Genomic DNA, 53,631 nt, shown 5'->3' with positions numbered 1-53,631 from the left:
ACGATACGCTCTTCGTCACGTCGGATGATGAGCCCGGCAGCTATTATCCGCTGATTGCCGAGAACGTGCGTTACGCCGATAACTTCGCCTGGGCGGAAATTTCGCTGAATCCGCGAGCGCGTTTTCACGACGGCACGCCGGTGAAGGCCAGCGACGTCGCGTTCACCTTCCATAAATTCATGACCGAAGGCGTCCCCCAGTTCCGCATCGTGTATAAAGGGGCTTCCGTCAGAGCCATTGCGCCGCTCACCGTGCGCATCGAGCTGAGCGAACCGAACAAAGAGAATATGCTCAGCCTGTTCTCGCTGCCGGTGATGCCTGAATCGTTCTGGAAAAACCATAAGCTAAGCGACCCGCTTTCCACGCCGCCGCTGGCAGGCGGCCCATACCGCATCACCGACTGGCGCATGGGGCAATATGTCGTTTACTCTCGCGTGAAAGACTACTGGGCGGCAGACCTGCCGGTAAACCGCGGGCGCTGGAATTTCGACACCCTTCGCTATGATTACTACCTCGACGATAACGTGGCGTTTGAAGCGTTCAAAGCCGGCGCTTTCGATTTACGCGTCGAGAGCAGCGCCAAAAACTGGGCGACCCGCTATATCGGCAAAAATTTCGCCAAAGGCTATATCGTCAAAGACGAGCACAAAAATGAGTCTGCCCAGGACACCCGCTGGCTGGCGTTTAATATTCAGCGTCCGGTATTTAATGACCGCCGGGTGCGCGAAGCCATTTCCCTGGCCTTTGATTTTGAGTGGATGAACAAGGCGCTGTTTTACGGGGCTTACAGCCGTGCCAACAGCTATTTTCAGAACACGGAATACGCCGCGCGCGATTACCCGAAAGCCGACGAGCTGGCACTGCTGGCGCCTCTGAAAGCGGAGCTGCCGCCGCAGGTGTTCACCACCGTGTTTCAGCCGCCCGCGTCGAAGGGTGACGGTTACGACCGCGACAACCTGCTGAAAGCCAGCAAACTGCTGGATGACGCGGGCTGGCACCTGAAAAATCAAAAGCGTGTGGATGCCAAAACGGGTAAGCCTCTCAGCTTTGAGCTGCTGCTCTCGTCCGGGGGCAACGATCAGTGGGTACTGCCGTTTAAGCACAACCTTGAGCGGCTGGGCGTGACCATGAACATTCGCCAGGTCGATAACGCGCAGATCACCAGCCGCATGCGCAGCCGTGATTACGACATGATGCAGCGCCTGTGGCCCGCGCAGCCGTGGCCCAGCTCCGACCTGCAAATCTCCTGGGCCTCCAGCTACATTGACTCCTCATACAATGCGCCAGGTGTAAAAAGCCCGGCGATTGACGCGCTGATTGCGAAAATAGTGGCGGCGCAGGGGGATAAAGAAAAGCTCCTGCCGCTCGGGCGCGCCCTCGACAGGGTCCTGACCTGGAACTACTACATGCTGCCGATGTGGTATATGGGCGAAGATCGCCTTGCGCGCTGGGACAAGTTCTCCGTGCCTGCCGTGCGCCCTGTCTACTCCCTGGGCTTTGATACCTGGTGGTATGACGTTAACAAAGCCGCCAGACTTCCCGCTGAGCGGCGATAAGGAATCATCATGGGTGCCTATCTTCTCCGTCGTCTCCTGCTGGTCATCCCCACCCTGTGGGCCATCATCACGATTAACTTTTTTATCGTGCAAATCGCCCCCGGCGGCCCGGTCGATCAGGCGATTGCCGCCATTGAATTTGGCAACAGCGGCGGCATGCCCGGCGGCGGCGGTGAAGGGATGGGCGCGAGCCATGCGCGAACCGGCGTAGGGAATATCAGCGAAAGCCATTATCGCGGCGGACGCGGGCTGGATCCGGAAGTGATCGCCGAGATCACCCACCGCTACGGCTTTGACAAACCGATTCACGAGCGCTATTTCAAGATGCTCTGGGATTACATCCGCTTTGATTTTGGCGACAGCCTGTTTCGCAGTGCGTCAGTGTTAACGTTGATCAAGCAAAGCCTGCCGGTTTCGATAACGCTGGGGCTGTGGGGAACGCTGATTATCTATCTGGTCTCTATACCGCTCGGGATCCGCAAAGCGGTGTATAACGGCAGCCGGTTTGATATCTGGAGCAGCACGTTCATCATTATCGGCTACGCCATCCCGGCGTTTCTGTTTGCCGTCCTGCTGATTGTCTTTTTTGCCGGGGGAAGCTATTTCGACCTCTTCCCGCTGCGGGGGCTGGTCTCCGCCGATTTCAGCTCCCTGCCGTGGTATCAGAAAATCACCGACTATCTCTGGCATATCACGCTGCCGGTGCTGGCCACGGTCATCGGCGGGTTTGCGGCCCTGACCATGTTGACCAAAAACGCCTTTCTCGATGAAATTCGTAAGCAGTACGTCGTGACTGCCCGCGCCAAGGGCGTAAGCGAGAAGCAGATCATGTGGAAACACGTGTTCCGCAACGCCATGCTGCTGGTGATCGCCGGATTTCCGGCCACGTTCATCGGCATGTTTTTTACCGGCTCGCTGCTGATAGAGGTGATGTTCTCGCTCAACGGCCTGGGGCTGCTGGGCTATGAGGCTACCGTTTCGCGCGATTATCCGGTGATGTTTGGCACACTCTATATTTTCACCCTGATTGGCCTGCTGCTGAATATCATCAGTGATATCAGCTATACGCTGGTCGATCCCCGAATTGATTTTGAGGGCCGCTGATGCCGCGTTTAAGCCCCGTCAACCAGGCCCGCTGGGCCCGTTTTCGCCACAACCGCCGCGGCTTCTGGTCGCTGTGGATTTTTGCCGTGCTGTTTGCCTTAAGCATGTGTTCGGAGCTGATCGCCAACGACAAGCCGTTGCTGGTGCATTTTAACGACCGCTGGTACGTGCCGGTTATCGCCAGTTACAGCGAAAGCGACTTTGGCGGCCCGTTTGCGACACCGGCGGAGTATCAGGATCCGTGGCTTCGCCAGCAGATTGAGCAGCACGGCTGGGCGCTCTGGGCGCCGGTACGCTTTGGTGCAAACAGCATTAACTTCGCCACCACAACCCCCTTCCCTTCCCCGCCCTCCGCTCAAAACTGGCTGGGAACGGATGCCAACGGCGGCGACGTGCTGGCGCGCATCCTGTATGGCACGCGAATTTCTCTTCTCTTTGGGCTGATGCTGACGCTCTTCTCAAGCGTGATGGGCGTCGTGGCGGGCGCCGTTCAGGGCTACTACGGCGGGAAAATTGACCTGTGGGGCCAGCGGGTTATTGAAGTCTGGTCAGGCATGCCAACGCTGTTTCTGATCATCCTGCTTTCCAGCGTGGTGCAGCCCGGCTTCTGGTGGCTGTTAGGCATCACCGTCCTGTTCGGCTGGATGGCGCTGGTGGGCGTGGTGCGCGCGGAGTTCCTGCGCACCCGCAATTTCGACTATATTCGCGCCGCGCAGGCGCTTGGCGTGAGCGATCGGGGGATCATCTTCCGCCACATGCTGCCCAACGCGGTCGTGGCAACGCTCACCTTCCTGCCGTTTATTCTGTGCAGCTCCATCACCACCCTCACCTCGCTGGATTTTCTTGGTTTCGGGCTACCGCTGGGTTCCCCGTCGCTCGGCGAACTGCTGCTGCAGGGTAAGAACAACCTGCAGGCGCCGTGGTTAGGCATCGCCGCCTTTCTTTCCGTGGCCGTGCTGCTGTCGCTGCTGATTTTTATTGGCGAAGCCGTGCGCGATGCCTTCGATCCGAACAAGGCGGTATAAAATGACCCAGCCTCTTCTCAGTATTGATAACCTGTCGATTGCTTTTTCTAAGCAGGACGAGACGCGCACCGTGGTCACCGACCTGTCGCTGCAGATCCAGACCGGGGAAACGCTGGCCCTGGTGGGCGAGTCGGGTTCAGGCAAGAGCGTTTCGGCACTCTCCATCCTGCGCCTGTTGCCGTCCCCACCGGTGAGCTACCCGCAAGGGGATATTCTGTTTCACGGCAGCTCGCTGCTGCATGCCGACGAACATACCCTGCGCGGCATACGCGGCAACAAAATCGCCATGATCTTCCAGGAGCCGATGGTTTCCCTCAACCCGCTGCACAGCCTGGAGAAACAGCTCTATGAAGTGCTCTCCCTGCACCGGGGGATGCGCAAAGAGGCCGCGCGGGGAGAAATTCTGGACTGTCTGGAACGAACGGGCATACGCAACGCGGCCAAACGGCTGAATGATTTTCCGCATCAGCTCTCCGGCGGCGAACGCCAGCGCGTGATGATCGCTATGGCCCTGCTCACGCGACCCGAGCTGTTGATTGCCGACGAGCCCACAACGGCGCTGGACGTGACGGTACAGGCGCAAATACTGACGCTGCTGCGGGAACTGCGTGACGAGCTGAACATGAGCCTGCTTTTTATCACGCACAACCTGAGCATTGTGAGAAAGCTGGCCGACAGCGTCGCGGTGATGCAAAACGGACGATGCGTTGAACAGAATAGCGCGTCCACGCTGCTGAGCGCGCCGCAGCACCCCTATACGCAGCGTTTGCTCGACAGCGAACCCTCCGGCGACCCGGTTCCGCTCGCGGCTGACAGCACACCGCTGCTGCGCGTTGAGGATTTGTCCGTCTCGTTCCCGATCCGCAAAGGTATTCTGCGGCGCATCGTCGACCAGAATCCGGTGCTGAAAAACATCCGCTTCTCGCTGCGCCCGGGAGAATCTCTGGGGCTGGTGGGCGAATCCGGTTCCGGCAAAAGTACCACCGGTCTGGCGCTGCTGCGCTTAATTGCCTCCCAGGGCGAGATCCTCTTTGACGATATGCCGCTGCACCGCTGGAACCGCCGTCAGATGCTGCCCGTGCGGCCCCGCATGCAGGTGGTGTTTCAGGATCCCAACTCCTCGCTTAACCCCCGGCTCAGCGTGTTACAGATTATCGAGGAGGGTCTGCGCGTGCATCAGCCCGGCCTGAGCGCTCAGCAGCGCGAGGAGGAAGTTATGCGGGTGATGGCCGAAGTGGGCTTAGATGCCGGGACGCGCCACCGCTATCCGGCTGAATTCTCCGGCGGCCAGCGCCAGCGTATCGCCATTGCCCGCGCGCTGATCCTGAAGCCGGAGCTGATTATTCTGGATGAACCGACGTCGTCGCTGGACAGAACCGTTCAGGCGCAGATCCTGGCGCTGCTGAAAGGGCTTCAGGAAAAGCACCGGCTGGCCTATATCTTTATCAGCCACGATCTTCAGGTGGTGCGGGCGCTATGCCATCAGGTGATTGTGTTGCGACAGGGAGAAGTGGTCGAGCAGGGAGAGTGCCAGCGCGTATTTAGCGCGCCAACGCAGCGCTACACGCGCCAGCTGTTGTCGGCAGACTAGCGGTCAGAACGGGTACTGGCCGGAGAAAGGCTCCGCGATGGCAACGCCAAAATTCTTCAGACGGCAGGTGGCGGCAAACTCGTCCTGGCTCTTCACGAACAGGCACGGCTCACCTTCACACTCCAGCACGGAGCTGTCCACTTCGATATCCGTCAGGGCCTGACTGAGACGCTCCATCACCCGCCATGCATTTTCGTCGCTCGGGCTCAGCAGCTTGAGTGCCACCAGGCAGTTTTCACAGCCCGCGACGCTTTGCGGAATCGGTTCAACTTTCGAACCTGCAAAACCCGCCGACCAGCGATAGCTCTGGGGCAAGCGATGGACAATGGAGAGTTGTAATGTATTCACGTTCGTTCCCCGGAAGCAAAATTTACTTCACAATTTATTTACATTTATAGTAACACATCATCGCCAGCCTGCACTATTCAGCGCTTTTTTATCGATATCCAGGCTCGCGTCGGCGCTATATGTACCCGTTTCTGCGATCTAACTCAACCTTTTTGAATACAATGATGTGACTTTTTACACAAATAGATTTTACATAAAATAAACAAACACGGAATAAACGAACGGGGGTTTGGTTGATATGCATCAACAAAAAAGGCCCTGCCGGGCCTTCTCTGTATTTTAGTGGGCCGCTTTTCGCGGTCGACTGGCGTAAAGATAGAAAAGTATCGAGCTGGTTGCGCAAAAAGCCATCGCCCACAGCATGGGCCATGCCGTCGTAAAGGTGGCCATCGAAAGCAACGCCCCGACGATAGCGCCAATACCGAAGCGGAACGTCCCCGCCAGGGAAGAGGCGGTGCCCGCCATATGCGGAAACTCATCCAGGATAACCGCCATCGCATTAGATGACACCATCGACACGCAGCCGACAAAGGCCGCCACGCCGACCACCAGCGCCCAGAAGCCCACGCCCAGAAACGCGCTCACCACCAGCCAGATAGCCATCACAAACTGGATCCACAGCCCGGCGCGGAACATGTTCAGCGCCCCCACCCGCCGGACAAAACGGCTGTTGATGATGGTCATGATGAACAGGAAGACGATGTTAAGCGCGAAATAGTAGCCGAAGTGCTGCGGCGAAACGTGGTTCAGCTCAATGTAGACAAACGGCCCGGCGCTCAGGAAGGAGAACATCCCGGCGAAGCTGAACCCGCTTGCCAGCATATAGCTGAGCACGCGCTTGTGGCGAAACAGCGAGGCAAAGTTGCCTATTGTGGTTCGGATGTGGAATTTCTGGCGGCGCTCCACGGGAAGCGTTTCATCAATAAAGAAGAAGATCATCGCCGAGGCCAGCAGCGCGGCCAGGGCCAGGATCCAGAAAATCACATGCCAGCTAAACCACACCAGCACCGCGCCACCGGCCATCGGGGCCACCAGCGGCGCAATCGTCGTCACCAGCATCACGAACGACATCATGCGGGAGAACTCTTCCTTCGGGTAGATATCGCGCATCAGGGCGTTAATCACCACGCTTGCCGCAGCCGCCGCCAGACCGTGGAAGAAGCGCATGATAATCAAATGATCGATGGTCTGCGCCAGCGCACAGGCCACCGCTGCGGCTGCAAAGACCAGCGTCCCTCCCAGAATAACGGGCTTGCGTCCAAGACTGTCCGCCATCGGGCCATAAAACAGCTGGCCGAGGGCAAAGCCGAGAATATAGGTGCTGAGCGTCATCTGCGCGCTGCCCGCCGGAACGCCAAACTGCGCGGAAATGACCGGCAGCGCGGGCAGGTACATATCAATAGACAGCGGCATCAGCATGGCCAGCAGGCCAAGAATGAAGACGATTTTGAACGACGAGTGTGGCCTGGTGGTCACAGAGCTCTCCTGAAATTAGTGCGAAGGCAGACCGACGCTGGCGATCTCTTCTTCCGTTAACGGGCGATATTCGCCTGGCGCCAGGTCGGGATCGAGTTCGATCGCACCAATCCGCTCACGATGCAGGCCAACAACGTGGTTCCCCACCGCGGCAAACATACGTTTCACCTGATGGTAGCGCCCTTCGCTGATGGTCAGACGGACCTCCGTCGGCGTGATCACCTCAAGCACGGCGGGTTTGGTCAGATCTTTTTCATTATGCAGCTGAACGCCTTTCGTGAATTGCTCTGCCGTGTCATCCGACACCGGCGACTCCAGCGTGACCAGATAGGTTTTCTCGCAGTGGTGACGCGGGGAAGTAATGCGATGCGACCACTGCCCGTCGTCGGTCATCAGCACCAGACCCGTGGTGTCGATGTCGAGGCGGCCTGCGGCGTGCAGCTTGTGCGCCACCGGTTCGTCGAGGAAATAGAGCACCGTCGGGTGATCGGGATCTTCCGTTGAGCAGACGTAGCCTTCCGGCTTATTCAGCATGAAGTAGCGCGGACCGTGCTGCTGGGTCAGCGGATTGCCGTCATACTCCACCTGATGGTCAGGTTGCAGTTTGAACGCGCTGTCTCTCACAATGTCGCCATCCACGGTAACGCGGCTGGCGCGAATTTCGCGCCCGGCAATAGCGCGGCTTACGCCGAGTTGCTGAGCGATAAACTTATCAAGTCGCATGAAATCTTTTTAGCCTTAATGGTGCTGGAAGTCGGACAACAGGTCCGAAAAAAGAAGCAGTCTGGAACGGTTCAGTATAATGGTCTGGTTGCGCCACTCAAGGGAAAAAGTTTCGTGGCATACTATCTATACCCTAAATAATTCGAGTTGCATGAAGGCGGCAAAGGAGTGAATCCCCGGGAGCTTACATAAGTAAGTGACCGGGGTGAACGAGTGCAGCCAACGCACAGGCAACTTGAAGTATGACGGGTATATGTGCGGAATAACGAAACCGAGACCCTATGACTTTTACACTTCGCCCCTATCAGCAGGAAGCCGTTGACGCCACCCTCGCCTGGTTCCGCAAACATCGCGAGCCGGCGGCGATTGTGCTCCCGACCGGCGCAGGCAAAAGCCTGGTCATTGCCGAACTGGCGCGTCTTGCCCGCGGCCGCGTGCTGGTGCTGGCGCACGTTAAAGAGCTCGTCGCGCAAAACCATGCCAAGTATTGTGCGCTTGGACTGGAAGCCGACATTTTCGCCGCCGGGCTAAAGCGCAAAGAGAGCCACGGCAAAGTAGTCTTCGGCAGCGTGCAGTCGGTGGCGCGCAATCTGGAGCTGTTTCGCAGCGAATTTTCGCTGCTGATTGTTGACGAGTGTCACCGCATCAGCGATGACGACGACAGCCAGTATCAGCAAATCCTGGCTCACCTGAAAGCGGTGAACCCTCACCTGCGCCTGCTGGGCCTGACGGCGACCCCGTTTCGCCTGGGGAAAGGCTGGATCTATCGCTACCATTATCACGGCATGGTGCGCGGCGATGAGAAGGCCCTGTTTAGCGACTGCATTTACGAACTTCCGCTGCGCTACATGATTAAACATGGCTACCTGACGCCGCCTGAACGGCTGGATATGCCGGTGGTGCAGTACGATTTCAGCCGTTTGCAGGCGCAGAGCAACGGCTTATTCAGCGAAGCGGATCTCAACCAGGAGCTGAAAAAGCAGAAGCGTATTACGCCGCATATCATCAGCCAGATTGAGGAGTTCGCCGCGACGCGCAAAGGGGTAATGATCTTTGCCGCTACGGTTGAGCACGCGCGAGAGATCACCGGGTTACTGCCCGCCGGCGACGCGGCGTTAATCACCGGCGAGACCCCCGGCCCGGAGCGCGACGACCTGATTGACGCGTTTAAGGCCCAGCGGTTCCGCTATCTGGTAAACGTGTCGGTATTGACCACCGGCTTTGACGCCCCGCACGTCGACCTGATCGCCATTTTGCGCCCGACCGAATCGGTCAGTCTGTATCAACAAATTGTTGGCCGCGGCCTGCGCCTGGCCCCGGGAAAAACCGACTGCCTGATTCTGGATTATGCCGGTAACCCGCACGATCTCTATACGCCTGAGGTCGGCGCGCCAAAAGGGAAAAGCGACAACGTGCCCGTGCAGGTCTTTTGCCCTGCCTGCGGGTTTGCCAACACCTTCTGGGGAAAAACCACTGCCGACGGTACGCTGATCGAACACTTTGGCCGCCGCTGTCAGGGCTGGTTTGAAGATGATGACGGGCATCGCGAGCAGTGCGATTTCCGCTTCCGGTTCAAAAACTGCCCGCAGTGCAACGCCGAAAACGACATTGCCGCCCGCCGCTGCCGGGAATGCGACACGGTGCTGGTTGACCCGGACGACATGCTGAAAGCGGCGCTAAAGCTGAAAGATGCCCTGGTGCTGCGCTGTTCCGGCATGGCGCTGCAGCCCGGCGCCGATGAAAAAGGCGAGTGGCTGAAAATCACCTATTACGACGAAGACGGGGCGGACGTCAGCGAGCGTTTCCGGGTTCAGACGCCTGCCCAGCGAATGGCCTTCGAGCAGCTGTTTATCCGCCCGCATACCCGCACGCCGGGCGTGCCCCTGCGCTGGATAACCGTCGCCGATATCGTGCGCCAGCAGGTGTTATTGCGCCATCCGGATTTTGTCGTCGCCCGTAAGAAAGGCCAGTTCTGGCAGGTGCGCGAGAAGCTCTTTGACTATGAAGGTCGCTTCCGTCGCGCCAACGAATTGCGCGGTTAGCGGGACTTTTCATTGATGTGAGGGGCATTTGAGTATAAAATGCCGCCCGCTTCACATCCGTGAGGCAGAACACTCACCTGCTGCTGGGTCGCCTGTAGCAGGGTTTTAAATACAGAGAGAAATCAATGTTCACTATCGAAGCAGAAGTACGTAACGTGCAGGGTAAGGGTGCGAGCCGCCGCCTGCGTAACGCTAACAAGTTCCCGGCTATCGTTTACGGTGGCGAAGCTGCTCCAGTTGCAATCGAACTGGATCACGACAAACTGTGGAACCTGCAGACCAAAGCTGAATTCTACAGCGAAGTTCTGACCATCGTTGTTGGCGGTAAAGAAGAAAAAGTGAAAGTTCAGGCTGTTCAGCGTCACCCGTTCAAGCCAAAACTGTCTCACATCGACTTCGTTCGCGCGTAATCGCAAACACGTCGAAAAAAAACCCCGCTTCTGCGGGGTTTTTTTATGGCTGTTATTTCCCGCCCGAGGTGCGGCGCTGAAGCTGATCGCGCAGGTTCGGCGGCGTACCTTTAATGGTCAGCGTATCGGTGGCCGGATCCCAGAAGATGCGTTCACCCAGCAACATCGCGTCAAAGTTGATGGTTAACCCACCGCCGCTGCCGGCAAACTTGGTTAACTGACGCAGCGTACTGCGATCCGCCGGGAAGCTCTCTTCAAGCTCATAGCCTTTTTCCGCGGTGAATTCCTGGAAGCTGACTTCGCTGACGCCCGCCAGCTCTTTTGACAGGGACTCCAGCTCGATCTCCTCCCCTGCCTGCAGCTGTTCGTTGCAGTAGCTGTAAACCTGCTGGCGCACGGTCTGGCGCTCAGATTTATCGAGCTGCGCTTCAGCCGTGAAGTCGTCAACCGCCTGGAGCAGCCCTTTGTTCTGCGCTTTGGCGTTAAGACCTTCGCTGGCACCGAGGAAATCCATAAAGAAATCCGCCACTTTGCGGCCCACGCGCCCTTTCAGGAAAGTCAGGTAGCGGGTCGACTCCGGGTTGGTTTCCCATTCGGTCAAATCAATACGCGCCACGATATCCGCATGGTTGATATCCAGATAATGCGTTGAGCTGATATCCAGCTGCTCGTTCACGCGCATGCTGCTTAAGTTATTCAGCACGGTAACCAGCAGATACTCGACCGCCAGGTAGCGATAGTGGCAGAACAGCACGATCCCGCCGTCGGCGAACGGATATTTCGCCAGCTCGTCGCGCAGACGCCCGGTGGCGGCGCGGCTAAACGCCAGGAAATCCTCTTCGCCCTGACGCTGCAGGCGCAGGCTATCGGCCAGTTCACTCTCTTCGCTGAACAGGCCATAGGCTTTATTTTTGGCACTGTAGACGCGATGCAGTTCTGCCATCATCTCCACCACGGTCGCCGTGGGTTCCAGTAACGAATCGCGCAGCACCACTTCAAGGGTTTGCTCATCACGCTTGATAAGCTGGTGCAAGGCAATCTGGTTGATTTCCAGACTCATGATAAACTCTCCTTTTAGACCGGGCGGTATTCAACCACCACCAGGACATGTGTGCAACAACAGATAAAAAAGGGGAAAAAAAGCTGTTGCTACGGTAATATGTTGCCCTTTCATCAACAAACTGATTTTGATTTATGCCACAACATTCCCGCTACAGTGATGAACACGTTGAACAACTGCTCAGTGAGCTGGTCAACGTACTGGAAAAACATAAAACGCCGACCGATCTCTCCCTGATGGTTTTGGGAAATATGGTCACCAACCTGATTAACACCAGCGTTGCTCCGGCTCAGCGTCAGGCGATCGCAAAATCGTTTGCCCAGGCTTTACAGTCGTCCGTCAGCAACGACCCGGCCCATTAAGGGATACGAACAACAGTTTATGGTGACGAATCGTCAGCGCTACCGTGAAAAAGTCTCCCAGATGGTCAGCTGGGGGCACTGGTTTGCCCTGTTCAACATTCTGCTGGCGACGGTCATTGGCTGTCGTTATCTGTTTGTCGCAGACTGGCCAACAACGCTAACCGGGCGTATCTACTCCTGGATAAGCGTTGTCGGTCACTTTAGCTTTTTGGTTTTCGCCACCTATCTGCTGATCCTGTTCCCCCTGACGTTTATCGTCATGTCGCAGCGTCTGATGCGGTTCTTGTCCGCCATCCTTGCGACGGTGGGGATGACGCTGCTGCTTATCGACAGTGAAGTGTTCACCCGCTTCCACCTGCACCTCAACCCCATCGTCTGGGAACTGGTGATTAACCCCGACCAGAACGAAACGGCCCGTGACTGGCAGCTGATGTTTATCAGCGTCCCGGTGATCCTGCTGATTGAGATGCTGTTCGCCACCTGGAGCTGGCAAAAGCTCCGCAGTCTGACCCGGCGACGCCATTATGCGAAGCCCGTCGCCGCGCTCTTTTTCGTCTCCTTTATCAGTTCGCACATCATGTATATCTGGGCGGATGCGAACTTCTATCGCCCTATTACCATGCAGCGCGCGAACCTGCCGCTCTCGTACCCGATGACGGCCCGTCGCTTCCTCGAGAAACACGGTCTGCTTGATGCACAGGAGTACCAGCGCCGTCTTATCGAGCAGGGCAACCCGGAAGCCGTCAGCGTTCAGTATCCTCTGAGCGACCTGAACTACCGCGATATGGGGCGCGGGCAAAACGTCCTGCTGATCACCGTCGATGGCCTGAACTATTCCCGTTTCGAGAAGCAGATGCCTGCGCTGGCCGCTTTCGCGAGTCAGAACGTCTCGTTTACTCAGCATATGAGCTCCGGTAACACAACCGATGCGGGCATCTTTGGCCTCTTCTATGGCATTTCAGCCGGCTACATGGACGGCGTACTGTCTACCCGCACGCCTGCGGCGCTGATCACCGGGCTGAATCAGCAAGGCTATCAGCTAGGGTTGTTCTCCTCCGATGGCTTTAACAGCCCGCTCTACCGCCAGGCGCTGCTGTCCGATTTCTCACTGCCGACGGCGCAAAATCAGTCCGACGCGCAGACCGCCGGCCAGTGGATAAACTGGCTGCAGCGCTACGCCCAGGAAGATAACCGCTGGTTCTCATGGGTTGCCTTTAACGGCACAACGCTTGCCAACAGCAATAAAAGTGATTTTGCGCGCCGCTACGGCCGCGCGGCTGGCGATGTTGATGCGCAGATAGGCCGCGTGCTTGACGCGCTTCGCGAGTCGGGCAAGCTGGACAATACCGTGGTGATCGTGACCGCGGGCCATGGCATCCCGCTAGGTGACGAGACGAAGAGTATGAGCTGGTCTCGCCCGAATCTGCAGGTTCCGCTGGTGATCCACTGGCCTGGCACCCCGGCGCAGCGCATCAATATGCTCACCGAGCATAAAGATGTGATGACCACCCTGATGCAACGCCTGCTGCACGTCAGCACGCCAGCAAACGAGTATTCGCAGGGGCAGGATCTCTTCAGCGCCGCGCGCCGCCACAGCTGGGTGACGGCGGCGGGGAATAATACGCTGGTGGTGACCACGCCGAAGCTGACGCTGGTGCTGAACAGCAACGGGAATTATCAGACGTATAATCTGCAGGGCGAACGGTTGAAAGACCAGAAACCGCAGCTGAGCCTGCTGCTGCAGGTCCTGACGGATGAGAAGCGCTTCATCGCTAACTGATTAATAATAAACCAGTTAGCGACAGATTCCCTTGCATTCAAAACGGAATCGAGTAGTATTCTTTTTATGCGTCGGCACGTAGCGCAGCCTGGTAGCGCACCGTCATGGGGTGTCGGGGGTCGGAGGTTCAAATCCTCTCGTGCCGACCAAAAACACATTGAAAACCAGCCTCTTATGGCTGGTTTTTTGTTTAAGCAAAATTATGATGGCGAAATGATGGTGAAATGATGGTTGATCCCTGCTTTAAATTGCCGGGCAATCATCGTTTCCCACCCTGTTAAGACTATGCGTTAGCACGCCAAAAACCTCTACGTCATCCAGCGCATCGCCTTCTATCGCTTCACCATCTTCAGTTATCAATGCCGACCCGTAGAGCTTTGCAAACTCGTTCCTATTTTCCATTCTTACAAGTAGCGTATCTCCCTGCTCTGGCCTCATGGAAACGTTAATTACAGCCCATCCGCATGATGTTTCTATTACCCTGCAGTTCCCATCAATTCCGCATAACAGATCTATGGTTAACCGCTGTTCCTGGTAATCCATTGCTGGTGAAGGAAAGCCCATCAGAATACCCTCCCCATATTACGCAAGATCCAGTAACGGTTATCACTGCCGTCCGTCGTCTTATCAGCAAAATCTGGCTGGTATCTCTCAATCCACGCGTTAGCGTCTGCTTGGCTGAAATGCCAACTCTTCTCTCGCAACTTATTGATGAATTTATTTGTATTGAGACAAAGGTAACCCTTTGGATTCTGTTCTATAGAGGCTAAAAAAGCTGCATGAATATCTGATTTACGAGGCATAAGTATAGCCCTCATGACACTATTGACTGTATGTATATACAGTAGTATTTTTATTTGCAGAGATCAAGTAAGCGAGAGGGATGGTTATGTTCGTTGAACTAGTTTATGACAAGCGTAATGTTGAGGGGCTCGTAGGGGCCAGAGAGATCATTCTGGCCGAGCTGACGAAGCGGGTGCACCAGATTTTCCCTTATGCCGAAGTGAAGGTGAAACCGATGCAGGCAAACGCCCTGAATAGCGATGCCAGCAAAAGCGATCGGGAAAAACTAAACCGCATGCTGGAGGAAATGTTTGAAGACTCAGATATGTGGCTGGTTTCAGAGTTCCCTAATGTTCGCCAAGTTGGCCTGTAAATCTTGTTCGGGTAATATTCCCGACGTTTGCTCGGGCATGAACGCTGGGCAACCAGCCGCCACCCGTTCTTGCATACGACCGGTAGCGGCTTCTTCAGTTTCCTAATTGCAGACTTTCAACCTTGCGATTTAACTCCTTGATTGCCTGAAGGCATAGCGCGATGACACCAGAATATTCCACTGTGTAGCTGCGCTTACTATCATCTCTTTTTCTTGTCAGCTGCTGGGTGATTGTCACCTCACCAACATCATTAATCTCTTCAACTGATTCATACTGATCATGATCTTCAAATACTGACCCGACAGCCTCCGGCAGAACTTTGATGAGTTCCTGGGCAATAACCCCAGCAGATGGGAGGCCGCTATCCTTCCAGTTGAATGTTACCCCGTCTAAAGCCATAACTTTTTCAAGAGCCCCCTCAATGGGCTTGATATCGTCTTTTTTATCGGCGTCTGAAGTCTGGGTCAGCGATACGCAGGTGATATTTCCAGGAGTGGTAAATCTGTCCCCCCGCATTGAGAAATATTTTTCTGTTCCGGGTTTGGCTGCCTGGGTTGTGACAAATACCAGATCACCAAAATTTTCGCAGAAGGAGTAGGACATAGTATCCAGGGAGCCCGGATACTTGAACGCAAACACTCCGAAACTACTGGATTGAGTAATGACATTTACTGCACCAGTGGCATTTAACGAAGATGAAATCGTGCCTCCTGATTTTCCGTCAACAGAATTAAGGCGCGAGTCATCGCCGGCGGCGACCGTTCCCGCCGCTGCGCCGACGTTCCTCGTAGCGCTGTTTCCTAAACCTAGGTTTGTGCGAGCGCCTGATGCGGTTGTCGAACCGGTACCGCCCTGTGCTACAGATAGCGCTGTAGTGAGTCCGCTGAGAGAGGTGATGTCGCTGTTTTCACCTTTTGCCGCCTTTCCTGAAAGTGATGTCGTAATGCTATTCCAGGCTGGGCCCGTCCATGTCGTTCCATCCGGCAGGGTTACCGTTACATTTCCAGTTCCGGAAAAAATGCTTTGCCAGTTCTGTTTATCGTAATTAAGTCCACGCAGCGCTTCAGCACTTTGCGCCACCAGCGCGGCAGTAACCATGTTCAGCGCCACACGGGGAACCGCTGACCAGGCCGCCCCGGCTTGAGTAGGTCCAGTAAAGTTGCTGACCAGCGTAAGTTGCGCATTACTCTCTACCGATTTTACGGGCAATGTATACGACACGCCGCCCACAGTAGAGACAATAAAGTCACCTGCTGCGAGTTCGGTTGCGAATGAGGTTCCGGTACCGCCAACAATAGCGGACCCATTTGTCAGGGTGATAGTTCCTGCAGACATATGCGCTCCTTTCGGGCAATAAAAAACCCCGCCGGAGCGAGGTCAAATTTTTGAGGATAAAAACCCTTTTGTGTTTGAGAAAAAACACATCATTAGATTAAAATTCACCCATAACAACAAAAGGGAATTACATGAAAACTCGTCTTTTACTCACAGCCATTACATTTTTTATGTTTGGCTGCTCTGGCCATGAAAGAGAATATAATTTCAAAATGGATTACCCAGTTGATGCAGCACGCTTATCACTTGGTGGTGATATTCACGTCAACATCGACTGTGTAAAAAGGAAAGTTAACGTTATTTCAGATAGCAGCAATGGTATTTTTAGCCGTCATGTTAATAAGCGACTGAGTAATATTTGCTATAAAAAAGCAGATAATTTTGATGTTGTGTACAGGTTCGAGCCAGCGAAGGGGGTTAGGCAAAACATGATCGCTACGCATTATCCCCGCGTTCCACCTGCATCAAATGCCGACAAACTGAGCGATGGGGATTCGTAACCCACGCCCCTGAAGGGTCTGGCTCCAGCTGCGCTGATTTTTTGAGATGTATCGGCCCTGCAGCTGCGTGCCAGTCCACTTCAGAGCAATGCCTGAGTAACCTGTTACCCCTCCATCATCACTGAGGTTTCCTGGGCAGTTATTCACCAGAATCCACGGGGTAAAGCTCAGGTTTAACACAAAGGTATTGTTCTGAAGATCATAGTTTGCCGGGACGTCAAAGAAGCCAACAACCCTGGGCATTTTCGATGCTGAAGCTGCGCTCCATATGAGGTTTCCGGCGCTATCGAAAACATCCAGGTAACCGCTCTGCATTCCGATGTTTCTCGTCGTGCGGATCATGCTTCCAGCATTGTCTTCAAGAAGCTCAGCTCCGGGTAAACCATATTTGTTTACATCCAGTTTAAGCCACCGCAATGTTCCGTCATTCCAGAATTGTTGCTGGGTGTAACCCAGCGTACTTCCGTCTCCAAACGGGCTATCCACGCGGTAAAACCCTTTATCGGTAACAGCACCCAGCGAGCGCTGATCATAAAAAAGGGTGGACCTGTTTTGTGAGTCAACGAGCAACTTTCCGGCACTGTTGTAAACTTCGAATCCGCTCATTGAAAGTTATAAACCTCAACTGTGAAAGTGAATGCTGGACTACCTGTGATCGGTAAATAGAATGCAGTGAAGCCGCCATTAAAAGCGCGGCAGTAATATTCATTCGCAGTTACTCCCGTCGTTACAATCGTTATAAATGAGCCATCCTGAGTTATACCCGAAAAGTAAACGTCTTTAACCGTTTCTCCGGCAGCAAACGTCACAGAAGTGCTCCCTATATACCTGATTGCATAATCAGTTAGATCTACAGCAATACGCCCTGCACTATCCCAACATTGTAAACCCTGTGGCATTACCATAACCCCATTCTGACGCGCAGCACGTTGTTGCTGTCGTAAATCTGAATAAGAGTGCTGGATATCAACATTCTCCCCCCTCCAGCTACGCCGTTAATTTCGAACGTCCCGCTTTTATCAATTCGCCATCCCTGCGATCCTGCAACATAATTGTTGGACTGGATGAAGTTGCCAATTTTGGCATTGGTGATCGTGCCATCCTGAATAAACGCTGAGCTGATAAAGACCTGACCATTAACCACAGCGAACGGCGAATACTGGGTATCACCACTGCCACTCATCAGTACGAACTGGTTAGCGTTGAAACCTACTCGGGTAACAATCGGCTGCCCTGCCTGCGCCAGAACAGCAATCGACATCCCGGCGTTATACATGATGCCGTTTACCCTCACGCCTGCTTTGAGGGTATAAATCGCCGAAGCGCCGGAGGCATCAACGACGGCGGTAAGCTTATCCTCCAGTGCTGCAGTGACGTCCTCTATCTGCGCCTGTACCTGCGTTGACAGTTCGGCCATTGCCTTATCAACTTCAGCAATAGTCGTTTTAACAACAAGAATATCGGCGCGCACTTCCCCGTATTGTGCCCACTGGTGTTCAACTGCTCCGTGGTTCGCCAGGGCGTTCTGAAGAATTCCCTCAATGTTGGTATCGATATCACCGGTGAGGCGTTCCCCGTCGGCAGAGGTTAGAAAATCGTCTGCGATATCACCCAGATAATCATCGGCGTTATCGTTAGACATCCCTCTTATCCAGTCGGTATACCCTGACTCGTTACCCGTTCTGTCAACCAGCTGCGCGCGGTACCAGAATTCCTGCCCTGCTTTAAGGCCGAGCTGGGTGTATTCAGCAGATGGATAAGGCACGTCTGAGAGCAAGAGTGGATCTGAAAAGTCACTGTTGGCAGTGTACTGAATTTCCGTTTTTAGCGTATCGCCGGTGTTTGCCGGGAAACCCCAGTTAAGACGAATCCCCCAGTTAATGCCCGTGGCCGTGAATCCTACTGGCTTAGGTGGATTGCCAACTTTGCCGGTCAGTGTCTTCTCTTCTGAATATCCCCATCCTGAGGAAATTTCAGCGGCATTAATTGCGCGCACGCGCACCAGGTAGCGCCCCGCATAAATCCCCGGGACGTCAAATGACGTGGTGGAGCTGCGCGGCATGTTCACCCAGTTTCCGTCATTGCGGCGCCACTGCCCCTCATAGGCGATAGCGTTCTGCGCCTGGTCCCAGCTGACGCGCATCGTTTCGACGCTGATATTCTGCTGAACCACAGAAAACGAGCTGATCACGATGTTAGCTGGCGGTGACTGATTACCAGGAGGTATTACACTTATTGGCCGCTGGTCGATAATTGCGCCAGTATCGATACGGGCATATTTATCCGGATCGTGCCATGCGGCGGTGATCGAGAAGGTGCCATTATCGTTATCGGTTACGCTGACAACGCGGTACTGCTGCGCGTAGAGCTCGTCCGATTCCACCACCCAAACAGCTTCGGCCTGAGGCGTCTCACTGTATGCCGTGGTGACTGTGACTGATTCACCGTTCACGGCCTGAATGGTCCTGCTCTGCGATGCCCCGGAAGGTAAGTTGAGAATAAGGCGATCACCTGCTGCCGCATCTGCCACGCGGTCAAGTTTGATAACGCGACCGTTAACGGCGCTGATACGGCCACCCATAACCTTTCCTGAAAGCAGCTCGTCTGCCACAGCTATGATGTAGCCCGGCTGCGGAATGTTTCCGTCCAGACCGACATCAAACGAAACAACGCGATCCTTGTTGTTGGTGAGGATACCCCAGCGGCCTTTTCGGTTTGCTTCAGACTGCCTGGTACAGCCGATGGCTGTCATTTCCAGTTGATTGAAACCGTACCGCGCCACCAGCGCCTGCTCAAATACCGGCTCCATCGCGTCGGCGTAAGCATTACCGGGATCAGACCATGATACCAGCGCAGTGGTGTAGCGGCTTTTCGTGGTGCTGCTCGAATAGGTGAAGCGACCGCCAACAACGTTAGCGCGCGTGTAGCTGTAATCAACATCGCGCGGCATGTCAGCCAGGGCAACAATCTGATCCCCGCCCCAGTAGGTCATACCTCGGAAGATAGCAGCAAAATCACGCAGGACTGTGTAGGCGTCGTTACGGTCCTGGATGTACACGTTGCAGGTATAACGTGGTTCGGTACCGTTGCCCCCTTTGCCGTCTGGTACCATCTGATCGCAATACTGGGCAACCTGATACAGCGTCCATTTATCGATATTCGCAGCGGTCAAACGGTGACCGAGGCCGAACCGGTCAGAAACAACCAGATCGTAAAAAATCCACGCCGGATTATCCGTCCATGCCCACTTAAACGCACCGGTCCATGTCCCGCTGTACGTTCTTGTTTCGGGGTCATAGTTATCTGGTACACGAATAACACGCCCGCGAGGCTCGCAGGAGATCTGCGGGATAGAGCCGTTAAACTGGCTGGAATCGAATTCGATGTAGAGTAGCGCTGTGTTGGGATAGCGTAACTTGGCGTCAATCACCTCAGTGAAGCTCTGCAGCGTCATCGTGTCGCCGATCTTCGCGCTGTTGGCGTCAGAGGTAATCTTACGCAGACGGATTGTCCAGGTGCTGCCAGCCTGCGGTAAATCGATACGGTGGCTTCGCTCATAACCAGATGTCGTTTTTCCGGTCACGCTGGTATTGAGTACCGTCTGCCATGTGCCTCCGTCCGTCTGCAGGTCAATCGCATAATTGACCGAGTAACCCACCAGATCGCCGTCGTCCTCCTGCTTGAAAAGCGAGGGCCATTTAAGACGCAGGCGAACTGCTGATAGTTGAGTATTGGTAAACGTGCGCGTCCAAGCTGTAGCGCTTGATACCTCAGTTCCTACGCTGATTTCGTTTTCGGTGCCGGGAATACCCTGAATATATTTCTGCGCCTGCGTTCCCGCGCGAAACTCCCACGTTACTCCGCTGAAGTTTTGGGAACCGTCAGCATTCTCCAGGGCCGTTCCGTCCAGGTAGATATTTTTGCCGGTTAGCTGCCCTGCAAACTCCCCTTCACCAAGCGCAACGAGGATTTTTGCCTTCGCTACAGATTGCAGATCATCAGGCTGTTCGGTAGGAGTTCGGGAACTTGAGCTGCCGCCCTTGCGGCCCTTTAACACTTTTTCTGTAGCCATATTGCGCCCATAAAAAAGCCACCCGAAGGTGGCCAGAAAAAAAGGTTAGTTATCTACTGCTGATCTTCGACATAAATTCCGGCAGAAATAATCGCTCCGCCTATCTGCCGACGGCCATAAAGGAGCGGTACCGGGTAGCCTTGCGCCGCGGTGTTTGTTACACCGCCGAATGCGTATGATGCATGGTTATCTGCGCTTTGTTTGCTGGCCAGACCTGCAGGTTGAGGAGATAGCATTTGGACAACACCTCCCAGCATCATGGCTGCACCGAATTTCGCAGCCCCGTATCCCACTGCTGATAGAGTGCCACCTGAGAAATAGCCAATAGCTACCCCAACAACGACGAGCACAGCGCCAAGAATTGTCTGTAATACCCCGGCTTTTTTACTTCCTATTACAACCGGGACAATTCGAATAACTTCACCGGTTACAGGAAAACCAAAATCATCCTTTCCGATATTTTTTTTATCTTTAAAGACGGCGTAAGTCAGGCCCCTTGCTTTGCTGGTGATCAGGAATTTCTCCAGCCCGTTTATAGTTTTTGTAAGAGAGTTGATCGCCTCAGCGGTTGTGCGTATTAATCGATGGTGAACCTTTCCGTAGGTTTTACCCAAAACACCGCCGAGTTCAATTCGGGTCATGACCTCTGACATTTTCTTTCTCCATAAAAAAAGCCACCCGAAGGTGGCTTAGCATATTTTTAACTTTTCAAAGACATGATCTGGCAGCCGTAGCCCAGTGATCGTTCCATCCTTTCGCGACGGCGTAAACTTTAACATCGCTTCCGCCTGCTACTGATTTATCGATATTCACCACTGAAAGGGCCCCGAAAATATCGTCTGATGCTGTTATTTTGTAACCTGACTCAGTGGGTATGCTGGAACTTGAAGATCGAAGCTCCACCCATTTAGGGGCCAGGCATCTGTTAACCTGATCAGCACTCTTTGAAGTGTGCTCAGAAAGAATAGGCTTTTGGGATTCGAGGGAGTTTACAGAGCAGCCAGCCAAACCAATAACTAGCACCAAGAATAGCTTTTTCATTTTCATGCTCCTTTGAAATTTCATAAAGGTTAGCATAGAGATCTGTGACGTAGAATCTTCATCGTCCTTTCCTGCCAGTAGCCCCCATAGGGCACGCGCTGGCTCAAATGCCCGTACAGGTGGTGCAGCAGCATATTACCCTCTAGCAGGATTCCCGCGTGGTTCCACTTATCAGCCTGTACCTGCATGATCACCATATCGCCTGGTTTCGGTGGGCCGTCGAATTCACGGAAACCGCACTCATACCAGCAATCCTGATAGAAGTTGTCCGGATAGCTGTTTTCCCACCATGGATAATCCACCCGGTAATCGTGGAGCTCGATACCATGCGTTTGCCGGAAATAGCTCATTACCAGCCCCCAGCAGTCGAAGTGGCCAAGCACAAACGGACGCTCCAGCAGCGGCAGTTCCCCACGCGGCTGAATGGTGCGTAAATCCCCATCAGGCCAGCTCACGATGTGCCAGGGTAAAAGCGTTGCATCGCATTGCGCTTTATCCAGCTCGCTCGGCTGTGTCGTTGCATCAGGGTGACTGTGCACGATGGCGATCACCGCACCCCAGTCCTCAGCAGCTGCGTAATCTTCCGGGCAGAGGACAAAATTATCCTCCGGCTCTGTGGCAAGGTTGCGGCACGGGAAATAACGTTCAACACGGCTTTTCTGCGCCACCAAGCCGCAGCACTCGCGGGGATATTCAGCTGCAGCATGGGCCATAATCGCATCGATGGTTTTCTGACGCATATCAGCTCCTTATAAGAGATGTGCCGGGGAAGCCACCGAACGGCAGTTCGTTGCCATCTCCATGCCGGAGCTTACAGGCCGTAAGTGTGCCGGGGCATTCATCTTGCGACGGGTCGCTCACCGGGTTGTTGTTTTTGTCGAAATAGTTGGTCCCGGCATAGTCGCAGCCATCGCCGGTGCGATACTTGTTCCTAATGCACCAGGTACAGAGCGAATGCAGCTGGCGAGTCGGGATCATTTGCCCCTGCAGGTCCATCGGGCTGGATAGCGTGAACTCAACCACTTCGTTAGTTTCACTACTCTTTGCATCGATGTAGAAAACCTTCAGCTTTTCCTGGGTCGGGTCAGCTGTGGGGTTGCCGTCGGCAAAGTTAATCGCATCGAGATATTTGCCCAGCGTGTCATGGATGGTAACTTTCGCCTGCAGCATATCGTCATAAGCCAGGCAAAGGGCCGTTATGGAGCTGTCAAGGTTAGCCACCGACAATATTGGCTGCGCGCTACTTCCACTGGTAGATGCCTCGATTCCCTCAATCTGACAGGGCCAGGCTTTATACTCCTCACCCTGCCACCAGATTGATTTAGCCGGGAGATTATTTTCTTCTCCCCCTGCTGCTACAATTTCCGCCTCAGTATGGGCCAGGTTGTAGCTGTGAAATCTCAGCACCTCGCCTGTACCAAAGGCCGTTCCATCGACCTCATAAAGCCTGACTGCATCGCCGGGCTCAAGCTTCTGATAATCTGCATTGAGACTCATGGTTTGAATGCCTGTTGGAAAGTTGCGGAAAGGGAGTAGTTCTCACCGCCCATCGGTGTGGGCTTATACTCGGCACAACGATATAAGCCGAGCTGCTCAAGCGGCGGTTTCCACTGAAACGCTTTTGTACCTCCATGCCTGTCAAGAAAGGTTTTTATCGACTGAATGTATTCCTCAGTTCCAACAAAATTCATTTCCCATTGTTGGCTGCGAGGATTGATACCGTCGCCAGAAATCTGCTCGTAGCCATCCCCAAACTTAGCGCTTCTTGTCCTGAACGAAACGGTTTGCGTCGGGCTAACTCTGGGGCTCCAGGAAAAGGTTTCGATAGACATGCTTATCGGGTTCCTTTCATTGCATTCCAGATATCACCACCAGGGCGGATATCACGCATGACATTTTGCTTATATCGCTGATCGACAAAACGCCCTACATCAGCACCAAACTGTTCCAGCCCTGAGGGAGCCTGTGTGGATGTATTACCGTTTGAATCAATAGTGATATAAACCTTCGGTGCCATGTCGCCTCCCGCTCCACCACCATTAACAGCACGCACCCCAAGTGAACCATCCGCTGCACGGGTTAGCGGCATGATCGCCTCCGGTCCAGCCTCTCCCATTACTCCGGCACCTTTTGCGAAAGCAAAAAACGTAGGATTATCGACAATCTGACCGCTATAAGCGCTCAAATCTGATGAGGAATAAACGCCTCCTTTAGCGTTGAACTGGAAGTTGCTTCCATAATCGGCAATCGCGGTTCCTGAACTGGCCGCCGCACCGCTACCAACAGCACCAAATACACTCGAACCTACGCTCATGATGGAACTCAGAATCGTATTAGTTAGCAACGCCTGGGCTGCCATATCGACGAGGTTCTGAATAATCGACTGAGTCAGCGTGGAGAAAAGGTTGATCATGCCCTCTTTAAAGGTTTGTGTTTTAGTCAACAGCCCCGTCAGGACATTAGTGGTACGCTCCCGGGTAGCATCCACCAGGCCGATCGCCAGATTATTGAAGTCACTCTGTGAGCGATATAATTCCATCGCGGTCTGATACTGAGCATCAGCAGAATCTTTACTGCTCTTCTGCATCAGCATTTCGTACTGCTGCTTACTCACTGCGCCATTGCGATAATAGGTCTCGATCAGGCTTTGCTGCTGTACGAGTTGATTCCTTTGCTGGGCAAGCGGGTCAACGTCCCCGGCAAGCTCAAACCGTGGCGCTGATAGAGCATTAGCCTGGGCCTGTAGGATTTGTCGGGATGTCTCCTGTGAAAGTGTCACACGCGCAGCCATGTACTCTTTTTCAGTAAGCAAACGTGCATCAAGGAGAGATTTCAGCTCCTTACTGGCTTCCTTTTCCTGATTGATTGCCGAGCGCGCGGGTGAGTACTGCTCAGCAAGTTCTGCGCGTTGCTTCTGGTAATTCTCAGCATTCATCAGCAGCGTGTGCTGCAGGTCCTGCTCACTGACCCCATTTTTACGGGCGGCTTCTATCAGTTTTTCCTGACTGGCTTTTTCCTGAAGATCAATTTTGCCAAGGCTGGTTGCATGAGCTTCTTCTATCTCCCTGCGCAGCTGAAGGTACTGATTAACCGTTTCCTTCTTTGCCTTTTGAGTATCTTCACCGGTCCAAGGAGTAGTGACACCCTCACCGGCCTTTGCCGTCTCCGCAGAAATAGTTTTGATGTCACTAGCAAGCGATTTAGCTTGATCTGCAATCCCTGTCTGGACCAAAAATCGCGCCTTGCTGACGTTCTCGAGATTAGACTGCGTAGTTTCTAACCCCTTATTCACAGATTCGAGATCAGCTTCAGCTCGTTTTTTACTGTCTTCCACGCCTTTTTTCTGTCGGAATGGGTCAAAACCACCAAGGCTATCAAGCCTGCTGTCTGCGTCCTGAATCTCCTTGATCAGCTGATTTCGCTGGGTGACCTGATTTTCATACTGGTCTTGCAGGTCAATCTGCTTAACGGCCAGTTGTTTATCAGACATCTGCATCAGCGCAGCAGTAGTCTCAATAACAGCATCCTTGAGGTTAATTGCTGACTGCCGGGCATCCTTCGCCTGCTGATGAAAATACAGTAGCGCCGAACCTGCCAGCATTGCTGCGCCGAACGGTCCACCAACCAGTGCTAAAGCCCCGCGAGCAAGTCCAACTGCAACCGAGGCAGCCCGAGCAGATACTGAGACCTGGCGATTTGCTGCAGCCAGCTGCATTTTCGCTCGGGTTGCCAGATTCGTTTGCTCGGTTTCTTCTCGAATTAACCGGTTAAACTCCCCCTGGTAATTAACGTTCAGGCCTTGTTGCCTGGCGGTCTTCTCCATCTGGCGGTAGTACCCAAACTCGGCATCATTTCGTTTAAGTGTGGCGGCAGTTGCTTCAAGCGTTTTGCGTGCACCGTCAGCCTGGGCCGCAGCCGCAGCTTTTACGGCTGCCTGATTTTGTTGCCAGGCGCTTACGTTTTCACGAAGACCTGCAGTTAGTTTTGTCGAGAGAACGGGGATCAATGTGTACAAAGCTACGCTTGCAACAGCATTGAAATTATCGGTGAGCAGGTTTATTCCATCGGTTACTGACTGAATGCCTGAACGCAGGGGGCCGGTACTGCTTTGACCTATCTTGATGATCATGCCTTCAAACGCACTGGTGAGCCCCATGATGTCGCCATTCAGGTTATTTACGCGAATAGCGGCCTGCTCATGCGCAGTCTGGGTGCCGGTGAGGGCCTGGGTTAATGCATCAAGTTTGCTGCGGTTGTCCACCAGCACTGAGGCCGCATTGATATTCTCAACTCCGAAAAGTTTTACAGCCTGTGCGGTAGAAAGATTTTTCTTCGACAGGTTTTCCAGTGCGCCACTGAGACCTACGACTGAAGGTTTCAGTGTTTTGTCAGTGCCTTTCTCAAGGGACAGGATCACATTTCTCAACGCGGTACCTGCTTCACCGCCTTTGATTTCACGCTCTGCCAGAACCTGAATCGCTGCGTTCAGCGTTTCAAAACCGACACCTGCCTGTGCAGCGGCCACACCACCATTTTTGATGGCTGCGGCTGTATCTGCGATTTCGGATGCCCCGAACTTGGCGCCAGCTGCCAGCACGTTGATATAACGGTCAGCTTCCTGAGCCCCTGCTCCGAACTGATTAAGTGAAAGGGCGAGAGTACGGGTTGCGTCAGGCAAAGTTGAGCCTGCGGCCTGAGCAAGCGTAAGCGCGCTCTTTGTCGCGGCAGTAAGCCCGCCAGCGGTCTGAAGAAGTTCAGGCTTAGCGGACGCCATCAACTTCAGAGCTTCCACAGCCTGGCTCGCACTGTATTCAGTGCTGCGCCCCATTTCCTGAGCCGCTTCATCGAGCGTCTTTAACTGAGTTCCCGTCGCACCAGTGATGGCTGACAGATCGGACAGAGCCTGCCCGTATTCCCGGGTTGTCGTGATGATTGCGCCAAGAGACAAACCGGCACCCGCAAAACCTGCCAGACGACCAGCAACACCGGTAATGGTTTTACCCATCCTGGCATAGGCTTCATCTGTCTTTTTAGCATCTTCTTGCGCGTTACGGTTGAAACGCTTTGAGGAGTTCTCAGCATCGCCGTATGCGCCCATCAGCTGAGATTTAAAATTGGCTGCGTTGAGATGCAGCCCGACGGCAAGGGAGGCAACGTCAGCCATTACATTAATACTCTCATAACGGCCGCACACTGATCGTCAACATTACTGACTGCAGCGGGAGGCGGTGTTTCAGGGGGTGGCCCACTCTCCTCGCCTGGACGGCTAATAGCACCGGTACGCAGGAAATACGCGCGCCAGTGGTAGAGAGTTTCTACCGGGAGTGAAGCTATCTTTGACGGATCGGGCTCGCCCCAGCGGTCGGCCAGCCAGAAAATCAGCTCAAGCCAGGGCGAGTTGGTTAGTTTTTTTCCGCATCCTCAAGCTTGCCCAGAGCATGCTTTTTAACTGTGGCAATAGCGTCCAGCAGCGCCACGTTGTCATGCGCTTGCAGCAGCTCTGCTGCAGTTGGTTTGTCTTCAGTTGCGATAAGGCTGCCGTCAGGATGAACAAGGCAGTCGACAATCAGCTGTACGCTGAGCTCTGAGGCTTTGCGGGCATCTTCAGCGATCTGACTGTCACGCAGCGCTTCTTCATGATCGATAAGTTCGCCAGCAGTCATTCGGCGAAGATGAACGGTGGTCCCAAAAATTTCTGTGGTAACAACGGCGCTTTTAGGCTTCAGAAGAGCTGATTTCAGTGCAGAAACATCGATAGTAGACATAGTTTTTCCTGAGAGTTAGATAATAAAAAAGCCGCCAGAAGGCGGCCAATAAAAATTTCGGTAATCAGCTGCCCGCTGCAGTACCCCAGGTGATGTTGTTCTGTTTTCCCTGAACGGTAATCTGAATGACTTCACTTGCCGGGGCGGTAATTTCATTCATCTGCCAGCCGGACAGAGCCAGGATCATATTCGCTGTTCGTCCGTTTGGCAGTTCAACGTAAAACTGCACGGTTTCTCGGTTCTCTGCTGCGTTGAGGAAATCGGCAAAGTCCTGATTGGCTGGATCGTCGATAAAGCCCAGCGATTTTTCCGGGCCTTCAGGCAGGTCAGAAATAAACTGTTTGCTGGTATCAATCAACGTAGTGCAGTCTACAAAGCTGCCCGTCTGACCTGTAGCACCCAGTGCTTTACAGTTGATGAGGGGTTTCATTGTTGCTACGTCGCTCCCCGCAGCCCCCCACATAACGACGGTGCCAGCAGGCAGCATTGCGTACTCTGGCGAAGTTTTGTCAGCCATAATTTCTCTCTCTTTGAAGGTGGCAGCGAGCGCTACCGATGGTTTTCAATGCGGTCGCGTATTTCTATCGCAAGGATGCGGAGAACTTTCGCTTTCTGGTAATCCAGCGCTGGACGAATGAAGGGGATGGCGACCTGCTTAACGGTCCCCATCTCCTGCGCCAGCGCTTTGATGAAGTGTTTTTTGCTCGGGCCAACACGAAGATAAACAACCGCATTGCCTTTAGCTTTCGAAGAAGATGAGCGGATTTTTATTGAATCGCGCATGTGCTCATCTTTTGCTGATTCGTCATAACCAGCATGCGCTTTCATATCCTCCAGAACAGGCTCAAGAGCCGCTTTACCGGCTTCCCGCAAAACCTGCGTACCAACCTTTTCACCAAGGGCAAGGAGCTGACGTTCAAGTTCATGAAGCCCTTTCACCTCCATGCGGATCATGATTACTCCTCATAAAAATAAAGTACGTAATCGCGGATAAGTCTGTACTGAATTTGGTTGCTAGTAAGGGTTGTCTTGTCCTGCAGAATATTTCCACGCTGAATATATTGAACTGGATAACCTTCAAGCTCTCCATGGATAATGCCTTTCCAGTGAGACCAGATAGCCCTATCCAGTTTGACCAGCCCGGTGTAATCACCCACTTTATAAATTGAGACTTGAAAGCGGCCAGCTATCAGCCCTGTACGCACCATCCCGTTTTCTATATCCGGGTCTGATATCAGCTGAAAAGTAATTCCGTTTTGCTCACTATCTGGCAACAGGAGAGGATAAACAGTCATTCCGGAAAGACGTTCAAGCGAGGTTTTAATTGCCTGTTCTATCATGTCGGATATCCCGTTCAGCCGTAATTACACATCGATCAGGATTGCTACGGTCAACAGCGCGTACGGTATAGACTTCTTCATTCCAAGTTACTTTCCAGTCAGCTTCAATGTCTGGACGTAGCCGGATCGTGAATAGCCAGGTTTCAACCACCTGCTGCTGGTCGATTGTGCGAATTTTTCGATTAGATACGTTTTCCGCCTTTGCCCATACAGTAGCAACCTCCACCGCGATTGACGGCAGTGGTTCACCAAGCGGTCCTCGCTGAGTTTCCATTTTCTCTAATCTGATGCGTTTATTGAGCTCGCCAGCACGTAAAGAATTCATAGGCCATAAATCCTGTAAGGCTGAAGTAGAGCTTCGACGGCAAAGGGAACCTGAGCCACAGTCTCACCGATAACAACAGATTCACGATTCGCGTACCAGTGACCAATCAGCAGTAGCATTGCCGCCTTAACATCATCATTGAGCAGTATCGGGTCCGGGTCGTCTGCGTAGCCAGGGGAGCTTTTATTTTCATAAAGCGTTCGCCTTGTCCATGTCTGGACGTAACGCGCCGCCGCACCGGTGTATAAAGTCAGCAGTGCATCATCTCCGGAAAAATCGGTATCAATGCGGCAGTGCTGTTTCACCACATCAAGATCGACCATTATTTTTTCGCCTTCTTGTCCGCTTTTACTTCCGGCTGTTCCTGCTGCTGTTCCTGCTGCTGTTCCTGCTGCTGTTCCTGCTGCTGTTCCTGCTGCTGTTCCTGCTGCTGTTCCTGCTGCTGTTCCTGCTGCTGTTCCTGCTCTGCAGGATTTTCTGATTCATCGAGCTTCGCATAGCCTTTTTTGATGAGCTCGCGACCGTGCTGTTCCAGAGTTTCCAGCGGAAGCCCCTCAGTAACGACAGTACCGCCGAAATAAATCGGTTTAAGTGCAATCAGTTTCATTTTCCCACCTGTAAAAGCGGCCCGAAGGCCGCATTATTTATCAGCTACCAGCGCCAGTGCGGAATGCACCGTATACAAATGCCTCAGGGCGTTTGACGGCCAGCGCCAGACGTTCCTCGCAACGGATGGTGAGCATGTTTTTCTCGAAGTCGTCGGCATTCTCTGTGGAGATCACCACGTTCGCATCTTCGCGGTCGAAGATTTGCGCGCCTGCGTTGAAAGCACCGGTCAGGAATTTCCCCTGGAATGCTGCTGCTTCGGTGGCAACAACCGGCAGGCCCCACAGAGTCGGTCCAGTCAGCGCCGCAGGGTTAGCTAGGATGTAGCGGCCCAGGCTGTCTTTTGTCAGCTCGATCCGCGCCCAGTCAATGAAATGAAGGACATGACCGGAAGCCGGGAAGCGCGCCAGCTGCACCTGCAGCATTGCCAGACGCAGATCGTCAATACCGCTCTGCTGTTCAACAGTGAACGCTGGATCAAACGCTGACGCCTGAGGAACGATGCCATGCAGATGCACGCCGGTACCATCACCGAAGAGAATTTCCTGCTCTTCTGCGTACTTCAGCCCGTAGCGCATTTCTGCATCAACGGTGGACTGCAGCTGTGCGAAGTCATCCAGGATCTGCTTGGAGGCTTTGAACAGGTGGGCAATGGTGCTGACGCCAGTGATTTTCGGCGTAAACTCAATTTCGCTGTATGGTTTCTGCGTGTTTTCAGGAACCACTTTCGCGTTATTGGTAAAGCCCGTCTGCTGCACCCAGAAGATAGCAGAGGAGGAAGTACGACCTGGAGCAATCAGATCGCGGATGAACAGGCGCTGTTTCGGTGCCGTATCAATACCCGGCAGGCGTTGTGGCTCCACAACACCATCAGGTACATCCACCGAAGTCAGGGCAGCCTTCACAGGGATGCTGATACGTTTGCCACCTTCAACACCTGCAGCAAAGGTTTTCAGCGCTTCAGCAGAGATCACCTGCTGGCCGATTGATTCCACAACATGCTTCGCGTTAGCCAGCGGCATCTGAGCAACATGTTGCTCCAGCTCCCCCATCGCAGCCTTCAGCGTTTTTTCTGCTTCGCGCAGGGCGTTGAACTCAGAAGCCATTTTATCAACGGCTGCCTTTGTTTCTTCTGACAGCTTGCCGGATTTCTGCGCCTCTTTGAGTGCGTCTTCTGCTTTCGCATTGAACTTGCCGGTTGCCTCTTCGATGCTGGCCGTGACTTTTTTCAGAATATCGTTTACTTCAGACATAAAGGGTCCTTATTTGACTAACGCCGCCAGGGCGCTTTCAAGTGAATTGATGGTTTCAGGTTTGATGTCTTCGGCAGCGCCCGGCGTACCGTCGTTGGTGGTGACAGCGCCAGGCATGCCACCGGATAAGGCTTTAATGAGTTTTCTGCGCTCAGAGCGCGGGGTGTTGGTCTTGGCCAGCAATGCATCAAGTTTGCGAAGCGCGGCTGCAGGCGATTCGTCTCCGTCGCTGACCGCATCAGCAGAAAGCAAGCTGTCTGCCAGTCCCTTCTCCACAGCATCACTGCCACCGATATAGCTTTCCGCGTCCATCAGCTTCTGCACAGCGGCCATATCAAGGCCGGAGCGCGCCGCGTAGATGTCAGCCATAGCGGTATCGAAGGGTTCCAGTGACTGTGCCAGTTCTGCAAAATCATGGCGGTTTCCCATCGCGTATACCCAGCAGTTGTGGATCATCAGGAAGGCACCGCGGCCAATCTGAATATCATCCCCGGCCATCGCAATTATCGAGGCGGCGCTGGCGGCAATGCCCAGCACCTTCACCGTTACACGGCCTTCGTATTCGCGGAGCAGGTTATAAATAGCCAGACCTTCGAACATGTCGCCGCCCGGTGAGTTGATATTCACCGTGACGTCGGCGCCGTTCATAGCCCGAAGCGCACCGGCAATACGTTTAGCTGTTACCCCTTCGCCCCAGTAGTCCTGCCCGATAACATCAAAAACAGAAATGCTGTTATCGTCGGTGGCCGCCGCTTTGATCCCGCCGTCCCAGCGGTCCAGTGCAGACGGTAATGTTTCACAGGTAACGCGCGCGCAGGGGCGACCCGCCGGTGCTACCGGAAGTTGTTTTTTGCTCATCAGGAAAGTGCTCCTAAGCGGCCTGTTTCAGCGGAGATTGTTCAAAGGAAATATCGGGGAATACGTGGTTATGCAGCTCTCGCAGGGCCAGTGCCTGAACAGCAGGGTTAGTGCTTTCGAGATTTTTCAGTTGCGTCAGGTTGAGCTGAACGGTGTAAATATCGCCCCCTTCAATTGGCGGCATGTTCTCAAGACGACGAACGTCATTACGGGACATCCAGCCATTTTGAAGCGCGCTTGTATAGTATGCCGCGCGACCTGCACTATCGGCTCGCAGTAGACCTTCAACAGAGAATTCTGCAAACACTTCGTCATCGCTGTCGAGTAAGCACCGGCCAATTTCCTGTTCAATATTCACCAGCAGCGGTCGAAGTGTATGAGTCAGAAACTGCAGGTTCATACCTTCCAGGCTTGATGCCCAGCTGCTTTGTTTCGTGGTGTGACCAACCATGAAAGGCGGCACGCGAAACCAGCGGCAGATTTCCTCAATGCTAAATGCGCGGCTTTCGAGCATCTGAGCATCTTCCGGGTTCATGGTCACGCCCTGGTACGTCAAGCCCCCCTCCAGCACCATGATCTTCCCGGCGTTTTTCGAGCCGGTAAACGCCGCCATGTACCCGCGAAGTTTTTCACGTTGAGTATCATCCAGAGCTTTATCAGAAGAGAGGAATCCTGAACTCTGCAGACCCTGTTCGAAGATTTTCGCCGCGGACTCTTCAACCGCCATTGCTGAACCGATCACATCCCGGCCAGTCTTCATCGGCATCATGCCGCAAACACCATCCAGACCGAACCCGCGAATGTGCATGATGCTTTTGACCGGAATGACGCGCTCGTTTCCGTTTTCAGTGTATTTGTATTCCAGCGCCCCGGTAGTGAGACGTTTAACCACCATGTTCTGCGGCAGTAAAGGCACCAGCGAAACCAGGCGGTTTGCGATGAATTTCTTCTCAATGAAGGCGTTCCCGCGCAGGCAAATACTGGCGACCACCATCAACATAAAGCGTGATGGTGTCATTTCTGAATTGGGTCGGCGGCACAGTATCGAATAGGCCGGATGATCTGTTGCCGCTTTACGCGAACCGTCAGGCTGTCGAACGTATATTTTCAGCGGAAGGGTTGAAATAGACTCGCTTAACAGTCTTACGCATGCCCACACAGCCGATAGCTGGATGGCTTTATCGGCCGTGACCACCTTTCCGCTGCTGCTGGTGCCAAACCATTCCTCCCAGAACGTGCCGGTAGTCAGGCTGATAGGCACACCAAGCCAGTTAAGCAGAGCGCTTTTCACCCTGCCTGGCTGTTTGTTTTTTTTCATCAGAAACCTACCATGATGGGATTATTGAAGAATCCGGAGAGATCCTGCTGGTCGTTGCCACCGTTAACCAGAACGCGGCTCATTGCTGTGAACAATGCCGCCGGGCCATCAATCTTGGCCTCTGGTGTGGACTTGTTCGGGAAAATGTTCTCGTTCCGGTCAGGTTTGACAGTTACGTTGGACATCATCCAGTTCATTACCGGGTGATCGCTGTGATGGAAGCGGCCACCGTATACCAGCGCTTCGACCTCTTTCATCGCCTCAGAGAAATTGCGAACCGTCTGCGGAACTTCCACCAGCGGCAGCCCTTCTTCTGCCAGCGCAAGGCTGAACTGCGTCGCACTCCACGGGTCGAAGCCAATTTCTTTCAGACTCTCGCCAGCAACCCACACCTGCAGCTCTTCCTTAATCTGAGCATGGTCGATTACATCCCCGTCGGTAAGGATCAGCTTGTCCATCTCGGCCCACTTACGATAGAGCTCTGCCATCTGGCGTGAACACTTCTCAAGGCGTCCCTCCGGCAGCCAGAATTTAAAATCCGCATGAACGTGGCCACCTGGCGCGCGCCAGACTTTAGCGGCTGCACAGATATCAATTTTGTTTGAAAGGTCAACGCCCACCCAGGAGGGATAGGTTTTAAGTTCGTGCTGCGGGGCGATAAACTCGCATTTTTCCCATTTCATCATGTCCATCCAGGCAGACTCAGCGGTAACCCAGATATTCATGTGTTTGGTGAAAAAGTTAATCCTGGCCGAAACCTGCTCTTTCGCCTTTTTAGCCAGGCGGCGCAGATCATCCCAGCGCTTACAGATACCCAGCCCCGGATTCGCCTTCTGCCAGACTTTTTCATCAAAGGGATCGTCACCTTCATCTAAGGTGTAGATGATGGCAAAAAACGTATCGTCTTTAACCAGGCCGCGCAGGACCTTGATTGCGTAATCGCGTAGTTCGTAACAGATGCCTTCTTTGTTGAAGCCGGCGGTGGTGATACCGAAAAGCAGAGATTGCAGGCGCGCGCCGGTGGCCGTCTCAAGAACGTCCCAGACGTCACGGGTTTTATGAGCATGCAGCTCGTCGACGATGGCGCAATGAATGTTCAGGCCGTCGAGGTTGTTCGCATCTGATGATAAAGGCTCGAATTTGGAGGCCGTTTGCTCCTGGTAGATAGCGAGCTTGTTGAATTCGAAGATCCGCCCAAGAGTGGCTTTCGCCTTCTTGACCATATTTTTCGCGTCTTCAAAAACAATTCGCGCCTGGTCACGGGTGGTTGCAGCGGAATAAACCTCCGCCCCGCCCTCGCCGTCTGCGCCAGCCATATAAAGCCCCACGCCGGAGCAAAGCGTTGATTTGGCATTTTTACGGGCCACCTCAACATCTGCTGTACGGAAACGCCGAACCATCACCGGCCGACCGCTGCCGTCGTTACGCAGAACGGTTTCCCCCGTCTCTTCGTTAACCAGCGGGATAACAAAACCAAAAATATTAATAAGGATGAAAACATGCCAGTCCATCAGCTCAATAGGCTGGCCTGCCAGAGCGCCTTTTACGTGAGGCACAAAATTATAGAAATTCAGAATGTGCTGCGCGCGCGGCTCACTGAAGAAAATGCCGCGCTCTTCGCCGTGTGCCAGATCGTCAAGAAAACGCTGACAGGAAAGGCGCACATACTCACAGGCAATAATTTCACCCGCCATCACCCGCTCGGCGTAGCGGATGCCTTCTGCAACCTTAGCCATTAATCCCTCGCTTTCATAAACTCGGCCAGCGGATCAACCGCATCAGGACCTTTTGCATTGACTTTAGAGCGGCTGGCTGGCGTCATGCCGAACTCACCGAGCATGGCGCGCAGACGTTTCCAGGCATCAGCTTTCATAATGGCGGCCGGGTGAGCCTTGATCATGCGAATCTCTCGCTCTTTGCCTTCGTCTGGCTCTTCGTCGCTATAAACGGCGTAGGTGTAGCCTTCTCTCTCCAGCGTATCGCAGTGATGCCGGTACTCGGTGTAAACCTCAACCAGAAGCTCAAGTGCTCTCGCGTCCAGCTGCGACATGACGCCAAGCGCATCGAGCTCTTCAGCCATACGCCTGAACCAGTATTTCCCCTGCTTGTCGAAATGCTTCGGCGTTGGGGGTACCCCTGGAGTTGGCTTTGGTTCGTTTTCATTAATCGGGCGTTTTGATGGGTTACCCCTCACCAAACGTAGATGGGTCGGGGTTTTCGGTGGTCCAGACATAATCGAAAACTCCTATTAATCATCGAGTGGGGGACCCCATAAAAAAGTTTTCTAACCTGCGGCGATGTGAAAAGAGGTTAGGCGGCGGTCCTTTGGCGCGTCGTTCCTGAACTTTCAACCCTCCCTCCCCCTCTTTCGATTCAAATGAGAATTGATGTCATTTGAGTCTTTCGACCGCTGTCTTCGCCCTGTGGCAAGGCTTGCAGAGGCTTTCGAGGTTGGACAGGTCATCGGTCCCCCCATTTGCTTTGGCGGTGATGTGGTCCACCGTCTCAGCGGGTGTATACCTTCCATTTCGCAGGCATTCCTGACAAAGGTGCTTATCTCTGTCGAGAACGATTGGGCGCAGCCTGTCCCACTTGCTGCCATAACCTCGCTGATGCCTGCTCTGTCCTCGCTGATGCTGCTGCCAGCCTTCATTAAGGTGTTTGGGACAATAGCCTGAGCGGTCGGTGGTTGTGCCAGGGCAGCCACGCTTGCGGCATGCTCTCGGTATTAACGCAGGCATCAGGCTAACCTCCACGCCCGGCGGCGTTCTGTTCGTGGCGCTGAGTCAGGGTGACGCTCAACCGGTTCGCCGTCAGCATGATCCACCAGCGAGTAACACGGATAAACCACAGCGCCGCCATAGGCATCACCAACGGCATAATCCGCTGGCTTGCTGCTGTCCCATCGAGAAAGGACTCGTTCAATATTCTGAGGGGGTACGCTATAACAAACGCCGTGTATAAGCCGCTGCAGCGTGATGTAATCAGCCTGAGTCTTATCAGCAACAATCAGCCGCTCAGCTATCTGCATTTGATACTGAGGTGGTCGCCCCGTACCCAGGTAGAAACTCACCAGCGATTCCGGGAAGCGGTTAAGCCATTCGCTAACCTGCTCAATAAAATCTGGAACAGGCAATGCGTCATCTTCGATTATCACTACCCGGCAATCCTGCCATGAAGCCCATTCAAGCGCGCGGCGATGATTCCAGTTTGCGCCATGGTCTCCGCTATCAATCAGCAGTACATCTCCGAGAAGTCCAGCAAGGCGCGATGCCTGCTTATATCGGGAATGGTGTCCGATAACCGCAAACTTCACTTGTGTTTCCACCATGTAGCCTCCCCACCGATTCCATCAGTTTTGAAAACGGTATGAACCAGAGGTCCGGTGACCAGCCTGTCAGCGAATGACTGCGCGACAATACCGAACGCCAGCATATCGCCCACAGCAGCGCCAGCCTGTTCTTTCTTCCAGAAACGATAACTCTCGATCCGGTAGTAAAGACGGATGATGCCGTGAGCGAACGCCATTACATCAGCGCGGCTGCCACCCAGCAGACCAGCGTTAAGCATCACATCACCGCGGTGCGCTTCAATGAATTCCTGATAGATACGCTCAGGATGATTCTGTTTCGCCCAGGTGTCGGCGTAGGTCTTCGGTTCTGAACCTGCATAAACCTTACCTTGCTGCATCTCTTCCCACGGTGCGCGGAGCATTTCGACATCGGTACCATCAGTACACCAGACGAACCGGTATTCAGGGTGATCGCGCAGGTGCTGCCAGATATGCAGCCAGCGCCGGAAGTAGACATTCATCTTCACGTCAGGAACACGATACAGCTCAACGCCTGCCGGTGCCGTCTGCAGTTCATCCACCAGCGCGATACGGCCACAATTCCGAAGTGATGAGGCCCATTTAGCCAGCATGTCAGGTTCGGCCGCCATTTTCGTACCGCGCTGCGGGTCTGGCTGGCTGGTAAGCAACGTTGTTATTACCACATCGCGCTGAGATCTATATTCGGCATAGCCTGTATATCCTGAATCCCGGCGCTGCCCGTAAATCACAGCGTTCTTTTTATCGAGCGCTTCACGTTCAGGCCTCGGTATGCTGCGCGCGCCCTCTTCGTATTCATCCATCGAATGAATCAGCTTTTCAGAGCCAACCACATCAGCAAACGCCCAGGACGTTAAGCCAGCGTTATAAATCCGAAGCGCCAGATCAGGATGCTCATACATGCCCCGGCCATACACCGGATCGAACCCGCCCACCTTCTCGATGGCGCTGCGGTGGTAGTACAACATCACTCCGCGCTGCCCAGTGTAAGCAATATGCTTATCATCCCGGTACAGAACGGTCATATCGTTAATCTTTCGCGGACCAGCCAGATCGAGAAACTGATAAGCCAGGTGCGGCTCTGTAGATTCGATATATGGCAGGTGCCAGTTATCGGCGATCGGCCAGGCATCATCATCCCATAAAAAAAGATGCTCGCACCCGGCATCTATCAGGGCTGACAGGCTGGCGTTCTTCGAAGCAACAATGCCGAGTGATGTTTCATGGCGAAGCAGTTGCACGCCGTGTGGCACTACCGCTGCAGGCCTTGAACCGTCATCGATAACCACCATCAGCGCACCGGCTGGCAGGTGCTTCATGTGCTGTTCTAGCGTTCGTTTCAGAACGTCGGCGCGCTGGTGTGTCGTTATTGCAATCCCGATCTTCGATGAAATTGCGCAGACGGGTGCATATGGGACACCATCAATAGTGACCTGCATATTTACTCCAATTAAAAAGCCACTATCGGAAGTCAGTAGCTTCTGTCAGCGTGATTAACACCTAATTATTCATTAAGTGTTATATGTTAGGATTAATCTGATTAAACAAAACATATGTCAGTTCGGAGGGTTAAATGATCAAAATGACAGGTTGCAGCGCCGTAGACTGTGGGGTTGGATTTGTGTTCGGTAAAGGAGTTGATGCCGAACTCATCAATACAAATGCTCAATCATGCCGAATCGGCTTTTTGCAGCACGGTAGCGAGGAAGAGTGGCAGCTACTTTTAGATAAATTGCTCACAAAGCCAGAAGAACTGACTCAACTAGTAAAAGATTACAGTGAAGCTAAGTCTGAACAGAAAAAACAAGCCATTTCAAAGTCTGGTTTATTTGAATATTTATCAGCTTTTGCAAATGCATCGACTGTTTATCAATTCCTTGAAGGTCTTGTTACGTCATTCCTGAAAAATCCACAATAAAACTGACCAACTTGGCAACGCTTCATAGCATGGCTGACAGTGTTGGTATAGTGAAAACATTAATAGGCGGGCGATTTGACTTGAACATTTCGCCGCTGATTGATAACTCGACGAACTAGTTAAATCCAGTTCTATGCTTCTCTTTGGTGTTCTGGCAGTTCGCCTGCCACGCTTTGTTATGCGCCAGGATGTCTTTCTTCGTCTGGCGGTCCATGACGTCAATATCATGATCGGTCAGGTAGATTGGCTTTACCCAGTCACATGCGGTATCAACCACCACCGGGACGCTTCCACGTGTCACGCAGCTCGCGATCAACATCGTCATCAGGCATGCGGTTAACAGTCTGCTGTACATTGCTGGCCTCTTTCGTTGCTTCTACCCGGCGTTCGGCTACTGCTTCAGTGGCTGCGGCCTTTTCTTCGGTGCGCTGCTGGTCTGCTTTCGCTTCCGCTTTGCTGGTGCCGCGTGAATGACCAATGCCAAAAGCACCAGCGATAGCCGCCATTATCAGTGCAGCAATACCGATAATCGTTTCTAAACCCATATCAACCTCACACCAGTACTGTTTTGGCCTGACCGAAGCGAGCGCGACGATCTTCAAGTCCATTCGTGCCGCCGTTGATAATTTTCGTCACCTGCATCAGGTCGCCGGAGTACTTCAAGCATCCTTTAGTGGCGAAGAACCACGCCGCGCTTCTGGCTGCGTAAACATCTTCGGCCAATAGCTCAGGCTGCTTAACCAGATCAACCTTCAGGCCGTTCCCACAGTCACGGTAGTTGTTGAGGCCGGTAATCTGGATAAGGCCACGCCCCCGGTATAACCAGCCGTCGCCTGGAGCGTTGTTCCCCATGCGTTTGCTGTATACCAGGTTAGCAATGGCGCGTTGGCGCTCAATCGGTAAAGTGCGTTCTTCAGGTCGACGGCCAAGCGTGTTTGCCTGGTCTGTTGTGAGGCGTCCTGCACGGATGAAATTCACGAGTGCCGCAATGCGGTAATTGAAGCTCTCCACCAGCAAAGTGAAGCCAGCTGATTCATGGCCTACCTGAGCAATAAACATCGCCTGATCTACCGGCTTGGCGATGCCGAACTCTTTCATTGCATCACTTACTGGCTGAAACCAGCGCGCAGCTAACTCGGCGCTTAGCCCAGCCGCCTTTTGAAATTGTGATTGGTTCATTAGTGCCTCAGTGCATCAACCAGGCGCGCTACGTTTCCCCGAGCCCAGAGAACGGCGGCGCATATCAGGACGTTCACCAGCACCACGAACCAGTGCGATTCATGGTACAGGCCGAACAGGTAACGGAAAGGGACGCTGGCGTATACCAGCACCGTGAAATAAGCCATCAGCGATATCAGAGGGCGATGTCTCGCCCCGCCGCGCTGGTAGAACATCAGTGCAATAACGATAACAGCAGAGATAATTGCGTTTGCCATCGCACTCGGATCACTTGTTACCATTGCTGGCCCCTCCACCACGTAAACGCGAGAGAATTCCAAACAGGCTACCCAAATCCTGACTGTTGACGAACGTCAGCAGCTTAATAGCAATAGCGGCTACGATTACCGCGCCCAGCGCATCGAGTGGCCTGTCGCTATACCCCGTCCATTTGGAGAAGTAAGAGCCAAGCAGTGGAGCGCCGATAACGCCGAAGATGAAAGAGGTGATGAAGTAGCCCACCAGCTTAAGGCGGCTGATATTAACCGCAGTAGCGACGTAGAACACCGCCCCAGCGAATGCGCCAAACACCACACCGTAATCTATGCCGGTTGCCAGACCGAACATGCTGGCCCCCATCAGACCACCAGCCGCTACCGTAGTGCCAGAAACAGGATCGGACATTTAGCCCCCTCTTATTGCCGTGAGTCCTCTCAGAACGAGGGGAAACAAAAAAGGCCGCCCGTAGGCAGCCCTTAAAATAAAAAACCCGCAGCAGTGGCGGGTTTATGTTTTGTTCTGTTGCTCAGTACGCTTTACTGTCCCGAGCCTAACACAATTTAAGCACTTTCTTGCTCACTCTGCAACTTAAATCTGTCGCTATTTGTGCCAAACGCGTCACATAGTGGAGCGTACAGGATCGATTCTGCCAAACTTACCCACGTGTCAATGCGTCGTCGGCATGTGATTAGGGTCCAGTCAGGGTGTTTTGCATTAAGCTCGTTGGCCATCTGCAGTTTGCTCTTACGCAGCCGGTGACGGTCAACGATTACGCCATACAACCCATGGTATTCATCATTCATTAGGACCGAAGCAATAACGCCATCCACCTTCAGGCCCTCTTCGTCGGAACAGAAGGCCAGGCCACTTTTGTTTTTGCTGTCGAGGATTTCGCGCAGGTATGCTTCCAGTTCAGGTTTAGTGATACCGGATTTCTTCATGCGGCGAAGCGCATCGTTGATTGCTGTCTTAGTGATTTTCCCGGATGCAAGCAACTGGTTAAACATGTTTCCGCCTGAGCCGCCACCGATATAAGACCACCGGCCCCACATGCGGAGCTTACCCTGTACCCAGATGCTTTCGAGAGTGCGAAGGCGAACCATCTCGCCTGATTTGCCAACTTCTGAAGGATTGATCATGTTGCGTCTCCACTTACGCCAGTACGCCGATTTCCAGCGCACGATCTAAAAACCGAAACAACAGCACCAACTGGTCGCCGTATTTCGCTTCAAATGCCACAGGATCAGCATGCAACTCGTCGTGATGCGCTCTGCACAGCGGTATCACAAACAGGTCGTGCGCTTTAGTACCCATTCCACCCTGCCCGTGGCCTATCAGGTGGTGGGGGTCGTCTGCCGGGTTATTGCAGCAACTGCACTGCTGCGACTTCACCCAGCGGGTGTACTTATCGTTCTCCCAGCGGCGGCGCTTTGGCCTCAGCATGAAAGATTCCGGGGATTCAGGATCCACCTTCACCGAGACTATCTTCTTAACTTTCTCCTGGAGGATTTCAGTAGCCGGTAATGACGGAACAATTTCACTTTCCCGCATCACTGAGCTGTGCGATTCAGGCTTAATCCTTAGTGCCTGCGTCGCCAATGATTCAGGAATAAGGTCAGCCAGATCGTTACGTACCATCCACCAGCAGAACTCCGGAAGCGTCAGGGTGTGGTCTGCGCCAAAGCCCAGCATAATATTCACCCTTTCGAGTAGCCATTTTACCAGGTTCTGCATGGCAATTCCTGCCAGTCTTTCAGTGGTTTGTTCACGCAACTGGTTATCGCAACCCCAGCAGAGGCGAATGCTTCCTGGGGCGTGACGCATTACCGTAAAGTCCTTTGAGTGCCATTCGTTGTGCGGCCACTGACATTCAAATTTACGTTCCAGCCAGGAATCAAGGCCACTCAGACCACCAGCACGCTGAATAACTCTCTCATTCAGGAAAAGCTCCCTCATACTGACATCATCTGTCAGTGGCTGGTGCGCTTCAGGAATCAGGCCAGATGGCAGGTGCTGGATTGCTTCGGAAGGCGTTTCAATCACTACACGGCCACGACGAAACAGCCACAGCAATTCGTTACCTGGGCGGAACAGTACCACCCCGGATATTGGCGCAACTTCAGGTGTCAGTATGGCTCTCACGCAATTTGTCCCTTAGCAATATGTTCAGCCCACAAGCCACCAATCCAGCGCACGCCCTTTGCGGTGAAGCGAGATTGATTGAATGCGTAGTTGGTCTGGTTTGTTGTCCCGGTCTTAACTTCAAAGCGCCCTGCTTCGATGTGTTTACTCTTTGGTGTAAGCACACGGTTTAGCCGGTACATGATGCCGTTCTCAATGAGGAATAAAGCAAACTCGGGTTCTTTAGCGTTCAGGAGCTTGGCAACCTGCCGAAAAGTCATTGAGCCCGTGGCTTTGACGTAGCGATCAACAAATTCAGCCTTAGGTGCGGCGATTGCCAGTTCTTCACTCAGGCGTTGCTTCTGTTCGGCAAGGTCGGCGGCCAGTCGGAGTGCTTCAGGAAGCGTTTGAGGTACCACCATCCCGGCTCCGCTCTCCAGTTCCTGCCAGCGGTCAACAAGACGGGCGGTAAACTCCGGGCAGAGCTGCGCGACGATTACGTAACTGTCTCGCTTGTTAACTTCGTAGTAATGGTAAACCTGCTGGTTCTGAGGGTGGGTGTACTGCATTGCAGCATACCCCCCAATAACACCAGAATTCATGAGGCGCTCGATGGTCACACAGACGTTGCTATGCCGTGAGTCGACCAGTTTTGCAATCTCACGGCTGGACATCGTTATTGGCTGCCCCATCGCTGCGGCGTGGTGAGTCGGGCACATTACGGTGATATTCATCTGATTCATGCTCTTCTCCACTTATCAGGCGGCTGCACCCGCCAGAGGTTCATGTTTTTTGATCGATATCTCTACTCGTCCACCGGGTACTTTCGGGCCCCACTCCACCAGCATTCTCTGCACCTGACTGTCATCCTCCCAGATGCCAGCGTGAGTAAGCGCGTCAAAGAGAGCCTTGTTGTAATTGTCGATGTCGCGGCGGCGTGCATCTGGTGGAAAGAGAAGTATCTCCACCGCAGCTGGTGACGATGATGGTTTTGGAAGAAAACGCAGCTGCTCAATAATCGCTGCACATGCCGCACTCTGATATGCCCTGCCTTTCTCACTGATAAGATGGCGGCCTTTTAACGGCCCCTTATTCGGGGCTCGCCAGTAGGTGTTTACGCTCGGAGGGAACGGGAGCACCAGTTTCATACAGTCACTCCCTGTTTTTTCAGCCATTCAACAGCGTTAACTCTTGCCTTGTCTCCACCGGATAACAGACCTTTAATGATCGCTACCGGATCAGCATCCAGTTCTGTTTTGACGACGGTAATGCCCCTGGCAGCGCCAGGAGCAATGGAGAGGTAACCTTTTTTCTTTAGCGCCTTCACATGCTCAGCAGCAGCGTTCTGCGATGAGCAACCAATCAGTTCAGCAAGTTCGGACAATGTTGGTGGGAAGCCAACCCTTTCGATGTGAACCTTGATAGCTTCATACACTTCACTTTGACGCGGCGTTAATTCCATCATGACTCGACTCCATAACGCCCGTTCAGGCGTCCTATTACGCTGTTGAACATCACCAGACTTACGCCCATCGGTTTCACCTTCTCGGGGTACTCCTTAAGGATCGGAGGCACTACGACATTCCAGCTTGGCTTTGGCTTCTTCTTCAGGGCTTTCTTAATGGCATCAGAGCATTGTCGAGCTACATCACGCACAGCGTTTTCCTGCTCGGTTGATAGCTTATTCACGCAACCTCCAAGTAAGCCCGTATGAATTCAGCCGCGGCCTGTGCGTTTATGGCGTTCCCATAGCCTTTGAGTCGGCCGACGCGGTTGCTGCTTGCCACTCTTGCCACCCCGGACTCGACTCGTCCCAGGCGCGCGGCAGCCCCATCAACCAGCGGGAATGTGCCGGGTTCAACTGGACGCCATTTGCCATCTCGACATAAGAGCCAGTCCGCATCTCGCCAAAAACCGTTAACCTCAAGGGGCCGCATGTGTACGCCTGCCTCGGTAGCTGGTCCAGCCTGTCCTTCCCATCCCGCAGCGCTGTCATCCCTGACGAGTCCTTCCAGTCGCGTGAAGTTGGCGTTACCCACCCGACAAATAAAGGAGCCGCCTGACCCAATGTCAGCCCGAAGCCGTTCCCATTCCCGTGGCTCGCTTTGCAGCGTTCCCGTCGCTCTATAAGTAGTTGCAGGTTTTTCGGCTCGAACTCGTTCGCCGCAGGAGTGGGCCACCCAATAAGCCCGCTCTCTGATGTGCGGTGCACCGATGCCCGCTGACGTAAAAGGCACAAGCCCGAAGGCGTAGTCCATTCCTTCCAGGTCTGCCTGTACAAGGTCGAACCATGTGTTTGCGTTACCTGCTGCAACCTGTTCGCCAAAGACATGCTGAGGTCTGCGCTCGCTGATGAGGTGGAAGAAGTGGGGCCAAAGGTGCCGCTCGTCAGCAAACCCATCTCCTTTGCCTGCCGCGCTGAAAGGCTGGCACGGGCAGGAGCCGGTCCAGACTGGTTTATCGTCAGGCCATCCGGCGAGCCGCAGGGAATGAGACCAGACGCCAATTCCGGCGAAGAAGTGGCACTGCGTAAATCCTCGCAGATCGTCAGGTGTGACATCTTCAATACTCCTTTCATCAACTTCGCCAGGTGCAATGTGACCGCTAGCGATCAAGTTACGCAGCCACTGAGCTGCATAGGGATCAATTTCGTTGTAATAAGCCGAGGATTTCATGCTGCACGCTCCTGGGATTTTCCCATTGGAACGGCAACTGCCGGTATAAGCTCAACAGCTGGTGATACTGACTGATTCCCCCAATGGTCCCAGCCAGGCGCACCGCAGCGGCTGAATAGTTCGATACGCGGAACATCGCCGTAAAGCTTTTCCAGGCGGAAACGCGCTTCTGCTGGCTTTTGACTGTGCTCCCCTAGTGGGCTGTAGATAACCTGCTTGATGCTGGCACATTGGCGTTCCAGTCCGTTCCCCCTGGTGGCGATCAGCATGTCTTCGGTATTGGCTCGGGTATAGTTGCCGCCGTTCATGCGGGTCTGCTCGTTTAGCAGGTCGAGGAAATCGTAAAAGTCCTCTACTCCACCAGCCTCAAGAGCTTTGTTGATGTGCTGCTCTGCCAGCTGGTTGAGCTTCACCCAGGTGAAGCCCTTCATCGTGCGGACCTTAAAGCCCCATACTTCAGCCAGTTCGATAGCCTCGCGGGTGTGCGTGCCGGTGAACCACATAGCCAGAACAGCATCATCGGCAGCAAGGTCCCAGACAGGAAGACGCTTCATGTCGATCAGCTTCATTGTGCCGTAGTGATTAGTAGCCGCGCCGTTGCTGACGGTGTTGCCGTATTCCCAAGCTGGGTCAGCGTAAATCAGTGAGTATTTCATCCTATCCTTCCCCTCAGATTTCTAAGGCCAGTTGTGGAGTAAAGCGGTCACGAACTGCGTCATATTTGAGAGCGCTGGCGCTGTTAAATGCCTCAATACGCTCAACGAGGACGGCAGCGCGAGTTTCTTTGCTGGCTGGCGCATAGGCTGATTTCTCCCATGCCTTATCAATACCGATATTGCGTGCGACGTTTGTGCTGTCAGCTGATGAAAGCGGTATGTGAGTAAAAATGTCCTTATTCAGCATGCGAAGACCATGGAGCTTGGTAATCGGATAGCCATTTGAATCGACTACGTGACGGATAAGGTCTCGCAATTTTGCCCGGCATGAGCGAGGACGCTTTGCATCGTATTCACCCATTGAACCAATGCAGACACGAGGAAACTCATGGCAGAGACGTATGAATCTCTCGTCAGGTTCGCTCATATGCCAGACAGGCGCACCGACGAATTTACCGTGCGGCCATTCAGCGATAAGCGTATCGTTCTCTTCGCTGGTGCCACCAATAACATCAGGGATAACTGCAAATGCGAAACGAGGGTGATTCATCCACGCCTTGACGAATTCGTAATAGTCGAACCAGTTAACAGGCTGGCCCTTATCCCAGAAGCTGAAGGCTCCGTTATCAAGCGCGAAAGATTGAGTTACCTCACTGGCAAGCTTAAGTTGTCCAGGGTTAGCAAAGCTGATGAACGCATGGCGACCTTTCCAGGCTTTGAGTGCGCACGTATCAGGCGTGATTGGTCCTCCGTGGAAGTGGATCATCAGACGTTCCTCGCTCTGCCAGCCAGACACCATCCATCACCGGTGGTTTTAACCCTCGGCGCCATGCTCAGGCAGCGCTTACGTTCTTTAAGAATTTTGGCTCGCATGGCTTCGTTCTTTGAGCGTTTGAATGCCTCCATCAGAACGGTAGCAGCGCGCAGATAAAGCCCCTTGTCAGATAACTCTTTAGCCTTGTCCATCATCGCAATGACAGCAGGATTTGGTACGCTTTCCTGTTTTTGCTCAGGCATCACTTCGGCTTTTTCTACCGGGTAGCGCGGGACAATAGGCCCAATTGGACCAACAGGTGCCTTTGCGTAGTAACGGAAGTTAGGACGCACACCTTTGCGCTCAGCGCGGTTAAGCATTACCAGGCGGCATACCGCACGCTGAACACTGTGCAATGCGTACTCCGGCAGTGCTGCAGCAATCTCTTTGTTCGTCAGTCCAGGATTGTTGGACACGAACAGCTGTATTGTTTTCAGAAAACTCATGAGTTCGCTCCTCTGAAACCCGCAGGGACTTTGCTGTAGTCAGTGTTCTGGAAGCTGGAACGGAACACGCCATCTTCTCGGGCCCACTCTCCGTTGACGCGAGGAGGACGCCCAGCTTTAGCCCAGCTTTTCGCTGACTTCAGATAGCCAGGGAATTTGGTAGGCTGGAAAAGCGTCTGTGGGCGCAGGTATGCGGACATCGTGAGGTCTTCGCTCCACTTGGCGTTGCAGTAGTCCACCACCAGCGATAACTCTTCAACGGTGTAACCTTCCCCGATTCGGGCACGAATGTTTTGCAGGGAGGTTGTTGAAACCTGATAACGCGAACTTGTCACCTGGTTCAGATGGGTTAAAACCTGTTTAGCCTGATCGGTGATTAACACATCACCGTCTGGTTGCGACGCAACCGGACAAATAGGGTTTTTAATATCTGTAGTATTCTCTGTTGTATTCTCTGTAAGAACATCAGTGCAATTTGACCTGATGAGAGCGGTTCGTTTTGACCCGATGGAGGGTTTCACTTTGACCTCTTCCATCGGTTCATTTTGACCTGATGGAAGAGTGCATTTTGAACTCTTCGATTTGGTCACTTTGACCTCATCTAAAAGTTCGCTTTCGTAGTTGATCGTGTAGTAGTTCGTCATGTCGCGCTGAGACTTGTTCAGTTGCTCAACTTTGAGCACGCCGAGGCTCTTCAGGCGGGTGAATGTGCGCTTCAGCGTAGACTCAGACCAGAACGGGAACTGCTCCAGCCACTGCTCGTTGGTGTTGTAAATCCAGCGCACGCCGTCACGCTCCAGTCCGGAGGTGGTTTCTTTAAGCCAGTAGTTAACCTGCTGCAACGCAATGGCCTCGTTCAGGCCAATGCTGTACGCAAGGTCAGGGTTTATCACTATCGGCCGGGATGGCATCAACAGGCTCATGGTCGTCCTTTAACTCTGTAAATTTACGCTGGAATTGTTCAAGAGGGCTGAAGCACTCATGATCGTACCCTTCGCGAAGGTATATAACGCGTCGAGTCTCGGGCTCCCATCTGATGACGCGGACCGGGACGCCGTAGTGGTCTTTGAATCGCCGGTTAACTTCAGCCATTCTTCACGCCCCTTCTCGTTCATCTGAGCAAAAGCCTCTACCATCGCGTTCTCAGGCTGGTAGTTGTTCTCACCAGGCTGGTCGTTTAATCTCTCCACATAGCCGAAGGGAGAGTCTTTTCCCACCAGTGGAAGGCATCTGAATTGCTTCGCTGGTCTCAATCGGTTTAAACTGTTCATGCGTTAGTTTCTCCACTGAATACGACACGCCAAGACGCCCGGAGCTGCACACTCGCGGGCGTCACTTTTTTTGGCTTTTCTTACGGCTAAACAGCGCGACAATCGCGCGGATTTCTTCTTCACGCGCAGCCAGGTGACGGCGGTGATGTTCGTGAATCTCTTCAGCTTCATGTGGTTCAATCACTCCATCTTCCAGGGCTTTCTGGATAATCTGATCAACCTGACCGCGTGCTGCTGCAGTTCTCATTGCTCGGGTAAACAGGTCTACGCGATCGAGGTCTTCCAGCTGAGGAACGTCCACCAGCAGCGCACCGCGACGACGAGCGAAGTAATCCGCCAGGAGAGACGTATTTGAAATGTCTTCCATTGCTTCCAGCTCGTTCACTTCGAAGAAGCGGCAGCCGTTCTTCTCGTACAGGTTGTTATTGAACTGAGTGATAGACATACCAAGAGCGCCAGCCATGGCCTCACGGCCACCGGGGTACGCTTTGCACATCGCTTTCACTACTTCTTTCAGGCTTGGCTCTACCATGTTGATTTTCCTTTTGTAGTTACTTTCAAGCAGCTGAATCTGTAGCCTTTTGATAAAGGCTCGCATCGTATTTAAGCTTTCCTTTCGTAATTCGTTCGATGACGAACGCTTGCTTTTGAGGGATCACTTCACCCCAGCGGCAAACTGCCGGGTGGGAAATCCCAAGAACACTTGCGGTTTTTGATACACCGCCGAAGTGCTCAATGACTTCTGATTTACGCATGGTTCCTCCTGGTTAACTTACGCCTTAAAGGTAACAAAAGGTACATCAAATAGCAAACAACAGTTACAAGGAATCAATGTAACATTGGTTACATGAAAACAGAGATGAAAGACCGAATAAGATCCCGTCGAGTTCAGCTCGACATAACGCAGCAGACGCTAGCTAAACGCTTGGGCGTCAGCCGTGTTTCCGTGACTAAATGGGAGAGCGGTACAACCAAGCCTGATGGTGAGAACCTCCACCAGCTGGCAATGGCGCTGCAGACAACTCCAGAATGGATTCTTTACGGTCAAGGTGAGGAAACTCAGGACGATACTAAAGTTGTTCCGTTCCTTAAGCCCCCGACGGCAGTCCCTATTATCTCCGCTGTTCAGGCTGGTATGTGGACTGATACTTATGCATGCTCAAGGCTTTCTGATGTGATTTCATGGACGCAAACCACTGCAAATGTTTCTGATGAAGTATTCGGATTGGTAGTTCGTGGCGAGTCTATGACCAACCCTCACGGTCTGCCATCAATCCCTGAAGGCTCAATCGTTATTGTTGAGCCTCATTATGGCCAACTGGATGACCTTTACGGAAAAATAGTTGTGGCGATACTTGATGGTTCAGCAGAGGCAACGGTTAAAAAGCTTGTTTGGGATAGCCCTTACGCATACTTAATGCCCCTCAATCCTTCATTTAAACCCATCCCAATAGACGGTAATTGCCGAATTGTTGGGAAAGTAGTTCAGATAACCCAGAACATTTAAGTTCTTCATTTCCAATGCCAGATATCCTTCTGGCATTTTTTTCGATCCTCTAGGTAACAAAAAGTACATTCGCCGCTTGACCATTAAAGTAACTAAAGGTACATTTAAATCACACCACGGGTACTTACAGTTACCTGCGCCGGTGTGGAAGTAAGCAGTTCGGCATATGGCACATGTGCCGCAGCGGTCCGGGGATTCCTTAGGCAGTATCCCGATCCAGCGGGTAGCCGGAATGTGCAAGCCAGTTGTGTACGACAGCCAGAGACGTTTCACCAGCGTGGCGATCAGGTGTGACACCTCGGAAGAGACGAGGCCATAACAGGTAAGAGCATTGATTAGTCGGCCTTAAAGGCTGCATGCCACGCTAATAGGTGCTCTTTCCGTTGTGGTGAAGTCACGCGGAGGAGATTGTGCGGATGCGGAGTTACGCACTCTCTTTAGAAGCGAAACGTGGCGCCCCGCCACCACAACCAAATCACGTTAGGACCGTGGTAAACCGTAGTAGCTGTACCAGATGCTGTGTGTAGTCTTGGCGGTCGGCAGTTGTGAATGTCATTAATGTCGACCGCCCCTTTTCACAACTGAAAGCGCGTTCAGCCGGTTCCTTGAGAGGCCGCAGTCGTTAAATCAACTCAGGGGAACGCGCTCCCAATTGTGGAGAAGCTAACTGGCGGTGGCAGCCGCCCGTTTCACTAAGTGCCCTGGTTGGGTGCTTACTAAAACGAAACCTCTTTATTTTTTGTCGCCATCCGGCGAGGGATTCGTGCAACAAAAAATCAGCGCTGTGCAGAGCGCTTATAACACGGAGAAACTATCCATGACGAACACACAGAACGTCACTGAGTTACAACCACGCATGACCAGAGAGCAGCTTATCGACGCAGCTCGTAAGGCCGCCCCTCTCCTCCCTGCAGCTTACGGCTGGATGGTTAAAGAACTGGCTACACGCCTGGACTATACCAGCGTCGCGCTGTGTGAAGCGATGGCGCAACGTAAGGAACTGGCTGAGCAGAACGCCACCCTTCGTGAAGATGTCGCCAGTTGGGCCAAAGAGTGCGACCGCATCGAAGAGCGCCACACCAAAACGCCTACCAACATGCATCTGCTGGAGGCTCAGCGAGAACTGCGTGAGCTCACTCCTGTTGTCATTTCCCTGAATAACGAGGTTGCTCTCTAATGGCTAACTCATTCAAGCAAATGACCAAGGCCGGTGTAATTAAGCGCACCGATACCGGGATGTTTATCGATCTTTCCGATATCCACGTTCGTGAAGGTTTCAACAAGCGTGAAGATGATGAACGCACCCGCCAGGCTGATGATGACCTGTTCAACTACCTGATGAACGGCGGATCAGTTCCACCGCTGGAAGTTATCGCTCGTGATGAAGGTGGAGTGTGGGTTGTTGAAGGTCACCGCCGTCGCCGCTGCTATGCGCGCTGTGCTGAAGCTGGTAAGCCAGTAGACCGTATTCACATCATGCCGTTCAACGGCAGCGATGTGCAGCGACTGGCGCGCATCATGACCAGTAACAACCAGCTGCCACTTTCCGATATGGAACAGGCTGCGGTTATTCAGGAGCTGCATAACGCCTTCAACCAGACCACCAGCGAGATCGCAAAACTGGTAAACAAGTCTGTTCCTACTGTCGAAAAGCTTCTGCTTCTTAGCACTGCTAACCACGACGTTCAGAAAGAAGTTAAGTCCGGGACCGTGTCTGTTGATGTTGCCGTTGACCGAGTAAAAGAGTTCGGCGAAAAGGCCGGTGAGGTTCTTCAGAAGGATAAAGCTTCCGCTGCCGCCAAGGGAAAAAAGAAAGTTACCCGAAGCGTTATAGCACCCGAAATTAGCGTTAAGAAAGCGCGTCGCCTTGTAGAGCTGATCAGCCTGGCTGGTATAAGCGACACAGGTGTTATCTCTCTCGAAGGATTGGTCCATGCAGAAGTCGTAGAAATTATCGACGAGCACAAAGCTATCGCAGCTCAACGCACTGGAGAGCAGAAATGAAATTAACTTTGAAAGAAATGAACGGTCTTCTTAATGGTAAATGCCTTCCTTCTGATCTGATTGTTGGCGAAACGCTTGCTGAATACCTGGTGCGTAAATTTGCTGAAGCGGATGCCAAATGTGCGGCTCTGGCTGCGGAGAATGCGGGGCTGAAATCTGCGCACCCTCAACCATTCGGACCTGTGATGATGAAGGCTTTGGATGCATACGAAAAGCATCAGGATGAAGTGCCTGAGACAGGCATGCTCGATGCATTCTTTATCCTGCGTGACAGCATCCGCGTTGATACGGCGGCGACCGACGCTTTCCTGGCTGAAGTGCGGGCCAGTGCTGTTGATGAAGCTTGCCTGAAAATTAGCAATGCAATTGTTAATTGCTATCAGGACGAACAAATTGGGCTTGATGAAGCAGCAACTATCTGCGGTGACTTCGCAGCCCAGATAAGAAAGGAGCGCAGAGAATGAAGAGATACTCTCCTCCTGATATCCACGAGCTGACATCATCGCTTGACTATGACCCATTAACAGGAAAGTTCACTTGGAAAAAGCAGCGCGCATCAAACTGCGTGATTGGCAAGGAAGCTGGATACATCACCGGTTATGGATATAGGCAGATATGTTTCAACGGCAAGCCATACAGAGCGCATCGTCTTGCTTGGTTTATTACCTACGGAACTTGGCCAGACCTGATTGACCATATTGATATGGATAGGGCAAACAACGCAATTTCCAATCTTCGCGAGGCTACCACTTCCGAAAACTCGCGAAATCAATCAATAAAAAGAAGAAATTCATCCGGCGTTCCATGCGTTTACTGGCACAGCACCAGAAATAGATGGGTCGTAAAGGTGACGCGTGAAGGAAAGGAATACTACGGCGGGGCATTTACTAATTTTGATGATGCCAAGCTGACATCAGAAAGGCTACGCAAAGAATTACATGGTGAATTTTATCGTGATGTCTCACGCAAAGGAGTGCAGTCATGAGCAAAATCGGAAAACCAACATACGAAGAACTCGAACGCCGTTTCCAGTCTTATTGCAAGCATGATGGCGGCCGCATGTTTAACGGTGAATCAGACGCAATTTGCGCTATATGCGGGTGGGATACAACCAAATGCCAGCACCGTAAAGCCGATGGCTGGGATAAATACTGCCGTGAGTGCGGCGAACTGCTGAAACCGGAGGCCGCCCAATGAGCAGCATCGACAAACAGGCGTGTGATATGGAGCGTGAATATTTCATTCTGAGCACCGCACACACACAGCGCGGTGACCCGTATATCACGCTGTGGGCAGCGGATGATAGCGGCTACCGGTGTCGATGCCACACGGCAGGGCGTTATGCTGAAAGCCATGTGCTATCCAACCTCGGCTACTACAACAACGGCGCTCAGACAGTGGCTGTTCCGTGCGACGTCGCAGAGCCATTATCTTACTCGGTAGCAAAAGGCTTCTTTGACGATAACGATGGGCGCTGGCTTCGCAATAACGCAGCGACCTGGAAAGAACTTCTGAAACATGTCATTGCCGCGCCTAAGCACATTCCGGCACCAGAATATCGCGGAGCACCGCGCAAGGTTGAGGACTAACCCATGAGCACTATTACCAGAGAGCAGTTACGCGAACGTGCGCGCGAAAAGGTTAAGAGTCTGGAGTTTTCCATCACGCAGACCGCTTTCGCTGATTCACGCGCAGAGCTTGAAGAAGAACTGGAGCTGGCGCGTATCGCGCTGGCATCGCTCGAAGCCAAGCCCGTGGCTGCTACTTACGTTATAAACGGTGTTATTGAGGCTGATGATTTCGCATCGTATTGCGGGCATCCAAAATTTCAGGATGGACCTATAGAACTTTATGCCAACCCGCCAGCGCCGGTATCTGTGCCTGATTTGAAGCCTGTTGGATTTTTGTTTGTGTCCGACGATGGCGCAGTTGCTTATTCTCCGGCTGACTGGCCAATGGAGGGGTTTAATCTCATCGGTCAGATTTACGGTGATGTGAACGCCTGCCGCGCCGCCATGCTTCAGGGTGCCGATGGCAACTCTCCGGCTGTTCCTGAATGGCATGCTGAAGCCGAGAAGATGGCTGAGCTCCACGGCATCAGCTTCGTTGTATTCCGACATGGAGAGTCTCCGAAGTGTGCTGACCCGTCAAAAGTGATTATTTCATTCACTGATGAAGGTCTTGGGCATGGTTCAGCAGCACCGCAGCAGGAGGTGAAGCCGTGAGTAAGCACATCATCAAATATGACCATCATGACGGCGTAAAACTTTCGAAACATGAAACAGAAACATGGTGCGGACATGCGCCACAATTTTCAGACTGGCTGTTTCAGGATGCTCAGCATGCACTCTTGAGCATTGAGCAAGGATCATTGCAGGTGCCGTGCAAGAAGTGTCTGGCTGCA

The 53,631-nt window shown here is 53.2% G+C and carries 68 protein-coding genes and 1 tRNA gene (2 of these 69 cut by a window edge); 21 read left to right on the top strand and 48 right to left on the bottom strand.

Annotated elements, in window-relative coordinates; translation table 11 throughout:
- The 4 genes in view from M2422_RS21640 to yejF are tightly spaced (at most 9 nt apart) and all read left to right on the top strand, a layout consistent with a single transcriptional unit that may run on beyond the window.
- On the top strand, nt 1–1,556 hold the 3' portion of the coding sequence (locus tag M2422_RS21640; RefSeq protein WP_064672863.1) for an extracellular solute-binding protein. It extends 250 nt beyond the left edge of the window; the window shows 1,556 of its 1,806 coding nt (coding positions 251–1,806); its start codon lies off the left edge, out of view; its stop codon occupies nt 1,554–1,556.
- Between the two features lie 9 nt (nt 1,557–1,565).
- Nucleotides 1,566–2,660 (top strand): microcin C ABC transporter permease YejB, encoded by a 1,095-nt coding sequence (locus tag M2422_RS21635; RefSeq protein WP_024908182.1) that lies wholly within the window; start codon nt 1,566–1,568, stop codon nt 2,658–2,660.
- Nucleotides 2,660–3,685 (top strand): ABC transporter permease, encoded by a 1,026-nt coding sequence (locus M2422_RS21630; protein ID WP_064672864.1) that lies wholly within the window; start codon nt 2,660–2,662, stop codon nt 3,683–3,685. Before M2422_RS21635 ends, M2422_RS21630 begins: the two co-directional genes overlap by 1 nt.
- A gap of 1 nt (nt 3,686) precedes the next feature.
- Entirely contained in the window at nt 3,687–5,276 is a 1,590-nt protein-coding gene (gene yejF / locus M2422_RS21625) for a microcin C ABC transporter ATP-binding protein YejF (RefSeq protein WP_064672865.1), read from the top strand.
- A gap of 3 nt (nt 5,277–5,279) precedes the next feature.
- Here yejF and M2422_RS21620 read toward each other — a convergent pair whose 3' ends face one another.
- From M2422_RS21620 to rsuA, 3 genes are all read right to left on the bottom strand, one after another.
- Nucleotides 5,280–5,624, bottom strand: a complete 345-nt coding sequence (locus tag M2422_RS21620; protein WP_028013883.1) for a YejG family protein — start codon at nt 5,622–5,624, stop codon at nt 5,280–5,282.
- 279 nt (nt 5,625–5,903) lie between these two features.
- On the bottom strand, nt 5,904–7,100 hold the full coding sequence (locus M2422_RS21615; protein WP_008500953.1) for a Bcr/CflA family multidrug efflux MFS transporter: 1,197 nt from the start codon (nt 7,098–7,100) through the stop codon (nt 5,904–5,906).
- A gap of 15 nt (nt 7,101–7,115) precedes the next feature.
- Entirely contained in the window at nt 7,116–7,823 is a 708-nt protein-coding gene (gene rsuA, locus M2422_RS21610; protein ID WP_058841527.1) for a 16S rRNA pseudouridine(516) synthase RsuA, read from the bottom strand.
- 281 nt (nt 7,824–8,104) lie between these two features.
- On the opposite strand from rsuA, the gene M2422_RS21605 reads away from it, so the two are divergent.
- Nucleotides 8,105–9,865 (top strand): DEAD/DEAH box helicase, encoded by a 1,761-nt coding sequence (locus M2422_RS21605; RefSeq protein WP_064672866.1) that lies wholly within the window; start codon nt 8,105–8,107, stop codon nt 9,863–9,865.
- 125 nt (nt 9,866–9,990) lie between these two features.
- The gene (gene rplY, locus M2422_RS21600; RefSeq protein ID WP_029740955.1) at nt 9,991–10,275 is read left to right on the top strand and encodes a 50S ribosomal protein L25; all 285 of its coding nucleotides are present in this window, start codon (nt 9,991–9,993) and stop codon (nt 10,273–10,275) included.
- A gap of 52 nt (nt 10,276–10,327) precedes the next feature.
- Here rplY and yejK read toward each other — a convergent pair whose 3' ends face one another.
- A complete protein-coding gene (gene yejK / locus M2422_RS21595; protein ID WP_008500957.1) occupies nt 10,328–11,335 on the bottom strand; it encodes a nucleoid-associated protein YejK in 1,008 nt (335 codons plus the stop codon).
- A gap of 134 nt (nt 11,336–11,469) precedes the next feature.
- Between yejK and M2422_RS21590 the strand changes: the two genes are divergently transcribed.
- The 3 genes from M2422_RS21590 to M2422_RS21580 all read left to right on the top strand — a co-directional run bounded on the left by M2422_RS21590 (nt 11,470) and on the right by M2422_RS21580 (nt 13,626).
- Nucleotides 11,470–11,697 (top strand): YejL family protein, encoded by a 228-nt coding sequence (locus M2422_RS21590; protein WP_008500958.1) that lies wholly within the window; start codon nt 11,470–11,472, stop codon nt 11,695–11,697.
- A 19-nt stretch (nt 11,698–11,716) separates the two neighbouring features.
- Entirely contained in the window at nt 11,717–13,477 is a 1,761-nt protein-coding gene (gene yejM / locus M2422_RS21585; RefSeq protein WP_033146050.1) for an LPS biosynthesis-modulating metalloenzyme YejM, read from the top strand.
- 72 nt (nt 13,478–13,549) lie between these two features.
- Nucleotides 13,550–13,626, top strand: a tRNA-Pro gene (locus M2422_RS21580).
- A 94-nt stretch (nt 13,627–13,720) separates the two neighbouring features.
- Here the strand turns inward: M2422_RS21580 and M2422_RS21575 are convergent.
- Nucleotides 13,721–14,041: a hypothetical protein gene (locus tag M2422_RS21575; RefSeq protein WP_207168145.1), complete on the bottom strand. Its 321-nt coding sequence runs from the start codon at nt 14,039–14,041 to the stop codon at nt 13,721–13,723.
- On the bottom strand, nt 14,041–14,280 hold the full coding sequence (locus M2422_RS21570; protein ID WP_181594894.1) for a hypothetical protein: 240 nt from the start codon (nt 14,278–14,280) through the stop codon (nt 14,041–14,043). Before M2422_RS21570 ends, M2422_RS21575 begins: the two co-directional genes overlap by 1 nt.
- A gap of 86 nt (nt 14,281–14,366) precedes the next feature.
- Here M2422_RS21570 and M2422_RS21565 point away from each other — a divergent pair, with 86 nt between their 5' ends.
- On the top strand, nt 14,367–14,633 hold the full coding sequence (locus M2422_RS21565; protein ID WP_259142438.1) for a DinI family protein: 267 nt from the start codon (nt 14,367–14,369) through the stop codon (nt 14,631–14,633).
- Nucleotides 14,634–14,727: 94 nt separating this feature from the next.
- Here the strand turns inward: M2422_RS21565 and M2422_RS21560 are convergent, their stop codons facing one another.
- Entirely contained in the window at nt 14,728–15,969 is a 1,242-nt protein-coding gene (locus tag M2422_RS21560) for a tail fiber domain-containing protein (RefSeq protein WP_259142436.1), read from the bottom strand.
- A gap of 131 nt (nt 15,970–16,100) precedes the next feature.
- Between M2422_RS21560 and M2422_RS21555 the strand changes: the two genes are divergently transcribed.
- Nucleotides 16,101–16,469, top strand: a complete 369-nt coding sequence (locus M2422_RS21555; RefSeq protein ID WP_143344986.1) for a hypothetical protein — start codon at nt 16,101–16,103, stop codon at nt 16,467–16,469.
- Here the strand turns inward: M2422_RS21555 and M2422_RS21550 are convergent.
- The 23 genes from M2422_RS21550 to M2422_RS21440 form a co-directional block, all read right to left on the bottom strand.
- Nucleotides 16,434–17,075, bottom strand: coding sequence for a hypothetical protein (locus M2422_RS21550; RefSeq protein WP_143344985.1), 642 nt, complete (start codon nt 17,073–17,075; stop codon nt 16,434–16,436). The genes M2422_RS21555 and M2422_RS21550 overlap by 36 nt on opposite strands.
- Before the next feature lie 292 nt (nt 17,076–17,367).
- Nucleotides 17,368–20,541: a host specificity protein J gene (locus M2422_RS21545; RefSeq protein WP_259142432.1), complete on the bottom strand. Its 3,174-nt coding sequence runs from the start codon at nt 20,539–20,541 to the stop codon at nt 17,368–17,370.
- A gap of 53 nt (nt 20,542–20,594) precedes the next feature.
- Nucleotides 20,595–21,194, bottom strand: a complete 600-nt coding sequence (locus M2422_RS21540; protein WP_259142429.1) for a tail assembly protein — start codon at nt 21,192–21,194, stop codon at nt 20,595–20,597.
- A 55-nt stretch (nt 21,195–21,249) separates the two neighbouring features.
- On the bottom strand, nt 21,250–21,582 hold the full coding sequence (locus M2422_RS21535; RefSeq protein ID WP_259142427.1) for a hypothetical protein: 333 nt from the start codon (nt 21,580–21,582) through the stop codon (nt 21,250–21,252).
- A 29-nt stretch (nt 21,583–21,611) separates the two neighbouring features.
- The gene (locus tag M2422_RS21530; protein ID WP_259142425.1) at nt 21,612–22,322 is read right to left on the bottom strand and encodes a C40 family peptidase; all 711 of its coding nucleotides are present in this window, start codon (nt 22,320–22,322) and stop codon (nt 21,612–21,614) included.
- A 1-nt stretch (nt 22,323) separates the two neighbouring features.
- The gene (locus M2422_RS21525) at nt 22,324–23,079 is read right to left on the bottom strand and encodes a phage minor tail protein L (protein WP_259142423.1); all 756 of its coding nucleotides are present in this window, start codon (nt 23,077–23,079) and stop codon (nt 22,324–22,326) included.
- Nucleotides 23,076–23,414 carry a phage tail protein gene (locus M2422_RS21520; protein ID WP_045326816.1) on the bottom strand — a complete coding sequence of 113 codons (339 nt, stop codon included), beginning with the start codon at nt 23,412–23,414 and terminating at the stop codon, nt 23,076–23,078. The genes M2422_RS21525 and M2422_RS21520 overlap by 4 nt, the downstream gene beginning before the upstream one ends.
- 2 nt (nt 23,415–23,416) lie before the next feature.
- Complete coding sequence (locus M2422_RS21515; protein ID WP_259142418.1) at nt 23,417–26,746, bottom strand: phage tail tape measure protein; 3,330 nt, start codon at nt 26,744–26,746, stop codon at nt 23,417–23,419.
- A gap of 238 nt (nt 26,747–26,984) precedes the next feature.
- On the bottom strand, nt 26,985–27,347 hold the full coding sequence (locus M2422_RS21510; protein ID WP_248216088.1) for a phage tail protein: 363 nt from the start codon (nt 27,345–27,347) through the stop codon (nt 26,985–26,987).
- Between the two features lie 64 nt (nt 27,348–27,411).
- Nucleotides 27,412–27,864 (bottom strand): major tail shaft subunit, encoded by a 453-nt coding sequence (locus M2422_RS21505; protein WP_032104401.1) that lies wholly within the window; start codon nt 27,862–27,864, stop codon nt 27,412–27,414.
- Between the two features lie 32 nt (nt 27,865–27,896).
- Nucleotides 27,897–28,301, bottom strand: coding sequence for an HK97-gp10 family putative phage morphogenesis protein (locus tag M2422_RS21500; RefSeq protein ID WP_259142412.1), 405 nt, complete (start codon nt 28,299–28,301; stop codon nt 27,897–27,899).
- A gap of 2 nt (nt 28,302–28,303) precedes the next feature.
- Nucleotides 28,304–28,687, bottom strand: a complete 384-nt coding sequence (locus tag M2422_RS21495) for a hypothetical protein (protein WP_259142410.1) — start codon at nt 28,685–28,687, stop codon at nt 28,304–28,306.
- Nucleotides 28,668–29,012 (bottom strand): phage head closure protein, encoded by a 345-nt coding sequence (locus M2422_RS21490; protein ID WP_259142408.1) that lies wholly within the window; start codon nt 29,010–29,012, stop codon nt 28,668–28,670. The genes M2422_RS21495 and M2422_RS21490 overlap by 20 nt, the downstream gene beginning before the upstream one ends.
- Entirely contained in the window at nt 29,009–29,335 is a 327-nt protein-coding gene (locus M2422_RS21485) for a head-tail connector protein (protein ID WP_259142406.1), read from the bottom strand. Before M2422_RS21485 ends, M2422_RS21490 begins: the two co-directional genes overlap by 4 nt.
- Complete coding sequence (locus M2422_RS21480) at nt 29,335–29,619, bottom strand: hypothetical protein (RefSeq protein WP_259142403.1); 285 nt, start codon at nt 29,617–29,619, stop codon at nt 29,335–29,337. Before M2422_RS21480 ends, M2422_RS21485 begins: the two co-directional genes overlap by 1 nt.
- Before the next feature lie 40 nt (nt 29,620–29,659).
- Entirely contained in the window at nt 29,660–30,871 is a 1,212-nt protein-coding gene (locus M2422_RS21475) for a phage major capsid protein (protein ID WP_063846376.1), read from the bottom strand.
- Nucleotides 30,872–30,880: 9 nt separating this feature from the next.
- Nucleotides 30,881–31,729 (bottom strand): head maturation protease, ClpP-related, encoded by an 849-nt coding sequence (locus M2422_RS21470; RefSeq protein WP_259142399.1) that lies wholly within the window; start codon nt 31,727–31,729, stop codon nt 30,881–30,883.
- A gap of 13 nt (nt 31,730–31,742) precedes the next feature.
- The gene (locus tag M2422_RS21465) at nt 31,743–33,047 is read right to left on the bottom strand and encodes a phage portal protein (RefSeq protein ID WP_259142397.1); all 1,305 of its coding nucleotides are present in this window, start codon (nt 33,045–33,047) and stop codon (nt 31,743–31,745) included.
- A complete protein-coding gene (locus M2422_RS21460) occupies nt 33,047–34,783 on the bottom strand; it encodes a terminase TerL endonuclease subunit (RefSeq protein ID WP_259142396.1) in 1,737 nt (578 codons plus the stop codon). The genes M2422_RS21465 and M2422_RS21460 overlap by 1 nt, the downstream gene beginning before the upstream one ends.
- Complete coding sequence (locus M2422_RS21455) at nt 34,783–35,280, bottom strand: phage terminase small subunit P27 family (RefSeq protein ID WP_080327451.1); 498 nt, start codon at nt 35,278–35,280, stop codon at nt 34,783–34,785. The genes M2422_RS21460 and M2422_RS21455 overlap by 1 nt, the downstream gene beginning before the upstream one ends.
- A 157-nt stretch (nt 35,281–35,437) precedes the next feature.
- Complete coding sequence (locus M2422_RS21450; protein ID WP_032619870.1) at nt 35,438–35,788, bottom strand: HNH endonuclease; 351 nt, start codon at nt 35,786–35,788, stop codon at nt 35,438–35,440.
- Nucleotides 35,788–36,378 carry a hypothetical protein gene (locus M2422_RS21445; RefSeq protein WP_404997304.1) on the bottom strand — a complete coding sequence of 197 codons (591 nt, stop codon included), beginning with the start codon at nt 36,376–36,378 and terminating at the stop codon, nt 35,788–35,790. Before M2422_RS21445 ends, M2422_RS21450 begins: the two co-directional genes overlap by 1 nt.
- On the bottom strand, nt 36,360–37,817 hold the full coding sequence (locus tag M2422_RS21440; RefSeq protein ID WP_259142395.1) for a glycosyltransferase family 2 protein: 1,458 nt from the start codon (nt 37,815–37,817) through the stop codon (nt 36,360–36,362). The genes M2422_RS21445 and M2422_RS21440 overlap by 19 nt, the downstream gene beginning before the upstream one ends.
- Before the next feature lie 134 nt (nt 37,818–37,951).
- Between M2422_RS21440 and M2422_RS21435 the strand changes: the two genes are divergently transcribed.
- Nucleotides 37,952–38,296, top strand: coding sequence for a hypothetical protein (locus tag M2422_RS21435; RefSeq protein ID WP_259142394.1), 345 nt, complete (start codon nt 37,952–37,954; stop codon nt 38,294–38,296).
- Nucleotides 38,297–38,411: 115 nt separating this feature from the next.
- Here the strand turns inward: M2422_RS21435 and M2422_RS21430 are convergent, their stop codons facing one another.
- The 18 genes from M2422_RS21430 to M2422_RS21345 form a co-directional block, all read right to left on the bottom strand.
- On the bottom strand, nt 38,412–38,615 hold the full coding sequence (locus M2422_RS21430; protein ID WP_219998871.1) for a hypothetical protein: 204 nt from the start codon (nt 38,613–38,615) through the stop codon (nt 38,412–38,414).
- The gene (locus M2422_RS21425; protein ID WP_096152019.1) at nt 38,566–38,841 is read right to left on the bottom strand and encodes a hypothetical protein; all 276 of its coding nucleotides are present in this window, start codon (nt 38,839–38,841) and stop codon (nt 38,566–38,568) included. The genes M2422_RS21430 and M2422_RS21425 overlap by 50 nt, the downstream gene beginning before the upstream one ends.
- A gap of 7 nt (nt 38,842–38,848) precedes the next feature.
- Nucleotides 38,849–39,475 carry a glycoside hydrolase family 19 protein gene (locus M2422_RS21420; protein WP_259142390.1) on the bottom strand — a complete coding sequence of 209 codons (627 nt, stop codon included), beginning with the start codon at nt 39,473–39,475 and terminating at the stop codon, nt 38,849–38,851.
- Nucleotides 39,475–39,756, bottom strand: a complete 282-nt coding sequence (locus tag M2422_RS21415) for a phage holin family protein (protein WP_022648766.1) — start codon at nt 39,754–39,756, stop codon at nt 39,475–39,477. The genes M2422_RS21420 and M2422_RS21415 overlap by 1 nt, the downstream gene beginning before the upstream one ends.
- Nucleotides 39,743–40,138: a phage holin family protein gene (locus M2422_RS21410; RefSeq protein ID WP_022648767.1), complete on the bottom strand. Its 396-nt coding sequence runs from the start codon at nt 40,136–40,138 to the stop codon at nt 39,743–39,745. Before M2422_RS21410 ends, M2422_RS21415 begins: the two co-directional genes overlap by 14 nt.
- Before the next feature lie 155 nt (nt 40,139–40,293).
- A complete protein-coding gene (locus tag M2422_RS21405; protein WP_259142386.1) occupies nt 40,294–40,872 on the bottom strand; it encodes a DUF1133 family protein in 579 nt (192 codons plus the stop codon).
- 13 nt (nt 40,873–40,885) lie between these two features.
- Complete coding sequence (locus M2422_RS21400; RefSeq protein ID WP_259142384.1) at nt 40,886–41,875, bottom strand: DUF968 domain-containing protein; 990 nt, start codon at nt 41,873–41,875, stop codon at nt 40,886–40,888.
- On the bottom strand, nt 41,872–42,588 hold the full coding sequence (locus M2422_RS21395; RefSeq protein ID WP_404997316.1) for a phage antirepressor KilAC domain-containing protein: 717 nt from the start codon (nt 42,586–42,588) through the stop codon (nt 41,872–41,874). Before M2422_RS21395 ends, M2422_RS21400 begins: the two co-directional genes overlap by 4 nt.
- A gap of 24 nt (nt 42,589–42,612) precedes the next feature.
- Complete coding sequence (locus tag M2422_RS21390; protein WP_259142380.1) at nt 42,613–43,002, bottom strand: RusA family crossover junction endodeoxyribonuclease; 390 nt, start codon at nt 43,000–43,002, stop codon at nt 42,613–42,615.
- Nucleotides 42,999–43,319 carry a LexA family transcriptional regulator gene (locus M2422_RS21385; RefSeq protein ID WP_259142378.1) on the bottom strand — a complete coding sequence of 107 codons (321 nt, stop codon included), beginning with the start codon at nt 43,317–43,319 and terminating at the stop codon, nt 42,999–43,001. Before M2422_RS21385 ends, M2422_RS21390 begins: the two co-directional genes overlap by 4 nt.
- 220 nt (nt 43,320–43,539) lie before the next feature.
- Nucleotides 43,540–44,529 carry a DNA cytosine methyltransferase gene (locus M2422_RS21380; RefSeq protein WP_259142376.1) on the bottom strand — a complete coding sequence of 330 codons (990 nt, stop codon included), beginning with the start codon at nt 44,527–44,529 and terminating at the stop codon, nt 43,540–43,542.
- Nucleotides 44,526–45,185 (bottom strand): MT-A70 family methyltransferase, encoded by a 660-nt coding sequence (locus M2422_RS21375; protein WP_259142374.1) that lies wholly within the window; start codon nt 45,183–45,185, stop codon nt 44,526–44,528. The genes M2422_RS21380 and M2422_RS21375 overlap by 4 nt, the downstream gene beginning before the upstream one ends.
- Before the next feature lie 13 nt (nt 45,186–45,198).
- Complete coding sequence (locus M2422_RS21370; RefSeq protein ID WP_259142372.1) at nt 45,199–45,951, bottom strand: hypothetical protein; 753 nt, start codon at nt 45,949–45,951, stop codon at nt 45,199–45,201.
- A complete protein-coding gene (locus M2422_RS21365; RefSeq protein ID WP_259142369.1) occupies nt 45,951–46,445 on the bottom strand; it encodes a hypothetical protein in 495 nt (164 codons plus the stop codon). Before M2422_RS21365 ends, M2422_RS21370 begins: the two co-directional genes overlap by 1 nt.
- On the bottom strand, nt 46,442–47,368 hold the full coding sequence (locus tag M2422_RS21360; protein WP_259142366.1) for a conserved phage C-terminal domain-containing protein: 927 nt from the start codon (nt 47,366–47,368) through the stop codon (nt 46,442–46,444). The genes M2422_RS21365 and M2422_RS21360 overlap by 4 nt, the downstream gene beginning before the upstream one ends.
- Nucleotides 47,325–47,537, bottom strand: coding sequence for a DUF4222 domain-containing protein (locus M2422_RS21355; RefSeq protein WP_071788893.1), 213 nt, complete (start codon nt 47,535–47,537; stop codon nt 47,325–47,327). The genes M2422_RS21360 and M2422_RS21355 overlap by 44 nt, the downstream gene beginning before the upstream one ends.
- Before the next feature lie 240 nt (nt 47,538–47,777).
- A complete protein-coding gene (locus M2422_RS21350) occupies nt 47,778–48,248 on the bottom strand; it encodes a YmfL family putative regulatory protein (RefSeq protein WP_259142359.1) in 471 nt (156 codons plus the stop codon).
- A 25-nt stretch (nt 48,249–48,273) separates the two neighbouring features.
- Complete coding sequence (locus M2422_RS21345) at nt 48,274–48,471, bottom strand: Cro/CI family transcriptional regulator (protein ID WP_016530206.1); 198 nt, start codon at nt 48,469–48,471, stop codon at nt 48,274–48,276.
- Between the two features lie 92 nt (nt 48,472–48,563).
- Between M2422_RS21345 and M2422_RS21340 the strand changes: the two genes are divergently transcribed.
- From M2422_RS21340 to M2422_RS21300, 9 genes are all read left to right on the top strand, one after another.
- Nucleotides 48,564–49,223, top strand: a complete 660-nt coding sequence (locus M2422_RS21340) for a LexA family transcriptional regulator (protein WP_176686561.1) — start codon at nt 48,564–48,566, stop codon at nt 49,221–49,223.
- 817 nt (nt 49,224–50,040) lie between these two features.
- A complete protein-coding gene (locus tag M2422_RS21335; protein WP_259142353.1) occupies nt 50,041–50,400 on the top strand; it encodes a hypothetical protein in 360 nt (119 codons plus the stop codon).
- Complete coding sequence (locus M2422_RS21330) at nt 50,400–51,227, top strand: chromosome partitioning protein ParB (RefSeq protein WP_259142351.1); 828 nt, start codon at nt 50,400–50,402, stop codon at nt 51,225–51,227. Before M2422_RS21335 ends, M2422_RS21330 begins: the two co-directional genes overlap by 1 nt.
- The gene (locus M2422_RS21325) at nt 51,224–51,691 is read left to right on the top strand and encodes a hypothetical protein (RefSeq protein ID WP_259142349.1); all 468 of its coding nucleotides are present in this window, start codon (nt 51,224–51,226) and stop codon (nt 51,689–51,691) included. The genes M2422_RS21330 and M2422_RS21325 overlap by 4 nt, the downstream gene beginning before the upstream one ends.
- Complete coding sequence (locus tag M2422_RS21320; protein WP_259142347.1) at nt 51,688–52,212, top strand: HNH endonuclease; 525 nt, start codon at nt 51,688–51,690, stop codon at nt 52,210–52,212. Before M2422_RS21325 ends, M2422_RS21320 begins: the two co-directional genes overlap by 4 nt.
- Nucleotides 52,209–52,424, top strand: coding sequence for a hypothetical protein (locus tag M2422_RS21315; RefSeq protein WP_259142345.1), 216 nt, complete (start codon nt 52,209–52,211; stop codon nt 52,422–52,424). Before M2422_RS21320 ends, M2422_RS21315 begins: the two co-directional genes overlap by 4 nt.
- Entirely contained in the window at nt 52,421–52,816 is a 396-nt protein-coding gene (locus tag M2422_RS21310) for a hypothetical protein (protein ID WP_259142343.1), read from the top strand. The genes M2422_RS21315 and M2422_RS21310 overlap by 4 nt, the downstream gene beginning before the upstream one ends.
- Nucleotides 52,817–52,819: 3 nt before the next feature.
- Nucleotides 52,820–53,452 carry a hypothetical protein gene (locus tag M2422_RS21305; RefSeq protein WP_259142342.1) on the top strand — a complete coding sequence of 211 codons (633 nt, stop codon included), beginning with the start codon at nt 52,820–52,822 and terminating at the stop codon, nt 53,450–53,452.
- Nucleotides 53,449–53,631, top strand: the 5' portion of a protein-coding gene (locus M2422_RS21300) for a hypothetical protein (RefSeq protein WP_259142340.1). The gene runs 30 nt beyond the window's last position; 183 of the gene's 213 nt are visible here — the first part of the coding sequence; the start codon lies at nt 53,449–53,451; its stop codon lies beyond the right edge, outside the window. The genes M2422_RS21305 and M2422_RS21300 overlap by 4 nt, the downstream gene beginning before the upstream one ends.

Source organism: Enterobacter sp. SLBN-59 (genome assembly GCF_024807915.1).
In the GTDB taxonomy this organism is placed as follows: Bacteria; Pseudomonadota; Gammaproteobacteria; order Enterobacterales; family Enterobacteriaceae; genus Enterobacter; species Enterobacter asburiae_B.
Note: the sequence above shows the minus strand (reverse complement) of the source record. Positions and strands in the feature narration are given on the sequence as shown.

Coding starts and splice junctions, on each gene's coding strand:
- M2422_RS21635 (WP_024908182.1), top strand. CDS start 1,566: ATGGGTGCCTATCTTCTCCGTCGTCTCCTGCTGGTCATCCCCACCCTG.
- M2422_RS21475 (WP_063846376.1), bottom strand. CDS start 30,871: ATGTCTGAAGTAAACGATATTCTGAAAAAAGTCACGGCCAGCATCGAA.
- M2422_RS21390 (WP_259142380.1), bottom strand. CDS start 43,002: ATGAAACTGGTGCTCCCGTTCCCTCCGAGCGTAAACACCTACTGGCGA.
- M2422_RS21365 (WP_259142369.1), bottom strand. CDS start 46,445: ATGAGTTTTCTGAAAACAATACAGCTGTTCGTGTCCAACAATCCTGGA.
- M2422_RS21360 (WP_259142366.1), bottom strand. CDS start 47,368: ATGAGCCTGTTGATGCCATCCCGGCCGATAGTGATAAACCCTGACCTT.
- rplY (WP_029740955.1), top strand. CDS start 9,991: ATGTTCACTATCGAAGCAGAAGTACGTAACGTGCAGGGTAAGGGTGCG.
- M2422_RS21500 (WP_259142412.1), bottom strand. CDS start 28,301: ATGATCCGCATGGAGGTGAAAGGGCTTCATGAACTTGAACGTCAGCTC.
- M2422_RS21380 (WP_259142376.1), bottom strand. CDS start 44,529: ATGAAATCCTCGGCTTATTACAACGAAATTGATCCCTATGCAGCTCAG.
- M2422_RS21530 (WP_259142425.1), bottom strand. CDS start 22,322: ATGCGTCAGAAAACCATCGATGCGATTATGGCCCATGCTGCAGCTGAA.
- M2422_RS21430 (WP_219998871.1), bottom strand. CDS start 38,615: ATGTTGATCGCGAGCTGCGTGACACGTGGAAGCGTCCCGGTGGTGGTT.
- M2422_RS21395 (WP_404997316.1), bottom strand. CDS start 42,588: ATGAATATCACCGTAATGTGCCCGACTCACCACGCCGCAGCGATGGGG.
- M2422_RS21315 (WP_259142345.1), top strand. CDS start 52,209: ATGAGCAAAATCGGAAAACCAACATACGAAGAACTCGAACGCCGTTTC.
- M2422_RS21320 (WP_259142347.1), top strand. CDS start 51,688: ATGAAGAGATACTCTCCTCCTGATATCCACGAGCTGACATCATCGCTT.
- M2422_RS21350 (WP_259142359.1), bottom strand. CDS start 48,248: ATGGTAGAGCCAAGCCTGAAAGAAGTAGTGAAAGCGATGTGCAAAGCG.
- M2422_RS21455 (WP_080327451.1), bottom strand. CDS start 35,280: ATGTCTGGACCACCGAAAACCCCGACCCATCTACGTTTGGTGAGGGGT.
- M2422_RS21540 (WP_259142429.1), bottom strand. CDS start 21,194: ATGTCAGAGGTCATGACCCGAATTGAACTCGGCGGTGTTTTGGGTAAA.
- M2422_RS21330 (WP_259142351.1), top strand. CDS start 50,400: ATGGCTAACTCATTCAAGCAAATGACCAAGGCCGGTGTAATTAAGCGC.
- M2422_RS21485 (WP_259142406.1), bottom strand. CDS start 29,335: ATGGTCGATCTTGATGTGGTGAAACAGCACTGCCGCATTGATACCGAT.
- yejM (WP_033146050.1), top strand. CDS start 11,717: ATGGTGACGAATCGTCAGCGCTACCGTGAAAAAGTCTCCCAGATGGTC.
- M2422_RS21305 (WP_259142342.1), top strand. CDS start 52,820: ATGAGCACTATTACCAGAGAGCAGTTACGCGAACGTGCGCGCGAAAAG.
- M2422_RS21565 (WP_259142438.1), top strand. CDS start 14,367: ATGTTCGTTGAACTAGTTTATGACAAGCGTAATGTTGAGGGGCTCGTA.
- M2422_RS21420 (WP_259142390.1), bottom strand. CDS start 39,475: ATGAACCAATCACAATTTCAAAAGGCGGCTGGGCTAAGCGCCGAGTTA.
- M2422_RS21515 (WP_259142418.1), bottom strand. CDS start 26,746: ATGGCTGACGTTGCCTCCCTTGCCGTCGGGCTGCATCTCAACGCAGCC.
- M2422_RS21630 (WP_064672864.1), top strand. CDS start 2,660: ATGCCGCGTTTAAGCCCCGTCAACCAGGCCCGCTGGGCCCGTTTTCGC.
- M2422_RS21445 (WP_404997304.1), bottom strand. CDS start 36,378: ATGGTGGAAACACAAGTGAAGTTTGCGGTTATCGGACACCATTCCCGA.
- M2422_RS21425 (WP_096152019.1), bottom strand. CDS start 38,841: ATGGGTTTAGAAACGATTATCGGTATTGCTGCACTGATAATGGCGGCT.
- M2422_RS21465 (WP_259142397.1), bottom strand. CDS start 33,047: ATGAAAAAAAACAAACAGCCAGGCAGGGTGAAAAGCGCTCTGCTTAAC.
- M2422_RS21560 (WP_259142436.1), bottom strand. CDS start 15,969: ATGTCTGCAGGAACTATCACCCTGACAAATGGGTCCGCTATTGTTGGC.
- M2422_RS21590 (WP_008500958.1), top strand. CDS start 11,470: ATGCCACAACATTCCCGCTACAGTGATGAACACGTTGAACAACTGCTC.
- M2422_RS21605 (WP_064672866.1), top strand. CDS start 8,105: ATGACTTTTACACTTCGCCCCTATCAGCAGGAAGCCGTTGACGCCACC.
- M2422_RS21405 (WP_259142386.1), bottom strand. CDS start 40,872: ATGATCAATCCTTCAGAAGTTGGCAAATCAGGCGAGATGGTTCGCCTT.
- M2422_RS21525 (WP_259142423.1), bottom strand. CDS start 23,079: ATGAGTCTCAATGCAGATTATCAGAAGCTTGAGCCCGGCGATGCAGTC.
- M2422_RS21495 (WP_259142410.1), bottom strand. CDS start 28,687: ATGATAGAACAGGCAATTAAAACCTCGCTTGAACGTCTTTCCGGAATG.
- M2422_RS21555 (WP_143344986.1), top strand. CDS start 16,101: ATGAAAACTCGTCTTTTACTCACAGCCATTACATTTTTTATGTTTGGC.
- M2422_RS21545 (WP_259142432.1), bottom strand. CDS start 20,541: ATGGCTACAGAAAAAGTGTTAAAGGGCCGCAAGGGCGGCAGCTCAAGT.
- M2422_RS21370 (WP_259142372.1), bottom strand. CDS start 45,951: ATGATCCACTTCCACGGAGGACCAATCACGCCTGATACGTGCGCACTC.
- M2422_RS21355 (WP_071788893.1), bottom strand. CDS start 47,537: ATGGCTGAAGTTAACCGGCGATTCAAAGACCACTACGGCGTCCCGGTC.
- M2422_RS21345 (WP_016530206.1), bottom strand. CDS start 48,471: ATGCGTAAATCAGAAGTCATTGAGCACTTCGGCGGTGTATCAAAAACC.
- M2422_RS21490 (WP_259142408.1), bottom strand. CDS start 29,012: ATGAATTCTTTACGTGCTGGCGAGCTCAATAAACGCATCAGATTAGAG.
- M2422_RS21510 (WP_248216088.1), bottom strand. CDS start 27,347: ATGTCTACTATCGATGTTTCTGCACTGAAATCAGCTCTTCTGAAGCCT.
- M2422_RS21550 (WP_143344985.1), bottom strand. CDS start 17,075: ATGAGCGGATTCGAAGTTTACAACAGTGCCGGAAAGTTGCTCGTTGAC.
- M2422_RS21440 (WP_259142395.1), bottom strand. CDS start 37,817: ATGCAGGTCACTATTGATGGTGTCCCATATGCACCCGTCTGCGCAATT.
- M2422_RS21340 (WP_176686561.1), top strand. CDS start 48,564: ATGAAAACAGAGATGAAAGACCGAATAAGATCCCGTCGAGTTCAGCTC.
- M2422_RS21310 (WP_259142343.1), top strand. CDS start 52,421: ATGAGCAGCATCGACAAACAGGCGTGTGATATGGAGCGTGAATATTTC.
- rsuA (WP_058841527.1), bottom strand. CDS start 7,823: ATGCGACTTGATAAGTTTATCGCTCAGCAACTCGGCGTAAGCCGCGCT.
- M2422_RS21505 (WP_032104401.1), bottom strand. CDS start 27,864: ATGGCTGACAAAACTTCGCCAGAGTACGCAATGCTGCCTGCTGGCACC.
- yejF (WP_064672865.1), top strand. CDS start 3,687: ATGACCCAGCCTCTTCTCAGTATTGATAACCTGTCGATTGCTTTTTCT.
- M2422_RS21450 (WP_032619870.1), bottom strand. CDS start 35,788: ATGCCTGCGTTAATACCGAGAGCATGCCGCAAGCGTGGCTGCCCTGGC.
- M2422_RS21535 (WP_259142427.1), bottom strand. CDS start 21,582: ATGAAAAAGCTATTCTTGGTGCTAGTTATTGGTTTGGCTGGCTGCTCT.
- M2422_RS21415 (WP_022648766.1), bottom strand. CDS start 39,756: ATGGTAACAAGTGATCCGAGTGCGATGGCAAACGCAATTATCTCTGCT.
- yejK (WP_008500957.1), bottom strand. CDS start 11,335: ATGAGTCTGGAAATCAACCAGATTGCCTTGCACCAGCTTATCAAGCGT.
- M2422_RS21375 (WP_259142374.1), bottom strand. CDS start 45,185: ATGAAATACTCACTGATTTACGCTGACCCAGCTTGGGAATACGGCAAC.
- M2422_RS21480 (WP_259142403.1), bottom strand. CDS start 29,619: ATGAAACTGATTGCACTTAAACCGATTTATTTCGGCGGTACTGTCGTT.
- M2422_RS21385 (WP_259142378.1), bottom strand. CDS start 43,319: ATGATGGAATTAACGCCGCGTCAAAGTGAAGTGTATGAAGCTATCAAG.
- M2422_RS21570 (WP_181594894.1), bottom strand. CDS start 14,280: ATGCCTCGTAAATCAGATATTCATGCAGCTTTTTTAGCCTCTATAGAA.
- M2422_RS21410 (WP_022648767.1), bottom strand. CDS start 40,138: ATGTCCGATCCTGTTTCTGGCACTACGGTAGCGGCTGGTGGTCTGATG.
- M2422_RS21325 (WP_259142349.1), top strand. CDS start 51,224: ATGAAATTAACTTTGAAAGAAATGAACGGTCTTCTTAATGGTAAATGC.
- M2422_RS21335 (WP_259142353.1), top strand. CDS start 50,041: ATGACGAACACACAGAACGTCACTGAGTTACAACCACGCATGACCAGA.
- M2422_RS21520 (WP_045326816.1), bottom strand. CDS start 23,414: ATGTCTATCGAAACCTTTTCCTGGAGCCCCAGAGTTAGCCCGACGCAA.
- M2422_RS21435 (WP_259142394.1), top strand. CDS start 37,952: ATGATCAAAATGACAGGTTGCAGCGCCGTAGACTGTGGGGTTGGATTT.
- M2422_RS21470 (WP_259142399.1), bottom strand. CDS start 31,729: ATGAGCAAAAAACAACTTCCGGTAGCACCGGCGGGTCGCCCCTGCGCG.
- M2422_RS21460 (WP_259142396.1), bottom strand. CDS start 34,783: ATGGCTAAGGTTGCAGAAGGCATCCGCTACGCCGAGCGGGTGATGGCG.
- M2422_RS21575 (WP_207168145.1), bottom strand. CDS start 14,041: ATGGGCTTTCCTTCACCAGCAATGGATTACCAGGAACAGCGGTTAACC.